Source organism: Telluribacter sp. (genome assembly GCF_035998675.1).
Lineage (GTDB): Bacteria > Bacteroidota > Bacteroidia > Cytophagales > Spirosomataceae > Telluribacter.
Map to the genome: position 1 here is coordinate 230,687 of NZ_DASYHI010000018.1, position 57,671 is coordinate 288,357.

Annotated in this window: 42 protein-coding genes and 2 tRNA genes (2 of these 44 running past the window's edge); 18 read left to right on the forward strand and 26 right to left on the reverse strand. The window is 51.4% G+C overall.

The window, feature by feature from the left end:
* The 5 genes from VGN67_RS11670 to VGN67_RS11690 all read right to left on the reverse strand — a co-directional run.
* Positions 1-572, reverse strand: partial view of a nuclear transport factor 2 family protein gene (locus tag VGN67_RS11670; RefSeq protein WP_327487005.1) — the 5' portion only. The gene continues 367 nt to the left of window position 1, outside the view; the window shows 572 of its 939 coding nt (coding positions 1-572); it begins with the start codon at positions 570-572; the stop codon falls past the left edge of the window.
* Positions 573-702: 130 nt separating this feature from the next.
* Complete coding sequence (locus tag VGN67_RS11675) at positions 703-1,872, reverse strand: VCBS repeat-containing protein (protein WP_327487006.1); 1,170 nt, start codon at positions 1,870-1,872, stop codon at positions 703-705.
* A 110-nt stretch (positions 1,873-1,982) separates the two neighbouring features.
* Entirely contained in the window at positions 1,983-2,957 is a 975-nt protein-coding gene (locus VGN67_RS11680) for a bile acid:sodium symporter family protein (protein ID WP_327487007.1), read from the reverse strand.
* Positions 2,958-3,060: 103 nt separating this feature from the next.
* On the reverse strand, positions 3,061-4,581 hold the full coding sequence (locus tag VGN67_RS11685; protein ID WP_327487008.1) for a SusD/RagB family nutrient-binding outer membrane lipoprotein: 1,521 nt from the start codon (positions 4,579-4,581) through the stop codon (positions 3,061-3,063).
* A 13-nt stretch (positions 4,582-4,594) separates the two neighbouring features.
* Complete coding sequence (locus tag VGN67_RS11690; RefSeq protein ID WP_327487009.1) at positions 4,595-7,729, reverse strand: SusC/RagA family TonB-linked outer membrane protein; 3,135 nt, start codon at positions 7,727-7,729, stop codon at positions 4,595-4,597.
* Between the two features lie 265 nt (positions 7,730-7,994).
* Between VGN67_RS11690 and VGN67_RS11695 the strand changes: the two genes are divergently transcribed.
* Entirely contained in the window at positions 7,995-8,942 is a 948-nt protein-coding gene (locus VGN67_RS11695) for an RraA family protein (RefSeq protein ID WP_327487010.1), read from the forward strand.
* A 133-nt stretch (positions 8,943-9,075) separates the two neighbouring features.
* Positions 9,076-10,359, forward strand: a complete 1,284-nt coding sequence (locus tag VGN67_RS11700; RefSeq protein WP_327487011.1) for a mandelate racemase/muconate lactonizing enzyme family protein — start codon at positions 9,076-9,078, stop codon at positions 10,357-10,359.
* 118 nt (positions 10,360-10,477) lie between these two features.
* On the opposite strand, the gene VGN67_RS11705 is transcribed toward VGN67_RS11700, so the two are convergent.
* A complete protein-coding gene (locus tag VGN67_RS11705; protein WP_327487012.1) occupies positions 10,478-11,410 on the reverse strand; it encodes an RraA family protein in 933 nt (310 codons plus the stop codon).
* Positions 11,411-11,577: 167 nt separating this feature from the next.
* Between VGN67_RS11705 and VGN67_RS11710 the strand changes: the two genes are divergently transcribed.
* Positions 11,578-13,011 carry a mandelate racemase/muconate lactonizing enzyme family protein gene (locus tag VGN67_RS11710; RefSeq protein ID WP_327487133.1) on the forward strand — a complete coding sequence of 478 codons (1,434 nt, stop codon included), beginning with the start codon at positions 11,578-11,580 and terminating at the stop codon, positions 13,009-13,011.
* Between the two features lie 99 nt (positions 13,012-13,110).
* Here the strand turns inward: VGN67_RS11710 and VGN67_RS11715 are convergent, their stop codons facing one another.
* Both VGN67_RS11715 and VGN67_RS11720 read right to left on the reverse strand, forming a co-directional pair.
* A complete protein-coding gene (locus tag VGN67_RS11715) occupies positions 13,111-14,301 on the reverse strand; it encodes a Gfo/Idh/MocA family oxidoreductase (protein WP_327487013.1) in 1,191 nt (396 codons plus the stop codon).
* Positions 14,302-14,608: 307 nt separating this feature from the next.
* Positions 14,609-15,025 carry a DoxX family protein gene (locus tag VGN67_RS11720; RefSeq protein ID WP_327487014.1) on the reverse strand — a complete coding sequence of 139 codons (417 nt, stop codon included), beginning with the start codon at positions 15,023-15,025 and terminating at the stop codon, positions 14,609-14,611.
* A gap of 145 nt (positions 15,026-15,170) precedes the next feature.
* Here VGN67_RS11720 and VGN67_RS11725 point away from each other — a divergent pair, with 145 nt between their 5' ends.
* Complete coding sequence (locus VGN67_RS11725) at positions 15,171-17,597, forward strand: TonB-dependent receptor (protein WP_327487015.1); 2,427 nt, start codon at positions 15,171-15,173, stop codon at positions 17,595-17,597.
* Between the two features lie 188 nt (positions 17,598-17,785).
* On the forward strand, positions 17,786-18,097 hold the full coding sequence (locus VGN67_RS11730; RefSeq protein WP_327487016.1) for an isoamylase early set domain-containing protein: 312 nt from the start codon (positions 17,786-17,788) through the stop codon (positions 18,095-18,097).
* 131 nt (positions 18,098-18,228) lie between these two features.
* Here the strand turns inward: VGN67_RS11730 and VGN67_RS11735 are convergent, their stop codons facing one another.
* From VGN67_RS11735 to VGN67_RS11755, 5 genes are all read right to left on the reverse strand, one after another.
* Positions 18,229-19,155 carry a hydroxypyruvate isomerase family protein gene (locus VGN67_RS11735; RefSeq protein WP_327487017.1) on the reverse strand — a complete coding sequence of 309 codons (927 nt, stop codon included), beginning with the start codon at positions 19,153-19,155 and terminating at the stop codon, positions 18,229-18,231.
* Between the two features lie 116 nt (positions 19,156-19,271).
* On the reverse strand, positions 19,272-20,627 hold the full coding sequence (locus VGN67_RS11740) for a hypothetical protein (protein ID WP_327487018.1): 1,356 nt from the start codon (positions 20,625-20,627) through the stop codon (positions 19,272-19,274).
* 131 nt (positions 20,628-20,758) lie between these two features.
* A complete protein-coding gene (locus VGN67_RS11745; RefSeq protein WP_327487019.1) occupies positions 20,759-23,323 on the reverse strand; it encodes a PVC-type heme-binding CxxCH protein in 2,565 nt (854 codons plus the stop codon).
* A 299-nt stretch (positions 23,324-23,622) separates the two neighbouring features.
* The gene (locus tag VGN67_RS11750; protein WP_327487020.1) at positions 23,623-23,805 is read right to left on the reverse strand and encodes a YqaE/Pmp3 family membrane protein; all 183 of its coding nucleotides are present in this window, start codon (positions 23,803-23,805) and stop codon (positions 23,623-23,625) included.
* Positions 23,806-23,961: 156 nt separating this feature from the next.
* A complete protein-coding gene (locus VGN67_RS11755) occupies positions 23,962-27,045 on the reverse strand; it encodes a PVC-type heme-binding CxxCH protein (protein WP_327487021.1) in 3,084 nt (1,027 codons plus the stop codon).
* A gap of 164 nt (positions 27,046-27,209) precedes the next feature.
* Here VGN67_RS11755 and VGN67_RS11760 point away from each other — a divergent pair, with 164 nt between their 5' ends.
* A complete protein-coding gene (locus tag VGN67_RS11760; protein ID WP_327487022.1) occupies positions 27,210-27,971 on the forward strand; it encodes an SDR family oxidoreductase in 762 nt (253 codons plus the stop codon).
* 184 nt (positions 27,972-28,155) lie between these two features.
* Positions 28,156-28,752: a hypothetical protein gene (locus VGN67_RS11765; protein WP_327487023.1), complete on the forward strand. Its 597-nt coding sequence runs from the start codon at positions 28,156-28,158 to the stop codon at positions 28,750-28,752.
* 66 nt (positions 28,753-28,818) lie between these two features.
* Here VGN67_RS11765 and VGN67_RS11770 read toward each other — a convergent pair whose 3' ends face one another.
* Positions 28,819-29,112: an antibiotic biosynthesis monooxygenase family protein gene (locus tag VGN67_RS11770; protein ID WP_327487024.1), complete on the reverse strand. Its 294-nt coding sequence runs from the start codon at positions 29,110-29,112 to the stop codon at positions 28,819-28,821.
* A gap of 77 nt (positions 29,113-29,189) precedes the next feature.
* Here VGN67_RS11770 and VGN67_RS11775 point away from each other — a divergent pair, with 77 nt between their 5' ends.
* Complete coding sequence (locus VGN67_RS11775; protein ID WP_327487025.1) at positions 29,190-30,113, forward strand: alpha/beta hydrolase; 924 nt, start codon at positions 29,190-29,192, stop codon at positions 30,111-30,113.
* Between the two features lie 123 nt (positions 30,114-30,236).
* Here the strand turns inward: VGN67_RS11775 and VGN67_RS11780 are convergent, their stop codons facing one another.
* Positions 30,237-30,671 (reverse strand): hypothetical protein, encoded by a 435-nt coding sequence (locus VGN67_RS11780; RefSeq protein WP_327487026.1) that lies wholly within the window; start codon positions 30,669-30,671, stop codon positions 30,237-30,239.
* 154 nt (positions 30,672-30,825) lie between these two features.
* Entirely contained in the window at positions 30,826-31,797 is a 972-nt protein-coding gene (locus VGN67_RS11785) for an aldo/keto reductase (protein WP_327487027.1), read from the reverse strand.
* A gap of 198 nt (positions 31,798-31,995) precedes the next feature.
* Between VGN67_RS11785 and VGN67_RS11790 the strand changes: the two genes are divergently transcribed.
* Positions 31,996-32,778, forward strand: coding sequence for a M23 family metallopeptidase (locus tag VGN67_RS11790; RefSeq protein WP_327487028.1), 783 nt, complete (start codon positions 31,996-31,998; stop codon positions 32,776-32,778).
* An 18-nt stretch (positions 32,779-32,796) separates the two neighbouring features.
* On the forward strand, positions 32,797-33,906 hold the full coding sequence (locus VGN67_RS11795; protein WP_327487029.1) for an acyloxyacyl hydrolase: 1,110 nt from the start codon (positions 32,797-32,799) through the stop codon (positions 33,904-33,906).
* Between the two features lie 41 nt (positions 33,907-33,947).
* Here VGN67_RS11795 and VGN67_RS11800 read toward each other — a convergent pair whose 3' ends face one another.
* From VGN67_RS11800 to VGN67_RS11810, 3 genes are all read right to left on the reverse strand, one after another.
* Positions 33,948-38,018 carry a class I tRNA ligase family protein gene (locus VGN67_RS11800; RefSeq protein WP_327487030.1) on the reverse strand — a complete coding sequence of 1,357 codons (4,071 nt, stop codon included), beginning with the start codon at positions 38,016-38,018 and terminating at the stop codon, positions 33,948-33,950.
* Between the two features lie 195 nt (positions 38,019-38,213).
* Positions 38,214-39,032 carry a glycoside hydrolase family 16 protein gene (locus tag VGN67_RS11805; protein ID WP_327487031.1) on the reverse strand — a complete coding sequence of 273 codons (819 nt, stop codon included), beginning with the start codon at positions 39,030-39,032 and terminating at the stop codon, positions 38,214-38,216.
* Between the two features lie 11 nt (positions 39,033-39,043).
* The gene (locus VGN67_RS11810; RefSeq protein ID WP_327487032.1) at positions 39,044-40,822 is read right to left on the reverse strand and encodes an arylsulfatase; all 1,779 of its coding nucleotides are present in this window, start codon (positions 40,820-40,822) and stop codon (positions 39,044-39,046) included.
* 81 nt (positions 40,823-40,903) lie between these two features.
* On the opposite strand from VGN67_RS11810, the gene VGN67_RS11815 reads away from it, so the two are divergent.
* The 5 genes from VGN67_RS11815 to VGN67_RS11835 all read left to right on the forward strand — a co-directional run bounded on the left by VGN67_RS11815 (position 40,904) and on the right by VGN67_RS11835 (position 46,597).
* Complete coding sequence (locus VGN67_RS11815; protein WP_327487033.1) at positions 40,904-41,914, forward strand: bile acid:sodium symporter family protein; 1,011 nt, start codon at positions 40,904-40,906, stop codon at positions 41,912-41,914.
* 522 nt (positions 41,915-42,436) lie between these two features.
* A complete protein-coding gene (locus VGN67_RS11820) occupies positions 42,437-43,324 on the forward strand; it encodes a dienelactone hydrolase family protein (RefSeq protein WP_327487034.1) in 888 nt (295 codons plus the stop codon).
* A 108-nt stretch (positions 43,325-43,432) separates the two neighbouring features.
* A complete protein-coding gene (locus tag VGN67_RS11825) occupies positions 43,433-45,094 on the forward strand; it encodes a carboxylesterase/lipase family protein (RefSeq protein ID WP_327487035.1) in 1,662 nt (553 codons plus the stop codon).
* Positions 45,095-45,272: 178 nt separating this feature from the next.
* Positions 45,273-45,896 (forward strand): DUF4230 domain-containing protein, encoded by a 624-nt coding sequence (locus VGN67_RS11830; protein ID WP_327487036.1) that lies wholly within the window; start codon positions 45,273-45,275, stop codon positions 45,894-45,896.
* A 179-nt stretch (positions 45,897-46,075) separates the two neighbouring features.
* The gene (locus VGN67_RS11835) at positions 46,076-46,597 is read left to right on the forward strand and encodes a phosphoribosyltransferase family protein (RefSeq protein ID WP_327487037.1); all 522 of its coding nucleotides are present in this window, start codon (positions 46,076-46,078) and stop codon (positions 46,595-46,597) included.
* A 17-nt stretch (positions 46,598-46,614) separates the two neighbouring features.
* On the opposite strand, the gene VGN67_RS11840 is transcribed toward VGN67_RS11835, so the two are convergent.
* Positions 46,615-49,575 carry a DEAD/DEAH box helicase gene (locus VGN67_RS11840; protein ID WP_327487038.1) on the reverse strand — a complete coding sequence of 987 codons (2,961 nt, stop codon included), beginning with the start codon at positions 49,573-49,575 and terminating at the stop codon, positions 46,615-46,617.
* A 436-nt stretch (positions 49,576-50,011) separates the two neighbouring features.
* A complete protein-coding gene (locus tag VGN67_RS11845) occupies positions 50,012-50,377 on the reverse strand; it encodes a hypothetical protein (protein ID WP_327487039.1) in 366 nt (121 codons plus the stop codon).
* 106 nt (positions 50,378-50,483) lie between these two features.
* Here VGN67_RS11845 and VGN67_RS11850 point away from each other — a divergent pair, with 106 nt between their 5' ends.
* Positions 50,484-50,687 carry a hypothetical protein gene (locus VGN67_RS11850; RefSeq protein WP_327487040.1) on the forward strand — a complete coding sequence of 68 codons (204 nt, stop codon included), beginning with the start codon at positions 50,484-50,486 and terminating at the stop codon, positions 50,685-50,687.
* Between the two features lie 377 nt (positions 50,688-51,064).
* Here VGN67_RS11850 and VGN67_RS11855 read toward each other — a convergent pair whose 3' ends face one another.
* The 5 genes from VGN67_RS11855 to VGN67_RS11875 form a co-directional block, all read right to left on the reverse strand.
* Positions 51,065-53,149, reverse strand: a complete 2,085-nt coding sequence (locus VGN67_RS11855) for an IPT/TIG domain-containing protein (RefSeq protein WP_327487041.1) — start codon at positions 53,147-53,149, stop codon at positions 51,065-51,067.
* Between the two features lie 13 nt (positions 53,150-53,162).
* Positions 53,163-54,437 (reverse strand): outer membrane beta-barrel protein, encoded by a 1,275-nt coding sequence (locus VGN67_RS11860; protein WP_327487042.1) that lies wholly within the window; start codon positions 54,435-54,437, stop codon positions 53,163-53,165.
* A 236-nt stretch (positions 54,438-54,673) separates the two neighbouring features.
* Positions 54,674-54,759, reverse strand: a tRNA-Leu gene (locus tag VGN67_RS11865).
* A gap of 70 nt (positions 54,760-54,829) precedes the next feature.
* Positions 54,830-54,902, reverse strand: a tRNA-Gly gene (locus VGN67_RS11870).
* Positions 54,903-55,014: 112 nt separating this feature from the next.
* On the reverse strand, positions 55,015-55,887 hold the full coding sequence (locus tag VGN67_RS11875; RefSeq protein ID WP_327487043.1) for a UbiA family prenyltransferase: 873 nt from the start codon (positions 55,885-55,887) through the stop codon (positions 55,015-55,017).
* A 143-nt stretch (positions 55,888-56,030) separates the two neighbouring features.
* On the opposite strand from VGN67_RS11875, the gene VGN67_RS11880 reads away from it, so the two are divergent.
* Together VGN67_RS11880 and VGN67_RS11885 are read left to right on the forward strand one after the other, a co-directional pair.
* Complete coding sequence (locus VGN67_RS11880; protein WP_327487044.1) at positions 56,031-57,155, forward strand: type III polyketide synthase; 1,125 nt, start codon at positions 56,031-56,033, stop codon at positions 57,153-57,155.
* A gap of 221 nt (positions 57,156-57,376) precedes the next feature.
* Positions 57,377-57,671 carry the start of a TerC/Alx family metal homeostasis membrane protein gene (locus VGN67_RS11885; protein WP_327487045.1) on the forward strand. It continues 788 nt past the right edge of the window, so 295 of the gene's 1,083 nt are visible here — the first part of the coding sequence; it begins with the start codon at positions 57,377-57,379; its stop codon lies off the right edge, out of view.

A 57,671-nucleotide genomic window follows, 5' to 3' on the forward strand; every position in this document is an offset into this window, starting at 1 on the left:
TTTTTGATCAGATACAGCTCAGGGTCCTGATCAGAAGGAAGTACAGAATAGCCCAGCCGGTCCTGAGCGCTGGGCCGGTCGTAGTACAAATAAGCGTTTTTCAGCTTACCCTTGTCAACCAGGGCGGTTACCTGAAAAGGAACACTCATCAGCGGGCCTCCTTTTCGCTCGCGCCAGTTATAAATACCCCGGCTCATTACCCAGTCGCCCGGCTCGGGGCCTGCTTTGGCTTTCAGGGAAATAGTAGAACGGTTGCTTATGTTTTGTTCGGTCCGGTTGTGGGCAGCCCGCTCCCAGCTTTCCGTGAGCTGTTGTACATTCATGGATTCACCTGCTCCCGGACCGAATTCGGCGTAATCAGGGCTAAGGTATGATTCGGCCCGGTTAAAATTTCCGAGCATCAGGTCATCCAGATAACTATCGAGTAGTTGTACGTTTTTGTCGGCATTGGGGGAAAGACCGACAAGGTCGTTGTGACGGAGCGTTTGCTGGGCCTTTGTTTCTATACAAAGAAACAAGAGTAGTAGTCCAAAACCCCATACTCCCGGCGATGCACTTTTTGTTTGTATCATACTTGTGGAGGTTTAAAAAGTGAAACTTTACCAACCATCAAGAAAACACTGTTACAATTAGTACGAAGTTAAGGATTATTTATTATACTAAGGGCTCATTTTCAGTTACAAGAAAAGAAAATATTTTCGGCTATTTCCTTTGGTTCCAATAAATTACCACATTCCGGGTGGAGCGGCCCGCAGCTATCAGGTCCAGGTCACCATCGCCGTCCAGGTCGGCGGCCCGCAGGTCTTCGCAGGCCATGTCTACCTTTTCGTCCAAGGCGTACTCCTGCCACCGGGTACCTTCCGCATTGGTACCTACGTAAAGCCGCACTCCCATTTGCCGGTTGTCGTTGGGTTCGCGCCAGCCAACCGCTATCTGGTCACGGCCCTGCCCCAGAAAGTCGGCACAAACAATGGCGTGGGCCTGTTTCATTTTATCGTTCAGGACCGTCCGCTGGTCTTTGGTATAAACAACCAGGCTGGTACCGTGCATGGGCTCAATGGTAGCGGTCATGAGTTGTCCGTTGCCCAGGGTACCCGTTCTGATCTCACCAATCCCGTGGTTGTTCACCATCCAGTTACCGGACGAAGCCCAGCCGTCGGCTCCGTTCAGAAATACCTGTGCGCCTTCCTTACCGCCGACGGCCAGTCCCAGAAAATTTCCGGAAACCTCGAGCGGATGAAAGTTATGGGTCATGTGCATTTTGGTATCAAGCAGCTGATAGGGCCACAGTCCTCTGGTGTTTTCAGGTACATCAAAAGCGATCATCTGAACCGAAGCTCCTTCGCCGTTGGTGTTGCCTTCACCATGCAGCGGAAGTACCACCAGCTGGTAAGTGCCGTCGGCTTTCCGGACCCAGTGCATCCGGTGAATCGTTACCTCGTGGTGCAGCCGGACGGGTTCCCAGGGCTGGGTACGGTCGTTGGGGGCTGCCAGGTAAAATACCGCTCCCGACTGCTTCAGGTCACGGGTTTCGCCCGGGTTCCACTGCGCCCCCACGGCCACCTCCACTTTTCCGTCGCCGTCAATGTCGCGGGCGGCTATGCACACGTTATCCCGTTCGGTCAGGTTTTTGGCGAGTACGTAGCGCACCCACGGCGCCTTTGCTTGCTGAGGGTTTTTATACCAGACAATCTCCTTCTGGTCAGCCATCAGAATATCTTCCCGGCCGTCACCGTCCACATCTCCGGTAGCCAAACCGTAGCCAATATCTATTTTGGGATCAATGACTTCCGCTACAAAAGAGGCTTTCTGAGCCAGGGCGAGCGAGCAGGTCAGGAGTAGTGCCACAACTGGCAGGAGTTGCTTTTTCATAATTAATAACAAGAGTAGGTACTTTCAAGAACAACAGTCAGGTACTTTGTTTAGCAAAAAAGGGTACCCTTAAGTACCCTCTACTCATCAGATTTAGGATTTGATACCTGCTATACAGGTCTTTGTTCATTAGTAACGGGTACCTGTTCGTTGGTCATTACTACGTCAATCACTTCTTTTTTGCTCCACCAGCTAGCCAGCACCGAACCCGAGATGTTCATGATCGGGCCGAACAGCGCCGGCGCCAGCCCAACGGTGGCTACCTTACCCATCTGCAGGGCGATACCGGAGGCCAGTCCGCCGTTCTGTAAACCTACTTCCAGCGATATAGTCCGGCAGTCCTGCTCGGGCAGACCCAGCAACCGGGCCGAGGCATACCCCAGTACATAACCCAGCAGGTTATGAATAAGCGTACAAGCTACCAGCGCTACCCCAATGGTCAGGAGGCTATCGCGTCCGGCCGCAGTAATAATGCTGATAATCAGGGCAATACCGACCATAGATACGAGTGGCATGTAGCGGTTGAGCCAGACGGACTGCTTCCGGAATATATAGTTGACCAGCAACCCCAGCCCAATGGGCAGGATGATCAGTTTGATGATATCCACCATCATTTTTAGAAAATTAACCTCCACAAAGGTACCCGCCAGCAGCTTCATCAGCAGGGGCGTGAGCACAGGAGCCAGCAGGGTAGCTATCGCCGTGATAGTCAGGGAAAGCGCTACATTGGCCTTGGCAATGTACGACATGACATTGGAGGCCAGGCCACTCGGGGAACTACCTACCAATATTACTCCGGCGGCGATTTCGGGAGGAAAGGCAAAGCCCATAGCCAGGGTATACCCGATAACAGGCATAATTGTAAACTGACAGCCCAGCCCAATAAGTACAGTTTTGGGGGATTTAACCACGCCCTCAAAGTCTTTCAGACCCATGGTAGTACCCATTCCGAACATAATGATCTGTAGGAGCGGCACGATGAGGTTTTTTAACTCGTAGTCGCCCAGGCGGGTAAATACTTCCGGGAAAATCATGGCCAGGGTAGCCGCCACAATAATAGAAAGAGTGTAGAGGTAAGAGCGCACGGAACAACTGCGGTTTAGGGTTGAATGAAAGAAATTGTAAAAACGTCCTGCTTTCGGAAAGCAGGACGTTTTTACTACTTAATAATACAAACCAGGGTGAAATCTACTTGTCCCACCATACCCGCGTATCCAGATCATCGACGCCCATGCGGGCGGTGGCTTCTTTCAGATTGGTACTATTGACAGATACCTCGGAGTTGGGATAGGTGAGCCGACGGATAAAATTCCCTTTGATGCCTTTACCGGGGAAAGGGTTGGGGGTCAGGTTGGGAAATCCGCTCCGGCGGAAATTGGCAAAGGCTTCCGGTCCATTCATGAGCGAAGAAATCCAGTATTGTGTGTTGATCTGCTCGAGGGCCTTGCTGGCATCAAACGGATTGGCAGCCAGGTAGGCATCAATGGCTGCGGCGGGTACGGCACTGCCGGGATCATTCTCGGCCAGTTGCTCCATGTGCGCCCGCACGCCGGCGGTGTAGTGGTTGGCGATGGTGCCCTGTACCCAACCCCGCTGTACGGCTTCGGCCAGGAGTAGCTGGGTTTGGGAGTGGGTAACCAGGAACATCGCGCTCTGGAGCTTGGCCAGGCGGGTGCGGTCCAGCTGACTGTATTCGTAGAAACTGGCCAATCCTTCGGCCTTGGCCTGGGCCGTAATACCCGTGTTGTCAAAGCCCAGCGGCATGCCGATCTGAACGGCGGGGTCAGTATTGGCCCGGGCCGGTACCTGCTCAGGGCCCGAGGCCGCCCCGACGTACCGGACGGCAATGGCCCGCAGCCGTGGATCGTTGGTACTTTTGAGGTAGTTGACGAAAGGAGCCGCCAGGTAGTAGTTATTGGCCTCAGTGGCATTGAGGGTACTGCCCAGGCCATTGACGTAGTTGGCATTGTGGCGAACTACTGCATTGTCGGCATTGGACTGCATTACCCCGCCCTGTACTGCTTTCTGGACCGTCTGCTGCGCCAGGTTGGCATTTACTTTGGAAAGTCGCATACCGGCCCGCAGCAGGAGCGAGTTACCCAGGCGCTTCCATTTGGCTATGTCGCCGCCGTACAGAATATCCGCGGTTTCGCGGGTTTTAGTGGCATCCAGCGCGGCGGTGGCCTCGGTCAGTTCTTTGATTATATCCGTATAAATAGCTTCCTGCGCGTCATACTTGGGTAGTACCGCCTGATCAGTAAAGCCTTTGCCCGCCTGGAAGTAGGGTACATCGCCGTAGGTGTCAGTCAGTACCATGAATCCATAGGCCTGAAAAATGCGGGCCATGTTCAGCAGGTTGCTACGGTTAGGGTTGTTTTTGGTGGAGTTAATGGCATCGGCCGTATTCCGGATAACCGAACGGTAGTAGCGCTGCCAGATTTCCTGCGTTACGTTGCGGTTGTCCTGGTTGTAATTGGCACCGGTCAGTACCCCCGAGTTCGGGGTTACGATATGCTGCACAATGCCCATTTCGTACACCAGAGTACCTCCGGGAAAGGAGGCGTTGATCACCGCGTTGTTCAGCATAAACGCCGGATTCAGCGCCGTAACGGCCGTTTTATTGGTATTGAGTTCATCAAAGCCGTTGTCGCAGGAGGTACCGGCTACGAACAGCAGAGCCAGCAGGGGGTATATCAATAATTTTTTCATAATCGTATCAGATTTAGAATTTAACACTTAAATTGAATCCCATGCTACGGGTAGTAGGCAGACCGGTAGCTTCCAGACCTACGATGTTATCCGATCCGAAGCCAAATGATTCGGGGTCGATGTTAGGCACCCATTTTTTGAGCAGGAATACATTGTTCGCCACAAAGCTCAGGCGCAGGTTCTTGACCGGGGAGTTGGTCGGTAGGTACCTGGTAAAATCATAGCCGGCGGTAATCTGCCGTAGCTTCCAGAAGCCCGCGTTGTATACGATGGGCTCCACCAGCGCCAGAGAGCGCACCACTTCCCAGTAGGGCTGAACTTTGGCCACTACGGTATTTGGTTCACCTTTTTCATTGACACCTTCGCCTACTATACCATTCTCCCGGCCTTCCAGGGTCATTTTGTGCAGGCCGTGGCGGGTCGCATTGAAATTGGTACCCGACATCATATTATGGCCCAGCTTGAAGTCAACCAGGAAAGACAGGTTGATACCCCGGTAGTTAAGCGAATTGGTAATACCTCCCACCCAGATGGGTATGGCCGAACCGAAAGAGATCAGATCGGTTGTGCGCAGGGGAATACCATTGCCACCGAAAATTTTCCGGCCCTGGTCATCACGACGGTACCCAAAGCCGTAAAGCTGCGCCATCGGCTGACCCACTACCTGCCGGAGCTCTCCGTTGAATATGTGGGTACCTACCGTAATCCGTTCACCCGGGGTGTCCGTCAGCAGGCTGAGTACCTTGGTTTGGTTATAGGAACCATTCAGGGTGAGGTTCCACTGGAAGTTACTGGTCTCAACGGGGACCAGGTTAAGGAGCAATTCTACCCCGCGGTTCCGGCTGCGTCCGCTGTTGATGAGGGTGTTGGTAAAGCCCGAAGCGTCCGAAATCTGGGCGGATACAATCTGATCACTCGTTAGTTTTTCGTAAACGGCAAAGTCAACCCCCACGCGATTTTCGAAAAGTTTCAGTTCCAGACCAATTTCTTTCTCAGAAGTCCGCATGGGTTTCAGGTTGGCATTGGGTACGGTATTGCCGCTGATAAATCCAACGGGCTGCAGGGCTCCCGAAGGGTTGGGAAACAGGTTGGCGTTGATGCCGTAGAACATGTTATTGGAGTAGGGAGATACGTCGGTATCACTACCTACCTCGGCGTAAGCTGCCCGCAGTTTACCGAAGCTGAGCCAATTGGGCATGTTGTCAAAGGCCTGCGAAAAGACGTAACTGGCCGAAACCGAAGGGTACAGGATACTGCGGTTGGCCGGTGCCAGCGTTGAAAACCAGTCGTTGCGGGCGGTCACGTTCAGGTAGAGGTAGTCACGGAAAGAAAGCTCAGCAGCTCCGTAAACGGAGTTAACAGCCCGCTCGGACAAACCATAAATAGGATCTTTTACGCGGGAATTCATGACCGTGTACAAGTCTCTTACCACAAAGTCGGTAGCCTGTACGCTGTTCAGGTCGGAGCGGCGGTACATCTGGTTTCCACCGGCGGTAATATCCAGACCGAAATCACCAAACTGACGATTGGCCCCGATGAGTATATCGGTGTTGGTTTCGCGGAAGCGTCGCGACTCCTGGGTATACAAGCCGTTCACGAAGCCTTCGGGGGCCGGTGGCCGGGAAGCGTGACCGGTGGGGTAATTGTTATAGTCCTGGTCACGCGACCAGTAGTCCTGCCCGATGCGGCCCTGCACGTACAACCAGGGAAGTACATTGTAGCGGATGGCCACGTTTCCAAAAATACGGTCGCGCCGGATGTTCTGAAACTGCCGGGCCAGTGTAAAGTACGGATTGGTACGGTTCCGGAAACGCGAGTACACGAACTCATTGCCATTGGCGTCGAAGGCCTTTTCTTCCAGCAGGCTCAGCGGCAGGGAATTGGCCAGGTTAAAAATACTGGTCGGAATGGAGTTGTCCTGTTCGGCAATTACAGGCGGATTCTTGTTGTATTCGTTGGAGTAGTTGATATTTCCCGTGGTACTTATCTTCTTCGACAAATCATAGCTGAAACCCAGGTTTATGGTCTTCCGGTTGAAGGTGTTGTTGGGGACAATCCCTTTGTTGTCCATATTGGCCAGCGACAGGTTAAACCCACCCTTATCCGACAGGGACGACAGCGAAATAGTATTAGTAAAGTTGGTGCCATTCCGGAAAAACGTCCGGATGCGGTCATAGACCGGCTCGTAGGGTACCGTTACTCCATCAAATAGTACCTGCGTCATGCCCGGCTGAAACTTCTCGCCAAATGACCACTGCCCCGAGGTAGGGTTGGGCGTAGTAGGCCGCACCCCGCCTTCGCCCTGACCATATTCGTACTGGTAATCCGTGAAATCCAGGGGCGTATCTACGGTAAAGTTGGTATTATACGAAACCCCGATACCCCGGCTGTCGCCGCGGGTTTTGGTCGTGACCATGATAACCCCGTCTTTGGCCCGGGAGCCGTACAACGCGGCAGCGGTAGCACCTTTCAGTACGGTCATGCTCTCAATATCGTCGGGGTTTATGCTGGAAAGACCATCCCCGCCGTCGGAAGTGTTTCCACCGCCCCGTACCCCGATTGCTCCATCGGAGGCCTGGTTGCCAGGATTTGTACCGAAGTTGGTATTATCAATAGGTACCCCGTTTACCACAATAAGCGGAGAGTTTTGACCTGAAAACGACGACTGACCCCGAATCCGGATCTTAGAGGAACCACCGGGACCGGTACCCAGGCTGGTAATGTTAACCCCGGCTATCTTCCCCTGCAGGGTATTGATAAAGTTAGGGGTTCGGTTCACGGTGATTTGCTCGGAGGAAACTGTCGAGGTAGCGTAGCCTAATTTTTTAGATTCTTTTCGAATACCCAGCGCCGTTACTACTACCTCATTGAGGGCGGTGGAACTCTCCGATAAGGACAGGTTAATGGTCGAGCGGTTATTGACGGCGACCTCCTGGGTAGTGTAGCCAATAAAGCTAAATACCAGTGTAGCGCCGGACGGCGCGTTGATCTCGTAAGTACCTTCTGAATTGGAAGTAGTACCCACGTTAGTTCCTTTGACCAGAATAGATACACCGGGTAAGGGCTGATTATCTTTTTCGTTCGTAACTTTTCCCGTTACGCGGGTTTGGGCCAACAGTACAGTCGAAAATAATAGGACTGTAAGCATGGCAACTAAACTAATTCGTAAAGTTCCCTTTTTCATGCAGTTATCTGTTTAAAGTGATTCATCCAATAAGGATGGTGACTTACTAATCTAACCGGAAATTTGAAAAATTTTAAATTATTATTTGTAACTGAAAGTCAAACAGTTACGTCAGTAATTTTTAATAATATTTAATAATTGTACTTAGAAGGGTTAAAAAAATAATTTAAATAGTACCATGGAGTAGTATGGGCCCTTTTAGGCCTTATAAAAAAAAATAAAATACCCCATGAAACGACTATTTTTACTTACGCTATGCCTGTATACGTTGCTCGTGGTGAATGCCGCCGGGCAGCAGATTTCCCGGGCCGACATGCTGTTTCTGACTCCCGAGTGGAAAGGGGAACGCTACCCGGACGGACGCCCCAAGGTACCCGACGAGCTGCTCAACCGCTTGCGGCTGGTGACCCACGAGGAAGCCTGGGCCGTTATGAAAGGACAGAACTACAAATACCAGTACGCCGAAGGCTGGCAGTGCATCAATCCTGACAGTGTACTAGTGGGCCGGGCCGTTACGGCCACCTTTATGCCCGGTCGGCCCGACATACACAGGGTTATCGATAAAAGGGGCCACGAAAAAGACGGGCGGATCAAGTCCCAGAACTCCTGGCCGATTGACCTGCTCGTGAAGCGCGATGTGTACGTGGTGGATCAGTTTGGTATGCACGAAGACGGCCCCACCATTGGCGACAACCTGGGCAACTCTATTTTTGCCAAAACCGGCAATGGTATCGTGTACGACGGCGCGGTGCGGGACATAGCGGGTCTCAAGGAACTGGGCTCGTTCACCTCCTTTTATCGGACCTACCACCCGTCGCACCACCTCAACAATCCGGACGGTGCCCTTAATACTACCCTCATAGGAATTAACCAGCCCACCCGTATTGGCAAGGTCACGGTGATGCCCGGCGATGCCGTACTGGGCCGCGACGGGGCCGTAACGTTCATTCCGCCCCACCTGCTGGAACAAGTCGTGACAACTTCGGAAATAGTACGGCTGCGGGATATGTTCGGGCACGAGCGGCTGCGGGAGCAAAAGTATACGGCCGGACAGATCGACAACCGTTGGTCCGACGATATTGAGAAGGACTTTTCCCTGTGGCTCAACGCCCACCTCAACGAGCTGCCGGTACCCAAAGAAGCCATCCAGAAGTACCTGAAAACAAGAACCTGGTAATTATAGCGGTTAGCAATCAGCTTTTAGCCAATAGTTTTTTTGAGGATTTCAATACATTTCTGTTTTCGAAAGTCAAACCAATTATAAATTAGGTACTTGTAGTCATTTCCCTTACCTCAACCTGCAATTATTTATGAAATCAAATCTATCCCGCCGCTCTTTTTTTCATAAGGGGGCACTGGCGGCCGCTCTGAGTACTACCGCCCTCCATTCCTTTGGTAACGGACTAACCGAGGCCGTCGAGCGTACGCCCCAGTCTTCCAAACCATCCGACTTGAAAATAACGGACATAAAGTGCGGGTACATCCGCAACGGGCACAGTCTGTTTGTGAAGGTACATACCAACCAGGACATTTGGGGCTGCGGCGAAGCCGTGGACGCCACGCCGGGTACCTACCACCTGGCGAAGATGATGGGCCAGCGCATTAAGGGCAAAAGCCCGCTCAATGTACACCGGCTATTCGAGGATATACGCCGGAGCGGGTTTTTTGAAGGAGCGCAGTCGGGCATGTACATCGCCGTACTGACAGCCATCGAAACCGCTCTCTGGGACCTGACCGGTAAAGCGTACGGAATGCCGGTGTACCAGTTGCTGGGGGGCAAGTTCCGGGATAAAATAAGGGTGTACTGCGATACCGCCGCCTACCGCACCGAGGGCCCCAAACCCGAAGACTTCGCCAAAGCAGCGAAAGATGCCATCAAGGCGGGCTATACCGCCGTGAAGTTTGACATTGATGAACGAACTGATCCAGCCAAGTACGACGCCTACAACTGGACGGCCAGCCCCGGTGAAATGGAGCGCATGTACAACCAGGTAGCGGCCGTACGTAAAGCCGTGGGACCAAAAATTGATATTTGTATCGACATGCACGGGCGCTACGACCTCACCACCGGCAAGCGGGTAGCCAAGCTGATGGAGCCGCTGAACCTGATGTTTCTGGAAGAGCCCATTCCGGCCGAAAACGCCGAAGCGTACAAAATAATATCGGAGTCGACGAGTACACCCATCTGTGCCGGCGAGAACCACTACCTGGCGCACGGCTTCCGGCGTCTGTTTGAATTGGGGGCCGTGGATATTGTCATGCCTGACCTGCAGAAGGCCGGCGGGCTGGGCGAGGGGCAGCGGATTGCCAACCTGGCCAACCTGTATTATGTACCCTTCGCCCCGCACATGGTAGCTTCTTACCTGGGGGCCATGGCCTCTAGTCACGTGTGTGCCTCAGTACCTAATTTTTTAATTCTGGAATGGCAGGTTTATTTTGACGAAGACCCTATGTTTAAAGAAATTGTGAGCTTTGAGGGGCCCATGATTCAAAATGGGCATATACCGCTTTCCGAAAAACCGGGGATTGGCGTGGAGATCAATGAGGAGGGAATGCGCAAATATGCCACGCCCGGAATGCCTTTTTTCGAGTAAAATGTTGATTTTTCACCCTATATAAACAAAAATGCCGACCAAGCGGTCGGCATTTTTGCCATCTATTAGCCATGAAAAATTTATTTTCTTTTGCAAGTATACAAATGATTTTTCAAAATTACCAGGTTCTGTTTTTTAAGAATCCATCTAATTGTTGTTTTGTCATCGGCACTTTATCCGGATTATCACTAACCCATTTCAGGAAATCGGCCTTTATTGTTTCATTCCAGGCCTGATCAATTTCGCCCGGTGTATACTTGTTTTCGCGTAACCGCTGATGACCAAACGTATCCTTAAGGGCAATAAATTCCGAATTCACAATAACTTTTTCAGCCAGGTGAGCCGGGATAAAAATAATTCCTTCTTTTTTGGCCAGGACCAGGTCGCCGGGTAGTACCGTAGCGTTGCCAATGCGGGTAGGGCAGTTGATACAGGAGACCATCATGTTCTGGATATAGGAAGGGTCAAAGCCCCGGACCCAGCCATTGAAGCCTTCAATTTTTGAAAGCCCTTCCAGGTCACGCACGCTACCTTCAAAAATAACCCCGTTCTTAGACTTGGAATATATAGAGTTGCCCAGGTTGTCGCCAATAAGCGTACCCCAGGCAATTTTGCCAAACCCGTCGGCTACGTACACATCGCCTTCGGTTAACATATCAATCGGCCAGGAATTGCTACTACCCTTTCGTCCTTCTTTTTTACCCTGCTCCTTAATGGGGCCTTCCATATCCGGGCGCGATGGCATGTATACCACCGGCAGTACCCGCCCCGCCATGGGCTTGTCCGGATGGATAATCTGCCAGTTGCCTTCAAACTGCGTATGATAACCCTCGCTACGCAGTACGCCCCAGGCTTCTTCGAGTGAAATGTTTTTCAAACGTTTTACCAGGTCGTCTGACACCCGCGGACGGCCGTCGGCAGAGCGCTCGCCTTTCCAGCTACCGGTGTAAGCCATAATCTGCTCTTTGGTAGCCTGCACAGACTGAGCACATAAGGTGGTGGAAGCAGCATAAAAACTGCCAAGTGTTACGAGTAGGAATAGTCGTTTCATGAACTTTAAGGGTTTATATAGTCCAATTATAGCTTTTTATTTTTCTATATAAAGCAAGGCTATTCTTTTTATACCCATTCGTCCCATTTCTTTTTATTCCTGGCAATTTTTTATTCTAAAACCTGCTGACAAGTATGAAAAAACGACTGCAAGAACTAATTCAAAAAATGCCCCCTTCTGCGAAAACCCCAGCCACCCAGGTACCTGATTCAACTACGGATACCCGTCGTGACTTTTTTAAGAAGGCTACTTTGGGTGGATTGTCACTGGGAATGATGCTGGACGGCAAACCCGACGCCGAAATGGAGTTTCTTACGCAGCGGGTAAAGCGGGATTCGAAACCGGCCGACCTGAAAATAACGGATCTGCGTGTAGCGACCATCGTGGGCGCACCCATGACCTGTCCCATTCTGCGAATCGACACCAATCAGGGCCTGGTGGGCTGGGGCGAAATACGCGATGGGGCCAGCCCTAATTACGCGCTCATGCTCAAGAGCCGCCTGCTGGGCGAGAACCCCTGCAACGTAGAGCGGTTGTTCAAGAAAATCAAGCAGTTTGGTACTGCGAGCCGCGGAGCGGGGGGCGTATGTGGGGTGGAAATGGCGCTGTGGGACCTGGCCGGTAAGGCTTATAATGTACCTGCCTACCAGCTGCTGGGCGGTAAGTACCGCGACGAAGTCCGGATCTATGCGGATACCCCTGAAGTAAATACCCCGGCTGAATTTGCTAAAAAAATGAAGGAAGAGCGCCTTGATAAAGGATTTACTTTCCTAAAGATGGACTTCGGTATTCAACAGGTGGCCGATATTCCCGGTGCCCTCATTGGAGCCAAAGGCTGGGACGTGAAGAGACAGTGGAGTACTAACGCGACCAAGCTGGGTAGCTACGGCCAAACCCGCCACCCCTTTACCGGTATACAGATTACGGACAAAGGACTGGAGGCGCTGGCCGAGTACGCCCATCAGGTGCGGGAGGCTATTGGCTACGAAGTACCCCTGGCCGCCGACCACTTCGGACATTTTGATGTGAATGCTGCCATACGCTTCGGCAACGCCATCGAGAAGTACCAGCTGGCTTTCATGGAAGACCTCATACCTTGGTTCTATACCGACAAATGGAGGCAGATCACGGACGCTATCAATACACCGACCCTAACCGGGGAAGATATTTACCTCAAAGAGGATTTCATAAAGCTGATTGATGCGCATGCAGTAGACATGATCCACCCGGATCTGGCTTCGTCGGGCGGACTGCTGGAAACCAAAAAAATCGGTGACTACGCCGAGGAACGCGGCATACCTATGGCCATGCACTTTGCCGGGACGCCCATTGCCTACCTGGCGAGTGTACACTGCGCCGCAGCCACCGAAAACTTCATTGCCCTGGAACACCACTCGGTAGATGTGCCCTGGTGGGAAAGTCTGGCAAAAACCTCCAAACCGTTGGTGGTAAATGGTTTCGCGCCCGTACCCGACGCGCCGGGCCTCGGCCTTGAAATGGTGGAAGAGGTTATAAAGGCCCACCTGAAGCCGGGTACCAAGCTATTTGCTCCCACCCCCGAGTGGAATACCAAGGATTCCGCCGATCGCGAATGGAGCTAGGTACCTCACCGCGCGGCGGCCGCCCCTAGCCTCTCTCCTGCCAGGAGAGGGGAACTTACACCCCTTCTCCTATCAGGAGAAGGGGCCGGGGGAAGAGGTCTACACATCCCGCTCGCTGATTTTACCGGTAGCCTTATTCTTCAGGATCAATTTGTTGCGGCCGTCGTGCGTCATTTCCTGTTTGATAAGATAGTGCTCCTCGTCGTACTCAACCAGGGTAGAAGGCTTGGTAAGGCCTTCCTGTCCGCGCCAGACGGGTAGCTGCACCGGCTCCCACTGCTTGGTTTTGGCTGAACGGTAGGCGGCATCAATCACGGCGTTGACTATATAACCGTCATAAAAGGTTTCGGCGGGTTCCCGTCCTTCTTCCGCGGCCTTGAACATGTCCGTAAACATGTGGTTGTAGCCCAGGTCATTGATTTCATCCCCCACCGGAAACAACCAGCCGGTGTTGCTTTCGGCTTTTTCGGCCACGTAGTCGGCTCCTTTGCCGGAGGTGTACATCTCAAAGCCCGTCCGGAGGAAGTTGTTGATCCAGATGGTACCCTCGGTACCCATTACCTCGTCGCGCAGGTCCATGCCACCCCGGAACGTCCAGCTTACTTCCAACTGCCCGATGGAGCCGTTTTCGTACTTAACCAGCGCTATGGCGTGATCTTCGGCTTCAATGGGTTTAACCTGGGTGTCGGCCCAGCACATAACTTCAATGGGTTTTACGTCTTTTCCGATGAAGTTGCGGGAAATCTCAATGCAGTGGCAGCCCAGATCCAGAATACAACCACCGCCGGCCTGCTCAATATCCCAGAACCAGTCACTGTGCGGACCGGGGTGCGCTTCGCGCGACTTGGCCCACAGAATACGGCCCAGAGCCCCATTTTTTACGCTCTCCATCGCTTTCAGGAACTTGGGAGTATAGCAGAGGTCTTCCAGGTACCCGGCAAAAATACCCGCCTCCTCCACGGCCTGCATCATCCGTAGTGCTTCGTCGGCGTTGCGCCCCAGGGGCTTGGTACATACCACCGCTTTTTTGTGTTTAGCGCACAGCAAGACAGCTTCCTCGTGAACATTGTTCGGTAGGGCTATACACACCATTGTTACGTCCGGATGCGCGATAACCTCCTCCATTTGGGTCGACCAGAAGTCACAGCCGTAGTCGGTCGCAAATTTTTTGGCGCTTTCTTCGCGACGGGCGTAGATGGCCGTAACGCGGTCACGGCTGCGCTGGCCGTGTAGTGAATCAGCGTAAAATCGTCCGATGAAGCCGGACCCAAGCATGGCAATTTTTTGCATAGTACGGGCAGTTTTTGTAAACGGGGTTTAGTTGATGACTGGAATAAATGAAAGCTCTGACTGTAATAAGTAGCTATCAGAAATTAGCTATTAGTGGTTAGTTCTCTAAGTTGCTGTATAAGACCGGATTGTAAATAATTCTAATGCAAAGTAATTTTGGTTAAGTACTTATTAGGATGAAATGCTATTTAACTTCTTCATTTTAAGCCGATAAAGACGGCTGTTCCACCGTTGGCCGGAATTTTTATGATAAAAGGGCCCTGAGGATTTTATCTAACAGGCCCTAATCCCGGATAATGGAAAATAACTACCGTCCGAATAGTACTTTATCCAACGAAAAACGTCCCGGCCCGGTCAGAAACAGGGTTAGGTAGGGAATGAGAAATACAATGGGATGCTCCTGTTTGTCCCAGGGGTCGTTAGCATGAATAATGAGTGCCGCTACCAGCATGGTACCGATCAGCGGTAAAAGAGCTAAACGGGTAGTGAGCCCCAGAATAAGCAGGACAGAACAAACGAATTCAGCAAAAATAGCCAGCAGGAACGTGGCTTCCTCCCCAATTCCAATGGGATCAGCAAAGCCCCGATCGCCGCTCAGGTACCTACCCAGTTTGGCATAGCCGTAGTGCAGCATCAGCAAAGACATCCCCACCCGAAGGATAAGTACGCCCCAGTTGGCCGGAGAGGGCAGGGGCAGAGGATTGAATATTTTTTTGAACATCATTTGATTTTATAAAAAAGAGTGGGTTCATGAAATTGGTACTTTCAAAGGTACATACCAATTACTTTCCTCAATAATTTGGATTAGTAAAATAAATATTTAGATTTGTCTAAAAATATATTTAAACCATTTATCAAATCTGCATCAAATGAGAAAATGTCTTCTATGGTTGGTGGCTTTAGGGCTGATAGTGAGCGAAGTACAGGCGCAGTATGTTCTGTCGGGGCGGGTGATTCACGTTGAAAACAATGAGCCTGTCATTGGGGCGGCCCTATTCATACCAGAACTGCGGGTAGGGGCTACTACCGACGTAGAGGGAAACTACCGGATTGGCTCTATTCCCAAAGGCAACTACACGGTGCAGGTAAGCTACATGTCGCACCGGACCCTGATCGAAAAGCTTACCATGGAACGCGATACGGTGTATAATTTTACCATGCAGAATGCCCCCAATGCGCTGGAAGAAGTAATTGTGACCGGGGCGGCTACCCGTACGTTGGTCAAGGAAAGCCCGGTACCCATAGCTACGCTGTCGCGGGTACAGTGGCTGCGGGGGTCGTCTATGAACCTCACTGATGCCATTAGTAAATTACCGGGGGTATCGCAGGTTACTACGGGCGCGGGTTTGTCGAAACCGGTTATCCGTGGGCTGGCTTTTAACCGGGTTATTACCATGCACGATGGCGTACGGCAGGAAGATAACCAGTGGGGGGCCGAGCACGGTATCAACCTCGATGAATTCAGTATTGACCGTTACGAGATAATCCGCGGGGCCGGGAGCCTCATGTACGGCTCCGATGGGTTGGGCGGGGTCATAGCCGTGTACTCACCGCGCCCGGTGGAGGAAGGTAAGTTGGAAGGCCGGGTACTTTCCAACTACCAGACCAATAATGGTATGTATGCGCTGTCGGCGCTGGTAGGAGGTACCCGCAATGGCTTTACCTGGCTGGCGCAGACCAGCCACCGCAACGCCGGTAACTACCGCAACCCGGCCGATGGGCGGGTGTACGGCAGTAATTACCGCGAAAACCTGAATTTGAACGGCTTTGTGGGCGTTAACCGGGCGTGGGGCTACTCCCGCTTTTATGCCTTGCGTAGTACCCAGGAATATAACGTCACCAACGGTACCCGCGACCAGCGGGGGCGATTTACCAAGGAAATAGTACGAAATAATGTAGTAACCGAGGTACCGGTTACCGAAGCCGATTTGCACAGCCGGAGTATGAATCCGTCCAACTCGCAGTACCTGCTCAACTACAAGCTTACGTCCAGTAGTTTTGTGCAGCTGAATCCTAAGAACAGCCTGACCATTACCGCTTCCTACGCCCAGAACCAGCGTCTGGAGTATGCCAACCCCGAAGCGCCCTGGGTACCTGATCTTTCGCTTTTTTTACAAACCGGCTACTACGACGTGCGCTACAACCTAGCGGCTACCGAGCAGTGGGAACTTAACGCCGGTACCAACGGCATGTACCAGACCATGGAAAACCGGGGTACCGAAAGCCTCTATCCGAACTACGATCTTTTTGATAATGGTTTGTTTGTGTTTAGCCGGTACAACCTGCCCCGGCTCAAGTTCAGCGGCGGACTTCGTTACGACCTGCGCCACCTGGACATAGCCCGGCTGTACGTAGATGCCGAAGGGCGTTTTCAGACTTCGCCCGAGGGAGCGGTCAGTATTCGTTTTCCGGGATTTGAACAGCAGTATCAGAACCTGTCGGGTAGTATGGGGGCTGTATATACCCTGAGCAAAAAGCTGCTGGTGCGTATGAATGCTTCCCGGGGCTTCCGGGCTCCGACCGTCCCCGAACTTTCTTCCAATGGCGAACACGCGGGTACCTTCCGTTACGAAATCGGCAACCTGAACGCGGTACCGGAAGTAGCCTGGCAGGGCGATCTGGGATTTACCTACGAAAGCAGCAGCTGGTACGCTGATGTAAGCCTTTTCCAAAATAGCATTCAGAATTTTACGTACAGTGAGCGGGTACAAACCAGGACCGGTGCCGACTCCCTCGTTGACGGGGTACCGGTATTTCGCTACGCACAGGGCGATGCCCGTTTGCGGGGAATAGAAGGTACCCTTACCTACAATCCGGAGCAGGCCCGCTGGGTAAGTCTCACGTTGAGTCACTCGACCGTTATCGGGCGAAACCGCTCCGCGCAGGAAGCTGATGCCCAGTACCTGCCGCTCATGCCGGCGCCGCGCTGGTTTGTGCAAATGCGCCTGACCCGTGACCGGCTAGGTAACCGGTTCCGTAATTTGTATGTCAGTATGGACTGGGAGCGGTACCTGACCCAAAACCGGGCGCTGTTGGCCTACAACACCGAAACCATCACGCCCGGCTACGGGCTGGTACACGCGGGATTGGGAGGAGATATTGTAGGGAAAAGCCAGAGAACGATTTTTTCGGTATACCTGGCTGCTACTAACATTTTTAACCGGATTTATCAGAGTCACCAGAGTCGCTTCAAGTACTTGGATCCTAATCCGGTGACGGGCCGTACCGGTATTTTTGATATGGGGAGAAATGTCAGCCTGAAGCTGGTTGTGCCGTTCAGTACGGAATGGAAATAAAACAATTTTAAGTGTGTGGTGGTTCTTTTGGTACTATATGGTAAACAAAAATTGAACCTTAATCTGCTTATTTAGTTAATGTTTATAACTATATCAAGATTATCGTAATTTAGAGAGTTGATTATCATTGAATTGTGAAAAACTTGATTGTATATTTGTTGCGTCAACTAAAAAAACACCACTAGACTATGGCATTGACAAAACAGTACCTCAAAAGCAAGCCTCTTTGCAAAGTAACATTTTCTGTGCCGGCCGACGACGCTGCTGAAGCTAAAAATGTAGCACTTCTGGGCGACTTCAATAACTGGAATTCAGAGGAAGCCACTTCGTTGAAAAAACAAAAAGATGGTTCATACAAAGCAACCCTTGAATTGGAACCCGGTAAGGAGTATCAGTTCCGGTATTGCCTTGACGGTGAGAAGTGGATCAATGATTCGCAAGCCGATAAGTATGTAGCCGCCGGTGTAGCCGACGAAGAAAATTCCGTGGTTACTTTGTAACAGCTTACTTCAAAGAATTTAGTAAAAAAGCGGCCTGGATAGATCCGGGCCGCTTTCCCTGTTTAGTAAAACTTGAGTAATTTAAGTACTTCGAAGGCTGGAAGTATTCTGTTAGGAATGCCTGGAGGTACTTATACTACAAAGCTGTCGCTCTCAATATAAGCTTTGATGAGAGCATCTTCACCCTCTTTGCCGGGCCGGAAGTTGCCGTGCTCCATCCCCATAATAAAGCTTTTGTTTTCGGCTTTGCTGCGATTATAGATGTGCTTGAAGATATTCTTGTAGTTGATTTCACCCGTTGTCGGCTCTTTGCGCCCGGGGTTGTCCCCAATCTGGAAGTACGCAATTTCGTCCCAGGTATAGTCAATATTGGGAATGATATGGCCTTCGTTCTTCTGCATGTGGTAAATATCAAACAGCAGTTTGCAGGAGGGGCTATTCACTCCCTTGCAAATCATGTAGGTCTGGTCAGAGTTGCGCAGGAAAAGGTTAGGGGTATCGCTGAGTGGCTCCAGTACCATTACCAGTCCGTGTGGTTCCAGAATTTCGGCTCCTCGACGCAGCGCTTCAATCACGTGGCCCGTTTGCACACCAATGGGGAGGCGGCGCTCAAAGTCGCCGGGTACTACGGTCATCCATTTGGCATTCACGCGTTTGGCTACATCCACGGCCCGGCGGCAGCCATCCAGAAAAATATCTATAAATTCTTTTTTACCCGCCGCAAGTGAGTTCTGGGAGTTACCACCCTTGTCGACCACAAATACCCCCATTTCCATTCCCAATCGGGCCAGTTCCTTGCCGATTTTCTCCTGCATCTCCACGGGTCGCCCCATCATGCCGTTATCTTCCAGTGCCATAAAGCCCAGGTCGGCCATAAATTTCAATTGGTCAATGGGGTCTTTGCCGGCACTATTTTGAAACATACCGAAGTGCGGGGCGTACTTGAGCTTAAAATTATTTTTTGCAAGGGGCGCATTGGCCGCAGCAAAGGCATCTCCGGCTGCCACGGCTGCTCCCGCCAGTCCGAGGGTTGACTTAACAAAATTTCTACGAAGCATGGTATCTGATTATAGTTTTAGTTAAAAGAAGAGTTAACGATTGATTTACCTTATAACTGCATTACATGATGGTAATAATCCACAATTTCCGGTATTAGGGTGCAATCTAGAGACAACTAGTTAATTTGGACGATTCGCCAGAATGGTGGGCCCTCCCGCAGTACCTTTTGATTCGCATCAATCTCTTCGATCACAGCATAGTACTGGCCGGGCGGAACATCGCTAGGTGTAGCGGCTCGTTGCATGCCCATAGAGCTGAGTTGGGAGCTAATTTCGGCTTTTCCGTAGTACTTCCTGTTGGGATCACTAATGGAGGTGAGTTTGAGACGAGCCTTCGCATCATAAGCATTAACAGCTATTGATATAGTGGTATTTATGGAAAGATTCACGGGACCTTTGATGGAGCAGGCGCCGAGCCAGTCGTTCAGTGTAAATATTTCAAATGGGACGGGGTCCTGTCGCCTCAGGCGAAGACGCCGACAAAACGTTTCATTACGGGAAATGTCCCGCATCTGAAATACATACTGGCCGAAGGTAACGGAAGCAGGTAGCTTGGTAATAACCTGATCGCCATACCTGGAGTAACGAAGGTCGGAAAGTGGTATCACTTCGTCGTTTGGGGTAACCAGTACCGCCGAAAAATCACCCGGAAATAAATTGTTGCCAGACATGATCAATTCACCGTTCGGAAGTACTTTCCCTTCCACTCCGCCCAGACCATTTACCTGTACCGGACCTTTAACGGTTTTTATGGGCTGTGGTAATGTCAGGATTTCTCCCTCTTCCGTATGAATTTCGCAGTCATAAAGTCCGGGCATGAGGGAGGAATAGTATAAAGTGACCCTCAGGTGATTGGCCAGAGTATCCCAGCCAAAGGCTAAACTGGGAGTAATTTTATTCAGATTATCAACTACTACAACCTCGCCGCTTTCGCGGTGGGTGAGCTTTACCTGGACGGGTAGCTTGTTTCCGTACAGGTTGCGACAGGGGATTGATATATTACCTGAACTACCATTGAATAATTCATACTCAATAGGAGCGGCTATGTCTGCCAACTCAATGGGTCCTGAAGCGAGAATAACAAGCTTGTAGGTTGTAACTACCTTTGGATAGTCGCGGGGCTCATCTGTATAGGTCAGTTCAATTGTACTGGGACCGAAGGCAAAGCATTCAGTCCCTTTGTTGTTTTGGCTGTTACACCCTCCCCGGTGTATCCGGGCATTCTCTGTCACCTTTATTACCGGAATCACGTTGGTTAGTAAGGTTGGTGGGGCCTTAATGATGATCAAAAAGTTTTTTTGGTCAATGATAATATCCTCTTTGGGAATACCGGGAAAATCAACGGAGATAATACGGGGCTTACCATCGGCCAGAAGATCCGGCTCAACAACTTTCGGCCTGCAGGTGATGACCAAAGCGACCAGCAGGAGCCAGGAAAAAAAACGGCAAAAGGTGTGGAAGGATAGTTTCATGAGGAGGGGGATATAGCCATGTACAGATTGGTGCCAGGCTACTCACTACTGGCCGCCGGGTCTCTTCCCACTCAAGATAAGACTTTGTGATTCTGTTAACAAAAAAAGTTATTTAACGGTCATGGGCGGTACTAAAACGCACTTTTATCAATAGAAGCCTCCGAAAACTCAATGTACCGATCGGCGGCGTCTCTGATTTCCTTCCGGAAAGCATTACTGATACCATCCACGGCGGCAGCTTTGATTTCACCGTGGAGCCGTCCGCTTTTTAGCAGGTTAATAACAGTATCTTCACCCTCCCAACTGCCACCCAGGAAGCGGGCGGCGGCCCGACGGACTTTCATGTTGTGAGCCGGGTCAAGGGCGGCATTGCCCAGTATGGTCAGTGACTCCCGGTTGCCTACTCCTTTGATAGAAGCCAGCAGGGCAATTTTAGTGTCATCGTTGCTGTTATGAAACTTATCCCAGAAATAGCTTTCCTCGGCCTGCTTCAGGAACTGCCGTCCGGCATCGCGTCCCAGGTCGGTGTTGGGGCGGCTGGTGGCCAGCCGGAACAGGCGGTCGTTTTCGTACTCCGGCTCGTACCGGGACACCAGCTCAATGTAGTTCTGCGTTCCGTAGGTTTTGTTCAGGAACCTCTGCAAAGCCTGTCGGCCCTGGTAAGAGTCGCGGACAAATTCCCGTCCCATGTGCCAGAGGGCCAGCTTGTCTATTTCTGTCTGGTCCGATGCGTTGCCTCTGGTCATTTTTAGCAACGCGAGTGATTTCTCGTATCCACGGGGTAAAAAGTCAAAGGCGCGGAAGTACCGTAACCGTTCCTTAAGGGGGACCGAGTTATCGGTGGCTAGGGTAGCCAGGTAAGGAATTGCCAGGTTGGTACGCGCCCGCCAGACAATATCGCGCCCCGCCGGGGTAGCCAGCGGATCGGTTTTACCGGTTTGCAGCCAGGCCTCAAACAGGCGGTCCCACTGTCCTTCGGCCCCGATGCCCAGGGCTTCGAGGTACCAGCGGTCGTTGCCCTTATACTGGCGGGCCAGCTGCACCCACACCCGTTCGGCTTCGTAGGTATGGTTATGGCTAATGGCCAGGGCACACTCCCGGCGTACCTGCGGGTCAGGGTGGCTGGTCAGGAGCTTAATGTACTCGGTAGGGTCACTGTTGCGCTGGCGTACCGCGCGCAAAGCCGTAATACTGAGATTGGGATTGATGGCCCTGAAAGCTACTTCCAGATGGCGACGGTGCACGCCCTCGATTCTGTTAAGTACCCACAGAGCCCTGGACCGCAGGCGCGGATTGGCAGCCGGTGCCCGGAACAGTTCTTCCAGGGCGGGTTCGGCGGCGCGCCGGTGGTTGAGCAACGCGTGCCAGGCCTTATACCGGATCGACATGGTAGGGCTTTGCAACGCTGCCACGGCTCCTTCGGGTGTATTGTAATCGTATACTGGTACCCGGTAGGGAGTTTTAGGCGGAGCAATCCGGTAAATGCGGCCGCGGTTCAGGTCGCTGGCGCTGGCTTCCTGGCCTACCCCCGGATCGTACAGATCGGCCACAATGAGGGAGCCGTCGGGGGCAACGCTTACATCCGAGGGCCGAAACCAGGTATCACGTTTTCCTTCTACAATGGGCAGCATGGCAGCCTTATAGCCCGCTCCGTCGTTCTGGACCGGGTAGGCCCGCACGACATTGGCACCCGCGTCGCTGTGAATAATCTGGTCCCAGAAGGGTCGGGGCAGAAGCTGGCTTTCGTAAATGGCCATACCGGTCGGAATACCTGAGCCGGTATGTAGTACGTTGGGTACCACACCGGGGTCGTTCTGGTGCCAGTGCCTGCGGGGTATTTCGTCTTCCAGGTTGGTTCTGACTACCCGCCAGGTAGTACCTTTCATTTCGTCGACGTAGCCGAAGTTACCGTCTTCCATGACGTAGTTGATCCGCACACTTTCGTTTCCGTCCTCATCATGATCCGACTGCCACACAGTACCGTAGCTGTCCACGGCCAGCTCTACGCTATTCCGGAAGTTTTCGCCCAGTACCTCAATGGTTTTAAATTCTTCGTCACACCGGAATACCAGCCCTTGTTTGTAGTTCCGGAAATTGATGGGACGTTCCCACTCATCCAGCAGGTTGCCCCCGCGCCCGTTCAGCAACTGTCGGCCTTCGTTCCCAAAGTTGAAGTAGAACTTGCCATCCGGCCCGAATACAAAAGCGTGCACTCCGTGGTCGTGTTGCACCCCGCGGATTCCCCGGAAAATAATTTCTTTTTTGTCGGCCTTGTCGTCGCCGTTGGTATCGGTAAACAGCCATACGTAAGGGCTCTGTGATACGATGGCTTTGTTGCCTATGACCAATATGCCCAGCGGCGAGTTCAGTTCCGGGCCCTGGTAAAATACAGTAGTCTTATCGGCCTTGCCGTCGCCATCGGTATCTTCCAGGATCAGGATCCGGTCGCCAGCCAGCTTTTCTTTGCTGGCTTTGCGGGTACTTGACTGGCCGGGCCTGTACCCATAGGCATCGCACACCCAGACACGCCCGCGGTCGTCAATATCAATACTGGTGGGGTTGGAAATGGTAGGTTCGGAGGCAAACAGGGTAGCTTCCAGTCCGTTGGCTACGGTTAAGCCCGCCACCGCATGGGCCGGGAACCGCTTTTCCTGCTCAGAGAGTGAATCGTAAGGCAATACGGTATCCGTAGCCATAACTGCGCCTGCAGAATGGTTGGTGCCCTGGTAGGTACCCGGCAAAAAACTTAATGATAAGATACTGCCTGCAACTAAAAACAACGAAGATGGAATGCGCCTCATGGATCTCAACACGTACTTTATTACATCACTGTTGGTGATATTTCATTTAACGTTGAAAATTACGAGTTCTTTAGGACTAACCCGAAATAAATGTGAGATTCTAAGCTAATTCTAAAAAGTAGACCTACCCAGATTCACCTAGGGGTATAGCAGGCGCAGGCCTGGAACTATCCGGGCTGCAGCCTGAAAATATCCTAACGTAACTCGGGGTTGGGGCCGCTTCTTTTGGCAATGATCCAGATGGCATGAATAATACCGGGAAGGAAGCCCAGCAGTGTCAGAACGATATTGATCCAAAAGTGCTTGCCCAAACCTACGGTCAGGAATACACCAAGTGGGGGAAGAATAATGGCGAAAAGAATTCTCAGAATGGTCATGGCGCTTGTTTTTGGTTTTTTATTAAGGTACTGTAGTTTTTTTATCAAAAATAATGTACCACAAGTACCTGATGTTCTGATAAAAACGAATAACCCCCGCCAATCAGGTGACTGGCGGGGGTTATAGTAAAAAATTATTTTGACTATCGCGGTCTTTTATTTTCTTTTTAAATTGGCCAGGTACTCTACCAGGCCGGTTAGCTCTTCGGTACTCATGGCTTCGTGCAGGCCGGCAGGCATCATGGATTCATCAAGCTGCTTGATTGACTTCACGTTCGACATCTTGTATTCCTGGGTAGTACCGCCGGGGAACTTCATGATGAGGTCGGTTTCGGTCTTGCTGGCAATAATACCCGCTACCGTTGAGCCATCCTTGAGGTTGACTTCGTAGCCTTCGTAGCCAAAGCTGATACCGGCGCTGGGGTAGTAAACCGCCAGGTACTGCCCTTCTTTGGGAAGCTTGCTGCCAATCTCCGACAGTTTGGGACCAAAGTCAGCTCCTTCGCCATTGACCTGGTGGCAGGTAGAGCAGTACATCTGGAACACCTGCTTACCTTTGGCAGCGTCACCTTTGGCGGCAATAAGCTCTTTAACGGGCGGGTGTTTCTTACCGCTGGCGGTAGCGCCGCCGTCGAGGTAGCTGGCGGCTTCGGTACGTACCGATTTACGCCATGCTCCGCTGACACCCTGTACAGCCGCGGCTTTTAATTCGCCGTCAAACTTGCCCTCCTTCAGGTAAACCAGTACCTGGTCTTCGCCACTGTTGCTACCTCCCAGTGAGCGGGCCGCTTCCCGACGCAGGCTCAGGGGTTGCTTGCTGTCGAGGGCTACGGTACTCAGAATGTCGAGAGACTCCTTGCTACCTACCCCCCGGATAGAGGCCAGCATAGCCACTGCTTTATCTGATTCTTTCCCTTTTACCGTACTCCATACCAGCGGAGTACCGCCTTGTTTCAGGAGCAGGCGGCCCGCATCGCGGCCCATGTTATCGTAGGGCTTGGAAACGGCCAGGTCGAGCAGGCGGTTGTTCTCCGATGGCAGCTCGTAGCGCGCTACCATTTCCATGTATTGTGGAGTACCGTAGGTAGCATCAAGCAGTTTTTTGAGAGCCGCCATGGCTTCCGGCGACTGCTTCACAAAAGCCGGGTCGAGGTGGCGCAGCACCAGCTGGTTTATTTCATTTTGGTTAGGGGCATTTCCCTTCATAATGGTCAACAAAGCCATGGATTTCTCCTTGCCGCCGGGATTGAAATCAAAGGCGCGGAAGTACTTAAGGCGCTCTTTCAGATCTACTTTGGGATCGCCGGCCAGCGCAGCCAACAGCGGTACCGATTGGGCGGTACGGGCCCGCCAGACGATATCCTTACCGGCTTCGGTACCAATAGGACTGGCTCCGGCCTGAGTCAGCCAGGTTTTAAAGAAGCGGTCCCACTGCCCTTCGGCTCCGATACCCAGGGCTTCCAGGTACCAGCGGTCCTTGCCGTCGTACTGCTGGGCCAGGGTAGCCCACAGTTCGGGGGCCTGGGCGGACGTATTTCCTCGAAGCGCCAGCGCGGCCTCCCGGCGTACCTGCGGATCAGGATCTTTGGCGAGCATGACAATAGTACCCGTTGGGTCTACATTTTGCTGGCGAATGGCCCGCAGGGCGGTGATACGAATATCCGGATTAGGGTCTTTTAGGGCGCTGGGAAAGTACTTCTGACCTACGCCTTCCAGTTTGCTGAGCGCCCACAGGGCCCGGGCCCGCATACGCGGGTTGGCAGAAGTATTATTGAATAGCTTGGCCAGTTCGGCCTCGGCCTGTGCTCCCTGTTTCATGAGGGCATTCCAGGCCTGGTACCGTACCGAAAGATTTGGATTTTGTAAGGCTTCTACGGCTCCGGCCGCGGTGGTCAGGTCGGCCTTGGGGAGGCGATACGGCGTATTGGGAGGAGCTACCCGGAAAACCCGGCCCCGGTTGAGGTCACCGGCCTGGTGTCCGCCCACGCCCGGGTCATACCAGTCGGAAACGAAAAGAGAGCCATCGGGCGCTACTACTACGTCTGACGGACGGAACCACTGGTCGCGGGTACCCTCCAGCAGGTTAACTATGGTGGCCGAATAACCGGCTCCGGCTTTTTTGACCGGATAAGCACGTACTACGTTAGGACCTGCGTCGGTATGGATCATCTGGTTGTGGTAAACTTCGGGCAGCAAACGACCTTCGTACACGACCATTCCCGTTGGTGAGCCCGCGCCTGTCTGTAGCAGGTTGGGTACTACGCCGGGGTCGTTGAGGTGCCAGTGGCGGAGGGGTATCTCGGCTTCCATGTTGGTTCGGTTGGCGCGCCAGCCGGCACCGGTCAGCTCGTCGGTATAGCCGTAGTTGCCTCCTTCCATCACGTAGTTGATCCGGACGCCTTTATTACCATCATCGTCGTTGTCGGACTGCCACATGGTACCGTAGCTGTCCACGGCTACTTCGTAGTTGTTCCGGAAATTATGGCCCAGCAGTTCAATGTTGTGGAAGTCAGAGTCACAGCGGAACACCATACCCTGCTTGTACTTCTTGAAATCAATGGCCTTACCGGTTTTGTCCAGTACCGTTTTGCCCTGGCCGTCGAGAAGCTGACCGCCTTCGTTTCCGAAGTTGAAGTAGAACTTGCCGTCCGGACCGAACACAAAGGCGTGCATACCGTGGTCGTGCTGCTCCCCTTTAATACCCTGGAAAATAATTTCTTTCTTGTCGGCTTTGTCGTCGCCGTCGGTATCGGTAAACAGCCACACGTAGGGGCTCTGCGAAACAATCGCTTTGTTACCCATGACCCAGATTCCCAGCGGGGCGTTCAGCTCGGGCCCCTGGTAAAATACTTTGGTTTTGTCGGACTTGCCGTCGCCGTTGGTATCTTCCAGAATCAGGATGCGGTCTCCTTCCTGGTGGGTAGGGTTGCCGGTTATAGCCGGCCGGTAGTTGTAAGCTTCACACACCCACACCCGTCCCCGGTGGTCTACGTCAATGTTGGTCGGGTTGGTAACGGTAGGTTCCGAGGCAAAAAGGTTTGCCTCCAGACCTTTTGCTACGGTAAGACCCGCCACAGCGTATTTGGGTGAACGCTTCTGCTCTTCGGTCAGGTTGGCGTACAGCGTATCTAGTTGGGTACCCGATACAGTACTTGGGTTAGTATGTTGCCAGGCCGCCATAAAAAGGCCCGCTGACAGAATACCTCCGGCGGTAAAAAGGGTGGATTTTTTGAGATTCATGGGTTTGATATAGATACTTTTATGAAAGTACAGGCGATAATATCCTATTAAAAGCAGGAGAACCGGGGTTTATTTACCCTTTATTAAAAAATTAATTTCAACTTTATCCCCTGAATATACTACTTATCGGTGGTACCTGAACCTTTATTTTTTATTCAAGACAAATGTTAAACTGGAATCTGAAAGGAAAAAAAGCCCTCGTAACCGGAGGCACCAAAGGAATTGGCGAAGCCTGCGCCCGTCTTTTGGCCGAAGCTGGCGCCGAAGTTATGGTCATAGCCCGCAATACCGAAGATATTGAAAAACTAAGCCGGGAGGCCGCCGGGCAAGGTCAGTCTATTGTCGGAAAAGCCTTTGATATGCTCCGGCCCGAAAGTATTCCGGCCATTATAGCGCACGTACAGGAAACCTGGGGCACGCTGGATATACTCATCAATAACGCCGGGATGAATATCCGCAAACCTACGATTGACTACTCCCAGGAAGAGTACGAAATGATTATGCAGGTCAATATGACTTCGGTTTTCAAGCTGAGTCAGGCCGCGTATCCGTTGCTGAAGGCGAGCCGGGGGAATATCGTGAATATCTCATCCGTATCGGGCCTGACCCACATCAGCAGCGGTTCCGTCTACGGCATGACCAAAGGAGCCGTAACGCAGCTAACACGTAACCTGGCGGTGGAGTGGGCAACCGACGGCATCCGGGTCAATGCGGTAGCGCCCTGGTACATTGCCACGCCGCTGGCCGCTCCGGTACTTAATGACGCCGAAAAAATGGAGAAAATTCTGGCCCGTACCCCCATGAAACGCATTGGACAACCCGAAGAGGTAGCAGCGGCGGTGGTGTTTTTCTGCCTGCCCGCAGCTAGCTACATCACGGGCCAGTGTATGACCATTGACGGAGGGTTCTTTGTGTATGGGTTTTAAGCAATTAGAGATTGAGAGAATTAGAGAAGGAGAGAATAGGGAGCCTGGACTGGTGTGGTGAAGAGCGCAGAATATCATGGCGGAGCGCGCCCGAAGCGGCTGGTACTGAGGTGTCCCTATTGCTTCTCAACCTGATTTGTAGTAGTTTTAATCAAAGTACTTAATTTCCTAAACCATGTACAGAATGAAAACAAAACTTGCCCTTAGTTGTATGCTGCTGGCGGGCTACTGCGCCCAGGCCCAGACAGCTTCGTCCGTTTCGGCGGATGTACAGATTAAAATGGCCATACTGGCGGCACCCAGTGAAAAACGTGACGGTGCCATGGTATACGGCTACGGCGCCGACGGAAAATTTACGGTGCTGCGCAAAGGTACCAACGATATGGTGTGCCTGGCCGATGACCCTAAGCAGAAAGGTATTAACGTGTCGTGCTACCACAAGGACTTAGAGCCCTTCATGGCTCGGGGACGTGAGCTGAAGGATGCCGGTAAATCATCCAAAGAGTCATTTGATACGCGGGAGACGGAGGCCAAGTCCGGTAAGCTAAAAATGCCCCAGCAGCCTACATCATTATATGTATATTCCGGAACGGATGAAAACTTCGATGCTACAACGGGCGATGTAAAGGATGGCTTCCTGCGCTACGTGGTATACATACCTTACGCTACGGCCGAAAGTACCGGACTGCCTCTCAAACCCGATGCTCCCGGTATGCCCTGGATCATGGATCCGGGCACACACAGGGCTCATATCATGATTACCCCGCCTAAGAAGCAGTAGAAAGAACCTCATCCCCCTGCCCCCTTCTCCTCCAAGGAGAAGGGGGAGGTTAGTTCTTTAACAAATTTAAACCTTTTCCACTGAAGCTACCGAAAACGCCAGGGGTTTTTCGGCAAAGAGTACTTTGGTACGACTCCAGGTTTCTCTGAACAGTTCCGAGTCGCGGTAGCTGTTCAGGGCTTCTTCTGATTCCCAGTGGCTGTGCGTAACAAATACCTGGGGCTGGTGCAGGTCCTGCCAGAGTTCCAGGTACTGGCAACCCGGCCGTGCGCGTATTTTTTTCTTTGAGCTTTCAAAAATCTCCCGGAATTCTTCCACCTTGTCAGGCAGAAAGCTCATACGTACTATTCTAATCAGCATATTGTACCTACTTTACGGGTTGACTGCGGGTAAAACTAAGCAGCTGCCGTCTTATTTTTATAAAATAATATCTGTCAATGAAAACAAACTTACGTACGCTGCTGACGGCTGGACTGTCGGTACTGGCACTTACTGCTATGGCACAACAAGAAATAGTCTCCCTCTGGCCCGAGGGGAAAGTCCCCAATGCAATTCCAAATTCAGTAGAGGAGAAAACCGCCACCAGCGGGGGGATTATGCGGATCAGCGGCGTGACGGTACCTGCGCTTACGGCCTATATTCCGGCCAAAGAAAAAGCGACCGGCGCGGCCGTTATGATTTGTCCGGGCGGCGGGTACTCTATTCTGGCGGCGGAGCACGAGGGCAGCGACCTGGCCGAGTGGTTCAAGGAGCGGGGTGTCGCGGCTTTTGTTCTAAAGTACCGTTTGCCCACGCCCAAAGCCATGACCAACCAGCACGAAGTACCCCTCATGGATGCCATGCAGGGCATGAAGCTGATCCGGCAAAACGCCACCAAATGGAATGTAGACCCCAGTAAAGTAGGTGTCATGGGTTTCTCGGCGGGCGGCCACCTGGCGGCTACACTTTCTACGCATTTTAATAAAGGAGCTGGCGCTTCGGAAGCCGCCAAGCCTAATTTTTCTATACTCCTGTACCCGGTTATTTCGTTTCTGCCCTCTATTTCGCACGGCGGCTCGCGCGACAACCTGCTGGGGGCAGCCAAGTCCGATGAACTGATCCGGTACTATTCCAATGAGTTGCAGGTAGATGCCAGTACTCCTCCGGCCTTTCTGGTACACGCCGAAGACGATAAGGGAGTACCCGTGGAGAATAGTATTGAGTACTACCTGGCCCTGAAAAAAAACAATATCCCCGTAGAAATGCACCTGTACCCAACCGGAGGCCACGGGTTCTCGATGCGCACTGACGGCAAAGGCTCGGTTGCCAACTGGCCTAAGGCTATGGAAGGCTGGATGCAGTCAATGGGGTGGATGAAGTAAAGGTTAGAAAGGAGGAAGGGTAGGAAAGGAGAATTTTGAATAGAAAATTATTCTTGTCTCAGAAATGAAAATCGGCGGATACCTGACTCTCAGGTACCCGCCGATTTGGGTTAGGAATAGTACTTAATTTACGGCTACCAGAGAACGGGAAGGCATTTCGTAGAGGCTGAAAGTCGACAGGCGAACATCTTTCACAATCTGGCCTTCGCTGTTTGAAATAACCACCGAGTAATTTCCGTCCTTGATTTCGGAAAAATTCAGCTTGCGGGCGTACTTCTGTTGTTTTCTCCCCAAAACATCCTCGAACAACACCGTTCCTTTCTGGTCAATCAGTTTCACAATAACCCGGTCTCCCAGCATTTTCTCTACCAGTACATTCATCGTCAGGGAATTATTGACCCGGTACATTCCTACCTGGAAAGGTAATTTCTTAGCAGAAGCTTCGGTTGTACCACCCGTTTCGGTTTGGTTGGTAGGTACTGTGCCGTTAGCTGATACCGCTCCGCACATCATTACGCCACATAAGGCGATCATCAGGGTTTTTGTTACTGTTTTCATGGCACTTGAAGGTTTTGGGATGGAATAGTTTTAATTTTTTTACATACCAAAGAAGCCTTCGGGTGCCCGCTTGTGACAAAAGTTAAGGCGAACGGCAAAAAAAAAGGATGAACGGATTTTGGCCTCCTGTCCATCCTTTTTTACCCCAATTTTACTATTGTGACCACTCGGTAGGGGTGCGGTCCCAGCGGTGGTTTTTCAGCTCGTTGGCCAGAGATTCCGACAGGCGCTTGCCATCGCTGGTGGCAATATTTGCTTCTACGTGGGGCAGCTTACGCATACCCGGAATCGTAGTATGAACATCCGGATTTTCCAGAATAAAACGCAGAGCCATTTCGGGCATGGTCATACCTTCGGGTATCAGCGGTTTCAGGGAGTTGGCGTGATCGACGCTGCTGTTAAGGTTTTCGGGTACGAAGTAGGTCGAACGCCAGTCGTTGGCCGGGAAGGTAGTTTCTTTGGTGAGCGTACCGGTAAGGGTACCTTCGTCGAAGGGTACCCGCGCAATAACCCCAATATCCATCTGGCGGCAGAGCGGGAAGAGGTTGTCGACTGGTGCCTGGTCAAAAATATTATAGATTACCTGTACCGCGTCAATCAGGCCGGTCCGGATGGTTTCGAGCGAATTGTCGGGCTCCCACCGGTTCACACTAATGCCCCAGCGCTGTACCTTGCCTTCCTGCGTCAGTTTTTGTACCATATCTTTCCACTCGTCACGCCCGGCCCAGTGGTCTTCCCACACGTGAAACTGCAGGAGGTCAATGGTGTCCGTACCCAGGTTTTTCAGGCTTATTTCCGTGTATTCGCGAATATAGTCCGCCGGGAATACGTCATCCAGTGTGAACTCAGACCGCGAAGGCCAGGTGCGGTTTTTTGGGGGGATCTTGGTGGCGGCGTACAGGCGCTTATCGGGGTAGCGACGGATCAGGTCGCCCAGTATCCGCTCCGAGAGTCCTTCGCCGTAGCCCCAGGCGGTATCAAAAAAGTTACAGCCCAGCTCCACGGCCCTGTTCAGGGAATCTTCTACTTCCTTGAGGTCCGAGCCGGTCCAGCCGGCCAGTCCCCACATACCGTAGCCTATTTCGCTGACCTGCCAGCCGCTACGTCCAAATCGACGGTATTCCATAGTTAGTACGTTTACTTAATAAAAGGTTAAAGCGTGCGAAATTGACTTTTTTTAGAATCAATATAAAACAACCGGGCTATAAAAGAGCGTTAGAAATTTAAAATTCATTCTTTAGAGCTGCTATCTATAAAGTAAATAAATTAGCGGGGAAAGTTGTTTTGATTAATCAGAATGTATACGAGAATGTTTGGGAGCAGGATGGAGAGAAGCAGGACAGACAGCGGGAAACGGGGGATGCGGGTAGTGGTATGGATGGTAAGTATACTGGCCTGGCAGGCTGCACCGGCCCAAAACCAGGTACCTCAGGAGCAAATACTGCAATTGAGCCAGCAGTTTCAGCAGGTATACGATGGCATAAGTCAGCAGATACTAACGCCCGATTCCGCAACCCGGGCGTTTCAGCAGGTTATGTTGGGTTTGCGGGCCGCGGTCAGCCGGGATTCGTGCCGGGTCGGCGAGGCAGATCGATTTGTGTATCCGCTCCGGGGGCAGCTGCAGCGGTATACGATTGGCTCCCGGGGCCGGGGGTACCGGGCCAACGGCTTTGACCTGTTCGATACCGAGGTTCGGGGTAGCCACCCGGCGCATGATTTGTTCATCAGGGATGGTGATCAGGATAATCTGGAAGACCGGCTGGGCGAACCCGTAGATGTACTGGCCTTTACCAGTGGTGTAGTACTGGCGGTAGAAACCGAATGGGGGCCCGCCAGCCAGATGCGGGGTGGTAACTATATCTGGATTTATGATCCCTGCCGGGAGGGGCTCTTTTACTACGCGCACAATAAATGTGTAACCGTAGCGCCCGGACAGTGGGTGAAGGCCGGAGAAAAAATAGCCGAAGTAGGACGCACGGGCTATAACGCCTTCAAGGAACGCTCTCCGACGCACCTGCACCTGATGTTTTTGCGCATTACCCCCGAAGGCTTACCCAAACCCGAGAATACCTATATCTGGCTGACCGGGGCTGAGGTAAAACAATGACAGAGTAAATAGCTCATCATGAAAAAATGGGTAGTACTGTGTTTTTTTCTGATTGGTCTTCCTTCTGCCTCCTTACTTGGGCAGGTGGATACAACTTCCCCTGCGCCCCTTGAAAAAGTAACTACCCTGAGCGCCTGGGGGCACTATGGTTCTATTTTCGCCCATTCCATAGAGGTACATAATACCGTGGGTGCCCATCCGGTGGGGGTGCATCTGGACTGGGGACAGCAGTGGTATGGCCCCGGTACCTGGATGCGCTACGGCTGCCTGCCGCGCACGGGCGTTACCCTGGCTTTTTACGATTATGACAATGCCGTTCTGGGCCGAAGCCTTACCGCTGCCTACTACCTGGAACCTACATTTCCTCTTTCATCCAAAGTACTACTGGGGGTGCGCGGAGCGGCGGGGCTTTCCCTGCTCTCCAACCCCTACCATCCCGAGCGCAATCCTACCAATATGTCGTATAGTGCCGTGCTCAGTGCTTATCTGTCTCTGGGAGTAAGTACCTATTTTCGAATTAATCAGCAGTGGGCGGTGGCACTAACGGGCGATTACCAGCACGTATCCAACGGGGGCTTCAGGCAGCCGAATAAAGGTATTAACTGGCCTACGGTTGGGCTGGGAGTAGACTACGCCATAAGACCTGTTTTGTTGAATCGGCCCACTCATTTAAAGAGGCAGCAGGAATGGCGGGGAAAGGCCTCCCTTAATGACTTGTATGTATTTGGAGGTATTCAAAATGTAGCAGCAGGTGAATCACAGCAATATCCCCTGATAGGCGGGGGCATTACCATCAGAAAGCAGATCGGAAGAACCAACACCATTACGGCGGGAGCAGAAGCCTACATGGACTACGCTCTCAAAGAAAAACTGGTGCGGGATACCCTGGCGCATCTGAGTCCTCTACGGGCAGGAGGGCTAGTGGGCCATGAGTTTCTGTTGGGAAAGGTAACATTCAGCCAGCAACTGGGAATATATCTATTCAGACAAGCGCCTTACTATCCATTGCTGTACCATCGCTGGGGATTGCTTTACCAGCTCAATCGTTCGTACTCGGCAGGTGTCAATCTGAAAGTACATGGCCATGTGGCTAACTTCTGGGACCTGCGGCTGGTAAGGCATTGGTGAAGCCAGTCTTTGTAGAAACCGGCTTCACCAACATTTTCCTTTTATACTACCTCTACTTTTACTTTCAGCAGGAACTCGTCCATTTCTATCTCAACCGCCTCGCCATTCAAGTCGGTCGTCAGGTCCAGACCGGTGGCCTGTACTTCCTGACATATATACGATTTGTTGGTCGAAATAGCGTCGGCCAGTAGGTCGTCGTTGTTCAGCAGCCTGATCTGTATTTTATCCGTTACTTCGAATCCTTTATCCTTACGCAGGTTCTGGATCCGGTTCACGAAGTCGCGGGCGATACCCTCGCGGCGTAGCTCGTCGGTGATGGTCACGTCCAGCGCTACGGTCAGGCCGCCTTCGCTGGCTACCAGCCAGCCGGGTACGTCTTCCGCGATGATCTCCACGTCCGAAAGTTGAATCGATACTATTTCTTCCCGTACGGAAAGATCCATAGTACCTTCTTTTTCAATCTGCTTGATGTCAGCTTCGGTCATGGCCTGGATTGCCGCCGCTACATCCTTCATCTTAGGTCCAAAGTGGGGTCCCAGTGCCTTGAAGTTAGGCTTGATCTTCTTTTTAAGTATACCGCTGTCATCGTCTATGAATTCAACGGCTTTTACATTTACTTCCGACAAAATGATAGGTACTACGGCTTCGATCTGGCGCCGTGTCTTTTCGTTCAGTACCGGTACCAACACCCTCGAAAGCGGCTGACGTACCTTAATGGGCCGGCCACCGGCGGCATTGTTGCCCTTGCGCAGCGAATGCACCAGCGAGCTGATTTCCTGCGCCAGCTGCATGGATTCTTCCAGATCCGGATCAACCAGGTTTTCCTGCACCTCAAACCAGCGGGTCAGGTGTACCGAAGTTTGGTCGTAGGCACCGGCATTGGCTCCACCTTCGCGGAGCGAATCGGTTAGGTTCTTGTACAGCCATTCCCCAAAGAACGGAGCAATGGGTGACATCAGCTGCGCTACCGTCACCAGACATTGCTGCAGGGTTTCGTAGGCGGCCCGTTTATCTTCTGATAGTTCTCCTTTCCAGAAACGGCGGCGATTCAGCCGGACGTACCAGTTAGAAAGCTGGTCGGTTACGAAATCCTGTACCAATCGGCCGGCTTTGGTCGGGTTATAATCGTCCAATTGGCCGGCTACTTCCCCGATCAGGGTATTCAACTTGGAAAGGATCCAGCGGTCCAGCTCCGGCAGCTTCTCGTGAGGTACCCGGTTGGCGGGGTCAAACTGGTAGCCATCCAGGTTGGCGTACAACGCAAAGAAGTTATAAGTATTAAATAGGGTACCAAAGAACTTACGCTGGGCTTCTACGACTCCGTCGAGGTTGAAGCGCAGGTTGTCCCAGGGCTCGGCGTTGGTGATCATGTACCAGCGCGTAGCGTCCGGACCGTACTTAGCCAGCGTCTCAAAGGGATCTACCGCATTACCAAGGCGCTTGGACATCTTATTGCCGTTTTTATCCAGTACCAGACCGGTAGACACAACGTTCTTAAACGCTACGGAGTCAAACAGCATACCCGCAATGGCGTGCAGCGTAAAAAACCAGCCGCGGGTCTGATCGACTCCTTCCGAGATAAAGTCGGCCGGGTAGCTCTCGTTGAATATATCCCCATTCTCAAAGGGGTAGTGCCACTGCGCGTAGGGCATGGCGCCCGAGTCAAACCACACGTCGATCAGGTCCGGCTCGCGGAACATGGGTTTGCCGGTGGAGGATACCAGTACGATGCGATCCACGTAGGGGCGGTGCAGGTCGAAAGAGGCCTCATCCCCCAACCCCTTCTCCCGCGGAGAAGGGGCTTCCTGGTTTTCCTGGGCGGAAATCATCTTGTCCTGTTGATAGAGTCGTTCCTTGATGGTTTCCTGAATCTGAGCTACTACCCGGTTCAGATGCTGTACTACATCTTCATTAGAAAAACGAAGTACCTGATACCCCAGCGCTTCCAAATATTCCGTTCGGGTCTGATCATATGTTTTATAATCAGGCAAATCATGAATCGCACCATCTACCTCCACCACAAGTCGGGCGGGAATGCACACAAAATCAGCAATGAACTCATCGATGGCGTGCTGTCGGCGGAACTTACTGCCCAGCTTGTTATTGCGAATTGTTTCCCACAGGACGGTTTCAGCTTCGGTCTGATTTTTACGGTTGGATCGGGCAAATTCTTTTAAAGAAGAGAACCATTTCTTCTTATCGGCCGTGAAAACATACTTCTCCACATTTCCAATACTCCCTTCTCCCCCGATGTTTCCGGCATTGCTCCCCTCTCCCCCGGAGAGGGGCTGGGGGTGAGGCTTTTTCTTAACCGGATTCGTTTCCATATAGCCGGCCGCAATGGATTTTTCAATCTCCTGCGAAAGCTCGTCCACTGACCCAATACATATCTCCTCTCCGTCCTCGCTGCGCCATATTGGCAGCGGCGTACCCCAGTAGCGGCTGCGGCTGAGGTTCCAGTCAACCAGGTTTTCGAGCCAGTTACCGAAGCGGCCGGTACCGGTACTTTCGGGTTTCCAGTTAATGGTCTTGTTCAACTCCACCAGCCGGTCTTTCATAGCCGTGGTACGGATAAACCAGCTGTCGAGCGGGTAGTACAGTACGGGCTTGTCGGTACGCCAGCAGTGCGGGTACGTATGCTCGTACTTCTCTACCTTAAAGGCTTTTCCTTCTTCTTTTAGTTTTATGGCAATCAGTACATCGGTAGCTTTAAACTCAGGATCGGCCTGCTCTTCGGCGGAGTAGTACTCCGGCTTGACAAAGCGGCCACCAAACTCACCAATTTCTTTGACGAATCGTCCGGTGCGGTCCACGATAGGTACCTCCTTGCCGGTTTCATCCTGCACCATGATGGCCGGTATACCGTTGGCCTGCGCCACCCGGAAGTCATCGGCCCCAAAAGTAGGGGAGGTATGTACCACCCCGGTACCGTCTTCGGTCGTTACGAAGTCACCCAGGATAACCCGGAAAGCGGGCCGGTCGGGCTGTACATAGGGCAGGAGTTGCTCGTATTCAACCCCTTCCAGATCTTTTCCTTTGAATTCTGGTAGTATCTTATAAGGTATTCTATTTTTTTTGAGTAGAACTTCTAATTCATTCTTGACACTTGAATTAGGTTTTTGAAGTTCTTGATTTATGATAGAATTCCCCTCTAAAAGCCAAAATTTTAAATAGTCATTTAGATGTTGAGTGACGCCTGACAGATAGTCACTAAACTCAGCTTCTGAGAAATATTTACTAATAAGATCTTTGGCTAAAATAACATTTATAGGCTTAAGTGTATAGGGATTGAAAGTCCTAACTAATGCATAGGTGATATTTTTACCAACAGTTAAAGCAGAATTGGCGGGCAAAGTCCAGGGTGTAGTTGTCCAAGCTAAGATATATATATCATTTTTATTTGGATTTAAAGAGTTAAAACCAAGATTGCTACCATAACCGAATAAAAACTCTGACTTATATGTTCGCTTCACCTCAAACATCGCTACGATGGTGGTATCCTTTACATCCTTATAGGTGCCGGGCATATTTAGTTCGTGCGACGAAAGGCCCGTTCCGGCGCCCGGAGAGTACGGCTGGATGGTGTAGCCCTTGTAAAGCAACCCCTTATCATACAGCTTCTTCAGTAGATTCCAGAGACTCTCGATGTACCTGTTTTCGTAGGTAACATACGGTTCGTCCAGGTCTACCCAGTAGCCCATTTTCTCGGTAAGGGAGTTCCATTGGTCCGTAAACTTCATGACCGTTTCACGGCAGCGGGCGTTATACTCTTCTACCGAAATCGTTTTTCCAATGTCTTCCTTGGTAATACCCAACTCTTTTTCTACCTGTAGCTCCACCGGCAAACCGTGGGTATCCCAGCCACCCTTGCGCTTTACCTGAAATCCCTTTAGGGTTTTGTACCGACAGAAAATATCCTTGATCGAGCGGGCCATCACGTGGTGAATACCCGGCGTACCGTTGGCGGACGGAGGTCCTTCGTAAAATGTAAAGGAAGGCGCCCCCTCCCGTACCTCCACGGAAGCCTCAAATATTTTATTCTCTTTCCAGAATTTCAGTACCTCATCGGCGACCTGCGCGTAGTTGAGGTTTTTATACTCTTTGTATTTCACGGTAGTAGTAGTAAACAGCTTACGATAGCAGCAAAAGTTACGGTTCACCTGCCTTACAAGCAGGTTGTTTTCCTATAACATAAGCAGGCTGAAATAAATTTTTAGACCGCAAATTTAGGGATTTTTTAAGGAATAGGAGCGCCGGCCCGCATGATTATGGGGCTGCTTAGTCAAGATGGACAGAAAAAGTCGTCGCTATTTTTTCTGGTACACCCGCACGTAATCCACCACATAGCGCGAAGGAAAATCGGTAGCCGAAGGATCGCCGCCGTTGGCACCCCCCACAGCCAGGTTCAGAATCAGGTAGTGCGGCTGCCGGAAAGGATTCTTCTTCTCGGCGTCCTGGTTGTAGGTTTCTTCCAGATCTACCTCGTTCAGCAGCTGGTCGTCGACATACAGCTTGATGCTTTTATCGTCCCAGTCCATCCGCCACACGTGGAATTTTTCCGACCAGTTTGGATCATTGAACTCAGAAATTGGCTTTTTTAGATCGTCCCATTTGGCCTTGTAGCGCTGGCCGGTACCCCAGGCGGCGTTGGCCAGCAGCATACCCCGGTAGTACTCCATAATATCAATCTCGCCGTTGTTGGGCCACTCGCCTTGTACTCCCAGTGTCCAGAAGGCCGGCCACAGGCCGGGGCGGGTATCAATTCGGCCTCGCATCTCGAAGCGACCGTACTGCCAGTCGTGCAGGCCACGGGTGACCAGGCTGGCCGATGTATAGTCGATCATTGAGCGTTTCTCTTTCCAGTTGTCACTGTGGGGTTGGTACTCCGGATTCGGTTTTTGCTCCCGTTTGCCCTCAATGATCAGCATGCCGTCGCGGCAGTAGGCGTTGTCGGGCTGGTACCATTGCAGCTCCTGATTCCGGACAAAGCCACGCTCAAACTTCCAGTTTTTAGGATCAGGACGACCATCTTTATTAAATTCATCGGACCACACCAGCGTCCACTGGGCGTGGGCAGAGAGTGAGACAAGCAACAGCAGGAACAGGTTGAGCGTATTTTTCTTCATGGGTATCTTGCTTATTTCTTCGTAGCGGGTACTAACACTAACGATTTAAACTCGGCGACTTGCTGTGACGCTAGGCGGGGAGCCATCAGGGATATCCGGCTTTTTCCCGCCGGCAAAGACAGAGGCCCTAGTCTGAGAAGTCCCCACTCTTTTTCATATACTTCCTTACGCATGACCCGGTCCGGACTAGGGATTATTGGTGGATCAATGGCTTGGGTGATTTTTTGCTGAATAACTTGCTCGCCAGTAAGTACCTGTACTATTGATCCGGTTTGCCCACCGGGAACTGTATAGCGCAGGTACACATCGTAGGTAATGGGAGCCCTGCTTTCCAACGTCCACCAGATGGTGTCAGCGGGGGAGGTCCAGTTGACGAGCCAGTCGTGGGCCCAGCCGTGCCCTTCCTTGTATTTCAAATTTCCTTTAAAATCAGCCTCGTGGGCCGCGAGCTCAACTTTTTTCTGCGCATAGCCGGCAGGTACCGGTCGGGCTGCCAGCCTAAGGGTTTGGGTTGCCGCTTCAAACCAACGCTGGTAGGCTTCTGATAGTTGGGTAGTCACGGCAGGGTTCCCGGCGGCTATATTGTTCTTTTGAGCCGGGTCGGCCATCATATCGTATAATTCCGGCGCTGTACTTTTCCAGACCCAGCGGTACTGGCTTGTGCGTACGGCGCCGGGTTGCGGGCGCAGTGCTTTATCCAAATGCGCCACGTGGGTGAACAGGGGGCGGTCAGGCAGGGGAGTTTCCTGAGTAGCCAGTACCTGTTTGGCCAGGCTTACGCCATCAAGGAGTAGTTTCTCAGTAGTTTGCAGCGAACACAATTCAACCAGCGTAGGCAGCAAATCGATATGCGCCGCCAGGGACCGGATGGTTTTTGGAACAATTTTTCCCGGCCACTTTACAAAGAAAGGTACCCGTACGCCACCTTCGTCCACGTGGCCTTTTATACCCTTCATGTCCCCATTATATCGGACGCCATTCGGACCATTGTCCGTCGCGAAAATAACAATCGTATTCTCTTCCAGCCCTTCCTGTTTCAGCTTATCCAACAGCCTGCGTACATTATCGTCCACGTTTTCAACCATGCCGTAGATAGAAGCCACTTCGTCATCCAGGCCCCGCTTTTTGTATTTATTAAAATACGCATCGGGTACCTGGTGCGGACTATGCGGTGCATTATAAGGCACGTAGCAGAAGAAGGGGCGGTCTTTATTTTTGTCAATAAATTGCAGGGCCGCGTCGGTCAGTACATCGGTAATGTACCCTTTGGTCCTGATCATCCTGCCATTATGTTCCAGCTCGGTATCAAAGTAGTTGGTCCAGTGGCCGGCGCAGAAGCCAAAGAAATCGTCAAACCCCTGGCCATTCGGATGGTTAGGATAATGCTCGCCGTTGTGCCACTTGCCGTAGCAGCCAGTGGTGTACCCATTCTCCTTGAAAAGTTCGGCCAGGGTAGTCTCTTCGGCATTCATCACTTCCAGCCCCCTTGATACGGATACAGTACCCGTGCGGAGGTGATAGCGGCCGGTCAGGAGGCTGGCCCGCGTGGGCGCGCAGAGCGGACTGACGTAAAACCGGTCAAACTGCGCACCCTGACGGGCCAGGTTGTCGAGGGTAGGGGTTTCGAGGTAAGGGTTTCCGTGCAGGCTCAGATCGCCCCAACCCTGGTCGTCGGTCAGAATAAAGAGTACATTGGGACGACGGGCCGCTTTCTGAACCTGGGATTGGTAGGTCCAGTTGAGGGACAGAAAGCCGCAAAATATAAGCAGCACCAGGGCAGTCCATTTCATTATGATAGCTAAATAGCCTTTTTTTGTACCAATTAAAAAATAAAGGAAGTAAAGCAGAGCCAGACTCTGATTAACCAAAGGGTGAAAGAGAACAATTCTAATAGCTGGCAACGAATAAGTACTTTAGCCAAACGAGCCGGACTGGATGATTTCCTGCTGGCGCTGATCGGAGTAGTGATCCTGGCGTACCTCTGGCCGTATCCGGGTACGGACGAAAGTCCGGTGCCGCTGGGTGAAATCGCTAACTACGGGGTATCCCTGATTTTTTTCTTCTACGGTCTTCGCCTCAGTCCGCAAAAGCTACGGGCGGGCCTCAGTAACTGGCGTCTTCATTTAGTAGTGCACCTGGCTACTTTTTTGCTTTTTCCCCTACTGGCGCTGGGGACACGGCCTTTTTTTGTGGGGGAAGAGTACCAGACACTCTGGCTGGCTATTTTCTTTCTGGCGGCCTTGCCTTCTACGGTGTCATCGTCCGTCGTGATGGTGTCCATGGCCGGGGGTAATATACCGGCGGCTATTTTCAATGCCAGTATTTCGAGTCTGCTGGGGGTATTTATTACGCCACTCTGGATGGGACTGGTGCTGGAGACCGGCTCGGGCGAATTTGATCTGACGGAAGTAGTGATCAAGCTGGTAATTCAGGTACTGCTGCCGGTGGTACTAGGAGTACTGCTGTATGGCCGCTGGGGCGCATTTGCCGAAAGGAATAAGGCAACTCTGCGGTACATTGACCAGTTCATCATTCTGCTCATTGTGTACACCTCCTTCTGCGAGTCATTCGAAAATCGCTTGTTCAGCCAGTATAGTGCCGGGGCTATGCTGTGGCTGGTAGTAGGGATGGTAGTGCTGTTCTTCCTGATCTATTACCTCCTGATGGTCCTAAGCCGGCTGATGGGCTTCAACCGCGAGGATCAGATTACGACGGTATTTTGTGGTTCGAAAAAGTCACTTGTACAGGGGGCGGTTATGTCCAAGGTCCTGTTTGCGGGGGCGGCCAGTGCGGGGGTTATCCTGCTACCTATTATGATCTACCACGCGTTTCAGTTGCTGGCGGTGAGCGTGATTGCCCAGCGACTGGCCCGCACTACCTGAATACAGACAGGAGTATTAATTAGCTTACCTCCCAATTAACCAACCTGCTGACTTTCAATAAACTCGGATGGTGACTACCCCGTGTACTTTCAAAAAACCAGGCGAAGTAGTTGAGGTACCCGAAGTGGGGCAGGTAGGCGATCTTTGAAACGAAGTACCTGGTATAAATATAGGTAGTCGAAGGCATCACCCTTATAACCAGGGTACCCGGTAGAGCACCCCGCGGGTGAATTAACCGTCCGGCGCAGTTGCGGGGTGGAGCCGAAATACTGCTACCTGATTAGGTAGAGGCCGGCACCCAAGGACTCGAGCTGCGGCCCCCATTTGTCGAATAGTATTCCGGATTGGTCGATTTTTCGGGTCAAACGGCTGAGTGGTAAGAGTAAGTTAGCAGGTGTTTCAGATTTTGTATAGTAGTACGTATCCGGAGGCGAAGCGGTTGGCCTTTACCAGGCTATGCCACCGCCCTCCTTTGCGAAGGGGCCTTCCTTGTACACTATTTAAACCTACAAACCGATCAACATGAGCCAAATCAAAAAAGAAGACATCAAACAGGAAGTCTATGACCTCTATGATGACTATGCCCATAACCGCATCGACCGCCGGGATTTTACCCAAAAGTTATCTGCCTACGCCGTGGGAGGCATTACGGTAGCGTCCCTGATGAGTTTTCTGATGCCCGATTACAAAGGCGCTGTTCAGATCAAAGCCGATGACCCCCGCTTACAGTCCGACTACGTTACCTATCAGTCTCCCAAAGGAGGAGGAGCCATTAAGGCCTTACTTTCGAAGCCCGCCGGAGCCACCAAGCCACTCGGCGCCGTCGTAGTAGTACACGAAAACCGGGGGCTGAATCCGCACATCGAGGACGTAGCCCGAAGAGCCGCCCTGGCCGGATTCGTTTCGATTGCTCCGGATGCGCTAACGCCCCTGGGGGGGTATCCGGGTACCGACGACGAAGGCCGTACCATGCAGAGCAAACGCAACCGGGACGAAATGCTGGAAGATTTTATCGCGGCACATGACTTTATAAAAAGCCACAAAGATGCCAACGGTAAAGTAGGCGTAGTAGGCTTTTGCTTTGGTGGATGGATTGCCAACATGATGGCCGTTCGCATTCCTACGCTTTCGGCCTCCGTTCCTTTTTATGGCGGTCAGCCCGCCCGGGAGGATGTTTCCAGGATCAAGGCCCCTTTACTGCTGCACTACGCCGAACTAGATACTCGGGTCAATGAAGGCTGGCCGGCCTACGAAGCAGCGCTCAAAGAGCACAACAAGGAATATAAGGCCTATATGTATCCGAATGTCAACCATGGTTTCCATAATGACACGACGCCCCGCTACGACAAAGCCGCGGCCGAGCTTGCCTGGAAACGTACGGTTGACTTCTTCAACGCGAAGCTTTCGTAAAGAACGCGCGGGTGTACAGGTACCCTGGGCCTTTAGGCTAATAGGTTCGGAGCAGGTACGTAGCCCACACTGGTTTTATTTTTCCCGTATCCCTTATCCAAACAACCTATGAAACCATCAAGACGTAATTTTTTACAATCGCTGGGCGTAGGCGTGGCCGGTTTGAGCGTAGCCCAACCGTCTGCCGCGGCCAGTTTCCAACCGTCACCCTCTGCCCGACCAGCCGCCGCTGACGACCAGATCCTGTTTGTGGGCGACAACATTGCCATCGCTACTACCGAATACGGAAAAGTCCGGGGTTTTATCCTGCGGGGCATTCACCAGTTTCTGGGTATCCCTTACGGAGCCGATACCTCCGGTAAGAACCGGTTCATGCCTCCCCAGAAGCCTACGCCCTGGACTGACGTACGCCCGGTACTGTGGTGGGGTAACTCAGCACCGCAAATTATGGAAAAACGGTACGCTAATCCCTACGCCTCCTTCGTGGACCACTGGAACTACGACGATGTATCGGAAGACTGCCTGAAAATAAACGTGTGGACGCCCGCTCCGGATACTCAGAAAAGGCCGGTAGTGGTCTGGCTGCACGGCGGAGGATTTACCAACGGCAACGGTATTGAGCAGGACGGGTACCACGGCGAAAACCTGTCCCGGCTGGGCAATGTTGTTTTCTGTTCGCTCAACCACCGGCTCGGTTCCCTGGGATATACGCATCTCAAAGCCGCCGGTGGTCACGCGGCCTCGGGTAACGTAGGAAACCTGGATATGGTGGCGGCGCTGGAATGGGTAAAAAACAACATAGCCAACTTTGGCGGCGACCCCGGCAACGTGACCATCATTGGTCAGTCGGGAGGAGGAGCCAAAGTAACAACCCTGATGAACATGCCATCCGCAAAAGGTTTGTTCCATAAGGCCGTAGCGCTGAGTGGTAGCTCGCTGGCCGGTACCAACAAGGAGTACGCCGAAAAGCTGGGGCTAAAAGTCATGGAAGAAGCAGGCCTGAGGCCCGGAGAAGTAGACAAGCTCCAGCAGATACCCTGGCGCGAGTACCTTGACATCGCCAACCGGGCCGTGGAAAAAATGGCCGGCGAAGCCAAACGCCTCAACATCCAGCGGGGTGGGTTCTCTCCCGTAGCCGACGGAGCCTCTCTCAATGAAGGTACCTTTTTCAGTAACTCCAACCATTTCTCCGCCGATATTCCCCTGCTTATCTGCTCGACGTTCCATGAGCAGAGCCCCAGCCGCACCGACGCTGCCCTGGAAAACGTTACGCTGGCGGAAGTAAAGGAAAAAATTAAACCCCGCTTTGGTGATAAATCAGGAGAAATTGTGGATGCTTACGCAAAAAACTTCCCGAAGGCGCGTCCCATTGAACTCTGGGCGTTGATTGTATCTAACCGGAAGAATGCCGTAGCCGCAGCCGACGCGAAGGCCTCGCAGCAAAAAGCACCGGTGTACCTGGCCTGGTTTGGCTGGCAGCCGCCCCTGTTCGATGGCCGGATGCGCGCCTTCCACTGCGATGATATCTGTTTCTGGTTCTACAATACGGACTTGATGCTCACGCATACGGGAGGTGGCAAACGCCCGCGAGCGCTTTCGGAGAAAATGGCAAAGTCCTTTATCAATTTTGCAAAAACCGGCAACCCGAACGGCGGAGGCTTACCGGCCTGGAAACCGTATACGACCCCAAATGGAGAAACCATGGTACTGGATGACGCCCCCCTGTTGGTGAATGATCCGGACCGTGAGGCACGCAAATCATTGGCCTGATCGTTAAAACCTGGCAGGGGTCGGCTAGTATAATGAGCAACTATATAAGAGGTTCTATTTTTCAGACCAATTATATAGTTGCTTTACGTTTTATCGGCAGGTACTTGTATCAATATTTGCAAAAACCTTACCTTTCAGGAGCAATTGTGACCCATAGGTACCTTTTTCAGCCCAGTTTATGCGATTCGTCCGGAGCCTCATTCGTTTAGCCGTATTTGTCCTCATTCTAATAGGCTCCATAGCCCTGTGGAGTAAATTTGAGAACACAGATCTGTGGCCTAACTGGCTGGGTGGGGAGGACCGCACCGAAACCATGCATACAGTGGTACTGCAGGAGATGACGTCGATGGGAAAGCTGGAGCTGGTGAAATATAATTTCAAGGACATTGTAGAGCAGGAAAAGGTGAATACATTCCTGCCCAATGCCAAGGCGGTACTGATCGTACAGGGCGAGGCTATCGGTTGTGTAGACCTGACCAAACTGAGGCTGGCCGATATGACCAACGAGCAAGACACGTTAGTGGTGACACTACCCGATCCGGAGCTGTGTGTGTTTAAAATTGACCATGAACGCTCAAAGGTTTATAATACCGAATTTGCGTTTATGGAAGAAGCCCAGCTGGTGCAGGAAGGCTACAAACAGGCCGAACAGCAAATCAGACGGTCGGCGCTGGAAATGGGCATCCTGGAGCAAACGGAGGAGAACGCCCGTAAAATGCTGACCCCTATTCTCGAGAAGATATCCGGACGGAAGGTACTGGTAAAATTTCCGATGAGAGCCCGGCTGGAGCGCCTGCGGTAAGGGCTATTCAGGCAGCAAATCCCCATTTATCATTCGGCCGCTAGTACGTCGCCCGGGCGCTGGCCTTAGACTTTACCTTGCCCAAAGTGGGGCCTCTTTGCTAAATTAGATAATGATTCGCTACAAAAGCTATAAATTTGTCTAAAAGTCGCCGTAGTTTACTCTGAACGTTTTATCCTATGCCTATTTCTACTTCCTCCTCCCGTCAGCAGATCCTTACTTCGCACCAGACCCGGCAAAAAATCCGGCGCATTGCCTACGAAGTTTACGAGCAGAATTTTGAAGAAAAAGAGATTATTGTAGCCGGGATTACGGGAGAAGGTTTTGAGTTTGGCCGTCGTTTGGCGGAAGAACTGCGGGCTATTTCTCCACTGATTGTCAAACTGGTCGAGCTGCGGTTTGATAAGGAAGTGCCGCACCAGAGTTCGGTGGAGTTTTTGGGTGAAATCGGGAGTCTGAACGAACAGGTAATCATCGTTGCCGACGATGTTTTGAATACCGGCCGAACGCTGGCCTATGCGCTTCAGCCCTTCCTGAAAGTTCGTATCAAAAAGCTACAGGTTGCCGTAGTGGTAGACCGCAGCCACCACCGATTCCCGGTGTCGGCCGACTACGTAGGGTATTCGCTCAGTACCACTATGAACGAGCACGTGGAGGTACTGCTAAGCGATCCGGAAAACGAAGGGGTGTATCTTAAATAATTGTAAGTACTTCGGGTTTAATCCAGCAGCGCCAGGACATCTTCCCGGGTCAGGGACTTTATAAAGCCGTCCTCGTTGGAAATAAGGTCGTCGGCGAGTTGCCGTTTGCTTCGCTGGAGGGCCAGTATCTTTTCTTCCACCGAATTCTTCGTAATGAATTTATAGGTAAATACCGTCCGGTCCTGACCAATGCGGTGGGCGCGGTCAACGGCCTGCGCTTCAATCGCCGGATTCCACCACGGGTCCAGAATAAATACGTAGTCGGCGGCGGTAAGGTTTAGTCCCAGCCCACCGGCTTTGAGAGAAATCAGAAATACCTTGATAGACTTATCGTTCTGGAATTCTTCCACCTGCGTTTGCCGGAATTTGGTAGAACCATCCAGGTAGGCGTAGGGTATGTGCTTCTGGTCGAGGTACTTTCTAAACAGGTCGAGGTGTTTTACAAACTGGCTGAATACCAATATCTTATGATTTTCGCTGATGGCCGTTTCCAGTTTATGAAGTACATCTTCAAATTTGCCCGAATTACTCTCGTAGGTTTCATCCACCATTTGGGGGTGGTTGGCCAGCTGGCGTAGTTTGGTCAGGCCCTGAAGTACCATCATCTGGGAGCGGGCCATGCCGTCTTTATCAATACTCTGCAGGATCAGGTTCCGATAGTACGACTTGGCTTCTTCGTACTTTTTCTCCTGATCGCCGCTCATTTCGCAGTACTGAATACTTTCCACCTTTTCGGGCAGGTCGGTGGCTACCTGCGACTTATGCCGGCGCAGTATGAACGGTTTAATGAGATTGTAGAGCCGCTGGGTTTTTTCTTCGTCGTTGCGTTTTTCTATGGGTACCTGGTACTCGTTGCGGAAGAACGTCTGACTACCCAGCAGGCCGGGATTAACAAAAGTCATTTGGGTCCAGAGATCCATTGTGCTGTTTTCCAGCGGAGTGCCGGTCAGGATCAGACGGTGGGCCGAATTGAGCTGCATAACGGCCTTGGTAATATGGGACGAAGGATTCTTGATGGCCTGCGATTCGTCCAGGATCACGTAGTGGAACCGGAAGGCTTTCAGCAGGTCCACATCCAGCCGCACAATACCGTAGGAGGTTAGTATTAAGTCGTACTCCTTAAACTGCTCCGTATTTTTGTCGCGGTAAGTACCTGTGTACATAAAAGTTCTTAACGCGGGCGTGAAGCGCTGGGCTTCCAGCGCCCAGTTATAAAGCAGCGAGGTAGGCATAACCAGCAGGGTAGGTTCCTGTACACCGGCTTCCTTTTGTGACTGCAGCATCGCCAGGGTCTGGATGGTTTTTCCCAGGCCCATATCGTCGGCGAGGCAGCCCCCAAAGCGGTACTGGTTCAGAAAACGCAGCCAGTCATAGCCCGCTTTCTGGTAGGGGCGCAGGAGCCCTTTGAAACCAATGGGGGCTCTATATTCTTCTATTTCTTCAAAATTGCGCAGACTTTCGAGGCGCCGACTGATAATGGCTTCCGCCAGGCTTTCTTTCTGTAGTTCCTGCACCAGTACCAGGTGATGCTTCCGCAAAAGCAGGCCATCCGATTCGGTATTATGCTCTACGTACGAAAACAACTCGGAGTACCTGGTAAACCACCACTCAGGAATTACGGCTATTTCACCGTTGGGCAGGGCAAACTCCCGCTTGCGGTGGAGGATATACTGGCGCAGCTTGATAAACGGAATTTCAAATTCACCGAAACAGACCCGGGCGTAGATATCAAACCAGTCGCGGCCCTCGGTAATGGAAACATCCAGCGAAGAGTACCCCAGGAAGTACCGCTTGGTATCGGTAGTACTTTGCCGGATGGTAATTCCCTGTTCGGCCAGCTCAAGCGCCCGGCTCTGCAACCAGCCAAATGCTTTTGATTTGGGCATGACGTACCGGCCATTCCGCAGGTCCAGTCCCCAATCTTTCAGCTGGTTAATTCGCTGCCTTTCGGTAGTCAGGTCACGACGAACTTTATGAAAAATATACTCTTCGCCTTTCTTTTCCAGTTCCACGTTGGAGTTGTTGGCAAAGCTGTCGAACCGGAACGAAAACTGGCCGTATTGAAATGAAAGATCAAAAACTACGTCACCTTCTTCGTCGCTATCTTCGTCGGGGCCCAGGTCATCGTCGCCAAAAAGTACCGGAACGGGAGCACTGGGTTTGTTTGAATAGGTTTCGGAGAGCGTCAGCAGCGGCAGGGGCGACAGGGCCTCATTCCTGATTTCAAATTTCTGCTCGCCCTCGGCCACTACATCATACGAAGCGATCAGCGCCGTCACAAACCGCCGGAAGTACTGGTCTTCGACTTTGCGCGGAATAAAAATGGATTTCTTGGTAAGAAACGGCCTGAGCTTTTTGCCGTCCACGTTTCCGGCAAAGTGGTACAGTCCGTCGTCCACCACCAGCCAGGCGGGCTCGTCGCAAATAATCATAGCCCCCTTATTCTGAAAATCAACCCGTTGTCCCCCGTATTTGATGGTAGGGTAGTAGAGTGTATTGAAATCAGTGCGTTCAAAATGAAAACGGACCGTCGCTTTTTCCGGCCTCCACGCTATGTGTTTCCAGGCCGGGTTTCCGTCGCTGCCCATGATATAAATTTCCTTCCCGGCCAGTTTGGCCAGAATCCGGGCTTTCATGTTTTCCAGGTACCCGGCTATAGCCTCCTGAATAAGTTTATCGCCTTTTTGGGAATCGTATACTTTCAGAAAAAAATCGACGGGAGACAGCTTGCGGCTGTTGAATTTCTTAAGAATGACATCCTGCTGAATATCATCAATCAGCCGGACCAGCTCCACATCAATGGCGTCGAGGCTATCGGCAAACTCATTGACGTTTTTGGAAGATATATTCTGAATGAGTAGGGTTAGGTTGCCCCGCCCGTCAAGCTGAACCACAAAGGACTCGAAGATATAACCCAGAAACTCGTGTTCCAGGAGTGAATATATAATCTGAAAGGGTTCTGCGGTAGATACCTTCATAGGGCAATATATAGTAGAATCAGATACGGGCATTCGGAAAAACGCCGTATACGCAAAAACAACTAGGAGTAATAGAGGGTCAAAAGAGTACGAAAAGGAGTTTTACTTGTCTTTACAAAGTAAACCGATACCAAATATACGAGGATGAAGAGCATAAACAAATAAAAAAGACCTCGCCAGCGAGGTCTTTTTAGTATGCGGTCGTAGTTGTTTTCTCCTAAGGTAGGTCTGGTCTTATAGTTGCGGTGGAAACTGCTTTACCGGCGGCTCCCGCAGTACCAGCGGAATTTCAGCTTTGGCCTCGTCGGTAGCTTCCAGATGAAACTTCTTTTTCGGGCCCAATAACCCCTAGGCCAGGTGCCGTAACCGGTACACCGGACTGTTGGCCTGACCGTGCGAATTGAGGTGAAACAGCACGGGATAGATGCAAAACGTACTACCAGGCAATCAGGCTGTTTTTGATGTAGAGCAGGCTTGACCGGTGACCATTGTCGGTCATGGATACAACGCTGTTGGTTTCGCCCCGGCTGACCACTTTTACCAGGTTGCCGGCTTTAACCTTAACCAAACCCAGTTCATCGGCTTCGTCGGCAGTGATTGTTCTACCGCTTTGGTTTTGAATTGAATTCCACCGTACCTGCTGGTAGCGGTCTTTCGCCGCATAGCCGTTTGTTAGTACTACCGCCATCGCTGCGCCTATCGGTTTCAGGCCTGACTGGCTGGTACTATCCTCAAATGGGTCACTGGTGGGTTTGGACATGCAGGCACTAAGTACTAAAAATACCAGGTAATACTTTTTCATTAAGAAATGATGATAGAGAGAATTTACTAAAAGGGTTTAGCAAATTAAGGAACTATCTTCATCTTTGTCAACAGTATACGACGGTTTTTCTATACCCGAAAGACTTATGAGACAGGCAAAGCAACTGACCGTTACCAGACAAGTACTGTACCGGATAGGTACCCTGCTGGGTGCCTGTGGCTTTACCGGCTGTCAGTACATGGCTTATACATCCAGTAAACTGGGTGTTTGGGGTGGTACTGTTATGCTGGTTGTAGCCCTTTCCATTACCGTTTACATCGTTTCGCGGGTCCTTAAGCATAAGCAGTAAATCTGTTACGGCCCTGGCTTGCCATTTCTTTGCCGTTGGATCGTATTTCCAGAAGTCGGTTTGCTTACCTGGGTAGCTGATACAGCAAAGCTGAACGTAGGTACTACTTCCAGTCATAAAAAAACAAGTTTAGGCTCCGGTGCCTATTTTAGATTCATAGCCTTTAGGTACTGGCAGGTCGGATATTAGGTTATACACCTTCAATGGGACCAATGATTAGTTCACTTTTAGAAATATAAAATCACTGCCAAAGGTCCTGACCCTACTGGTAGCTGTCTTTAACTACATAGCCGTTCGTCAGGAAATCTGCCACCGCAGATCCCATCGGTTTCAGGCCGGGTTGGCTGGTACTTTCATTAAATGGGTCACTGAGCGATTTACTTTGGCGACATCTCCCAGAAGTCAAAGTTATAGGTAAACAGGAAGCATTTTTTCTGGTAGGGGAATGCAAAGGATGCTCCGCCGGAATGATTTACAGGTAACCTGTTACGGGCTAAAATAGTGACTTTTTTAGCATTAGGATCAAATACAAAAGCTTCCCGCAAATTGACAAGATAAGCTAAACCACCATAGCTGTAAGCGGTAAATTTGCTGGAAGTGGCAGAATTCATTACATCAAAGCTGAAATTGGTTTCTAATTGCCAGTCATTAGTACCCGGGTCATAGCTATAGATACTCCCAATGTTGCTGTACGTCAAAGTGACTACATATACTTTGTTATTAAAGGAGAAGGCATCGGAAAAAAAGTTAGCTGAATTGGCGAATAGATTGGTGCGTCGGCGTGCCCAGCTTTCCCTGGCGGAATCAAATTCCCAAATGCTACCTGCCTGGTCACGGGTGAACAAGTACCCTTTGTTGCCCATTGCGCACATGACAAGTCCATCACTGCTTTCTCCCAGGTCCGGCGCCTTATTGATTTGCACGGTATGATTAACCGGATCATACCTCCAGAAGTCTGTTGAATAAGGATAGTAGGGCTGTCTGGTCAGGATATACGCTTTTTCATTTATAACAAATGAACCGCCGGGATTACTGTTCCTTGAGGTAACAGGCAAGTCGGGAAGGCGTTGCCACTCGTAGTCAGCAGGATTGAACCGGTAGATTTGCAAAGATCGTTCGTCATTAGCATTGAGAATGTACCCCTGATCCTTGATCGAAAAAGCAGTCAGTAGCCTCAGGTTAGCGGAGGAGGGGATCGGGCCAGAAGTGCGGGAGGCCCTTTTTACCCAGGGAGCCTGGTAACTAAAAGAAATCTGTCGGCTATCTTTCTGTTCAGCCGAAACTACTTCTACATTAATAAGGCTGGTGGGTTTTGGATAGATACCATTAATGGGATCCAGAAGTAGCTCACTGTTTGTAAAGGTTTCAATGGGGGCGGTTTCCCCGGCAAAAAGTACTTCTGGTTTGTTAAAGTTGTTTCCTGTTATCTTAACCCGGTCATAGGAGCCATTTGATACTACGTCTACTGTCTTGATTACCGGAGCCATCTGGCTGAATATCTGCGGTGCAGCGGCTGACGTATAAGCTTGATTCTGATTGGTACGGGTTAATTTAATGGTATAAAACCGGCGGCTGAGCTCGGGTACAAGTACTTTAATTTCCGTTGGAGTAATACTTGCAATGGGAGCCGTGGTTTGCTGATAGTTGGCATATTCGAAAACAGCCTGCCAGTAGCGGCGATCACCTGTGAAGTTTTTTCCGGTTATTGTTATGGTTTCTCCGAACGTAGCTACTACGGGACTAAAGCCCGTAATGACGGGGGTGCTGGTATCAAGCTGGAAAGTCAGGGAGGAAGTACCCCGGCCAATACTGTTCTGAACGTTTATTTTAGACGCAGCAGACTGCAGATAGCTTGGTACAACAAAGCGAATGGTTGTGGCTGTAGACGACACGACTTTGGCTTCCGGCCCATTTTCAAAATCTACCTTAATTGTTTTTGGTACGTAGCTGAAGTTCTTTCCGGTCAGCGTAATTGTATCCCCCCATACTCCGCTTGCAGGCTGAATGCCGGTGATAGTTGGTGGTAAAGATCCCTGACTAAGCAGGAATACAGGTTGTCCGTACACAGTAAAACCATCTTTTGTTTTCAGGTACGCCCGTACCCAGTAGCTCTTGGCTAGTACTAACCCATAAGTAGCGGTGGCTTCAAAGATGGCAGAGCCAGTGAGTGGGCCCAGTGAAAGTTGCTCCAGTTTCTCTGAATTGAGAGTTAAGTCGGTCATATCCGGAGTATTTCCTGAACCTTCTCTCCATACAAAGCCGTGATCAGGGATTTCGGACTTTCCGGAAGAAGCTACCGTTCCTCTGAATGTAGCCCCCGATTTATCCACCGAAAGAAGAACAGTTTCAAGCAAACGGGGGTAATCGCGTTGTTCAACAACTTCTTCCCGGCGGCAGGTGAACAACAAGCATGATAAAAGACAAATCAGAAACCAGGCAGAATGGGTTATTTTTACAGACATAAAAAGAGGAGGATTAACGTATCAAAAAGCCAAAAGAAAACTGCATAGCCTGGTAGGGGAGTTTTGACAGCGACTTCAGGCCTACTGCGTGTGGATATTTTTCCGAATCAAAGGTGCTGGCTTCGGCTATACCATCTGTGGCGTACTCATAGCGCCCTTCACAAAATCCTGACAGTTTTCCGGTAATAGGTATTTTCAGCCCTAACGCGCCGACAATGCTAAGAGATACCGGCGTGGGGTTAAAGAATGGATACCGATAGGTATTGATGATCTGGTTATACTGTCTTTCAATGGTAAAGGTATTTTCCGTATCCAGCGCAACCAGTAGGGAAGGGCCGGCGGCAATGTAAGGCATGATCCGTTGGCCGGGCAGATTGTACCGTACCAGAATGGGAATACGCAGCGACTGTAACCGCAGAGACAGGTATTTATGCACTGTTTCCCGGTACCCAGAAGCATTATCCGAAACAACTGCCGACGAATACTTAAAATGCTCCTTGATAAAACTAAAACCTGTCTGAAGGGCGAATCTTTCCGAAATGCGGGGTGTATTCAGAATCAGCCACAGGGCCGGTTGCGGTGTTATAGGTTGGGTAGAGCGAAGGGTAGCATCAATTTCGACCAGCCGGGTACTTGCCAGGCTAAGGGTTGAGAGGGTCCAGGTGGCACCAAACCCCGCTGAAATATATACTTTAGACCTAACCGCCAGCGGGGCTACCCTGGCTGGTTTCGCGTCGGCCCGGCAAAGGTTATACACCTCAAAAACCGGTATTAGATCAACATCCCGCAGAGTTGCCTTGGCCAGAAGGGGCTGCACCGCCGGACAATCGCCCATGAGCTGGTCGCCTAACAAACTTACAAACAAGCGGTTTTGGGACAGATACGGCCTCCCCGAACGGTACACAAGCGTATCACGGGACTCTAACCGCAGCGGTGCACTAAGGCCTTTCTGCACGTAGTACTGCTGTTGGTGTTTCAGGAGAGTGGCACTTCCGCCCGCCAGTACCTGCATAAAAACAGGTTCTCCTTCAAACATGATTGACTCGTAAGCGCGTCCGGTAGCAAAGCCATAGCCTTTCAGCTCAATGGGCTGATAGCACGTTACGGGGGCTTTGCTATCGGCACGGTAGCAGCACGACAAGGCTTGCTGGAAGTTTTCGGTGTAGCGGACCAACCCGCGCAGGGTATCACCCGAAGGTTTCAGAATATAACCGGGGCGGTACTCCCGCTGCGCCAGGGCTATGTGTCCGCATACTAATAAAGTAATAAGCAGGTAAAAACGAATCATGAAGGATGAGGAGGGTAGTGTTACGGGGCAATAAGTTAGGATATTTTTCCGCAAAAAATTCTTTTGGAGTAGTTAAACGGGCAAAATAGGATAAATTTTTTTTTCTGGAGTAGAATACCTATGCCCTGTTTTTAGAAAAAGAAAGGGAAATTGACAAAAGGCATAAACCTTGGGCAGGCCCAAATAAAAAACCCTTCTAATTAACCGGTTTACAGCTTATTAGAAGGGGACTCAGGTACCGGGGACGGGGGTCGAACCCGTACGAGCGTTTCGGCTCACAGGATTTTAAGTCCTGCGTGTCTACCAATTCCACCACCCCGGCCTCACATGACGGACAAAAGTCCGATGCTATCGCAAAAGAAAAGCACCGTTTCCGGTGCTTGCCTTTGTTGAGCAGAAGACGAGGTTCGAACTCGCGACCTCAACCTTGGCAAGGTTGCGCTCTACCAGCTGAGCTACTTCTGCGTGACCTTTTTGATTAAGGTGATGCAAAGGTATAGGCTCTGGATATTTTACGCAAGTAGTAAGCCTATATTTTTTTACTGTATTTTTCTAATTAAAAATAAGGGGCTGTAAATCAGAACGGGTACAGGCACAGTAATCCAAAAAAAAGATTCAGTCCGATTCCCGCAAAAATATTCATACGCATGGTATGCCGGAAGTTGGCCTCTTTCTGGTTCTTAAGTACTACCCTCCACCAGTACCCAAAGTAGGCCAGCACCGGCCCCATGCACAGTACCAGTATAATCAGGCTATTGGCGGAGCCGTAGGTGAGGAAGTAGTACAGAAATCCGGCAAATGACAGCGAAAAAAACAGAGCCGCGTTCCGGAAGGTACCTGGTATACCTACCATCCGGCTGAAGGTGAGGTCGCCCCGGCGGGCGTCTTCCTCGTGCTGGTACACCTGGGTAAGCGGGTACACCGCCCACAGGTTAGAGGTACAGATCAGAGCGGGTACCAGATGCCTTCCCTGTAGCAAATCCGCCACCGGTACCTGACCAATAACCTGAACCGTAGCGAGGTAGGTTAGCGCGCCCTGAAACAAACCCACAATAAACCAGCTCAGCAGCGGGTACTTCTTCAGGCGTACCGACGGATGGCTGTAGGCCTTGGATATAGTACCATAAATAAGCAGGTACATAACAAACGGTAACCCCATGCCCGCCCACAGGGCCAGAAAGATAGCCAGGATGTCCAGCAGCCAGGCGGTGTATAACAGTTCAGCGCTAACCGGCGGGGGTACTTCCAGAAGCCCGATACTTCCTTCGTCCTTGTCGTAGTAGCTGTTGTAAGCGTTGCTGGCCGGGTACAGGAGCAGATGGATAATAACCAGCGACCACCAGGTCAGCAGCAGGTTGGGGGTGGGCGTCTGGCTTAGTGCAAATAAGTACACGGGAAGCAAAAACACCGAAAACGGAATACGCAGGTGTAGAAAGACGTTCCGGATCATAGGCAGGCGATTCTTTTAAAGAGTGATTAAGAAAAGCAAGAACACATTCTGAACCAGTTAAAAACATCCTGATTCAACCAAAGGTTATGATGGCACGTATTTTTTATCAAGTTACTAATTTTTTGCATAAAATAATATAGAAAGTGACCAATAGGACTCAGCAAGTTGCTTATATAACCTCCGTGGGTACAGCTACCCCCCCCAATAAATTTGATCAGTTGCGTATTGCTGAGTTTATGGCTAACGCCCTTCACCTCGACGAAGCCGGCCAGCGCCGACTGCGGGCGCTCTACCGTAGTACCCGCATTCAGCAGCGTTATTCGGTACTGGCTGACTACGGACAGCAGAGGGGCGGCTTTACGTTTTTCCCCAACTCACCCGATCTCGAACCTTTCCCAACGGTAAGCCACCGCATGCAGCTCTATCGGGAACACGCCGTACCTCTGGCCGAAAAAGCCATTCGGGATTGCCTGCGTCAGCGCCAGGTACCTCCCCAATCCATAACCCACCTTATTACGGTAAGCTGTACGGGTATGTACGCCCCCGGACCGGATATTGAGCTGATTGAGCGGCTGGGGCTACGTACCTCTACCAACCGCATAGCCATTAACTTCATGGGGTGCTACGGGGCCTTTAACGGCATGAAAGCCGCCGCAGCCATAGTCCGGGCCGACCCGGACGCGAAGGTACTGGTGGTGTGTACGGAGTTGTGTACCATTCATTTTCAGAAAAAAAACGAAGAAGATCACCTGCTGGCCAATGCCCTTTTTGCCGATGGCTCGGCGGCTATTCTGGTGGAAGGGGAGCGGGAGCCGGGAGTACCTGCGCTGGAATTAGCCCAATTTGCCTGCGAAGTACTCCCCGACGGGCAGGACGACATGGCCTGGCACATCAGCGACTTTGGATTTGAAATGCGGCTGACCTCACGGGTACCTGATGTGCTGAAAACGGGTATTCATACGGTGCTGGAAAGGTTGGTGGAAGCGCAGGGAATCAGTCGGGATGAGGTAAAGCTGTATGCGATTCATCCCGGAGGCCGCCGGATTCTGGAAGTAATCGAACAGGTACTGGGTATCTGTGCCTGCGACAATGCTCCGGCCTACGAGGTACTGCGGGAGTACGGTAACATGTCATCAGTCACAATTCTTTTCGTGCTGAAAAAGCTTTGGGAGTCCAACCGGAAAGCCGACGGCTCCTGGATTTTCTCCAGTGCTTTCGGACCCGGCCTGACGGCCGAAACCGCTCTGCTGCGGGTAGTTGGCGCGTAGCGTCGGGGGTGGGTGGCTATCCACCATTATTTCTCTCCTTATCAGTCATGCTTCCGGTGGTTTCAAGGGCCTTTCGGGCTATGCCCTTTTGCTCTGGCACGCCATTTATCAAAATTTATTTTTTAGCTACTACTAAAATGAGAACTTTGTCATCGCCTTCGTCTTTATGAAGGTTAGAAAACACAATTTAATCAACTTTTTCTACTGCAATACTCTTTAAAATGATATCAAACGAAGTCTTGTTTTTTGGCGGCTTTATTGTTGTGATTGGCTTCATGCTGCTGCTGGACCTGGGTGTTTTCAATAAGAAAGACCATGTTGTAAAGTTTGGGGAAGCGGCTGCCTGGACCATCGCCTGGATTGCCCTCGCGCTGGGTTTTTACGTCATCATCAATACGCACGGTGACCTTATTCACGGGATTGAAAACTACGCCCAGCTGGAGACAGTAAAGAATATGTACGCCCCGCAGCTGAAGCTTATCCCGGGCAACTTTGAGGAAAGTCTGGAGATATACC

Coding starts and splice junctions, on each gene's coding strand:
- VGN67_RS11675 (WP_327487006.1), bottom strand. CDS start 1,872: ATGAAAAAGCAACTCCTGCCAGTTGTGGCACTACTCCTGACCTGCTCG.
- VGN67_RS11685 (WP_327487008.1), bottom strand. CDS start 4,581: ATGAAAAAATTATTGATATACCCCCTGCTGGCTCTGCTGTTCGTAGCC.
- VGN67_RS11690 (WP_327487009.1), bottom strand. CDS start 7,729: ATGCTTACAGTCCTATTATTTTCGACTGTACTGTTGGCCCAAACCCGC.
- VGN67_RS11695 (WP_327487010.1), top strand. CDS start 7,995: ATGAAACGACTATTTTTACTTACGCTATGCCTGTATACGTTGCTCGTG.
- VGN67_RS11700 (WP_327487011.1), top strand. CDS start 9,076: ATGAAATCAAATCTATCCCGCCGCTCTTTTTTTCATAAGGGGGCACTG.
- VGN67_RS11705 (WP_327487012.1), bottom strand. CDS start 11,410: ATGAAACGACTATTCCTACTCGTAACACTTGGCAGTTTTTATGCTGCT.
- VGN67_RS11710 (WP_327487133.1), top strand. CDS start 11,578: ATGCCCCCTTCTGCGAAAACCCCAGCCACCCAGGTACCTGATTCAACT.
- VGN67_RS11715 (WP_327487013.1), bottom strand. CDS start 14,301: ATGCAAAAAATTGCCATGCTTGGGTCCGGCTTCATCGGACGATTTTAC.
- VGN67_RS11720 (WP_327487014.1), bottom strand. CDS start 15,025: ATGATGTTCAAAAAAATATTCAATCCTCTGCCCCTGCCCTCTCCGGCC.
- VGN67_RS11725 (WP_327487015.1), top strand. CDS start 15,171: ATGAGAAAATGTCTTCTATGGTTGGTGGCTTTAGGGCTGATAGTGAGC.
- VGN67_RS11730 (WP_327487016.1), top strand. CDS start 17,786: ATGGCATTGACAAAACAGTACCTCAAAAGCAAGCCTCTTTGCAAAGTA.
- VGN67_RS11735 (WP_327487017.1), bottom strand. CDS start 19,155: ATGCTTCGTAGAAATTTTGTTAAGTCAACCCTCGGACTGGCGGGAGCA.
- VGN67_RS11740 (WP_327487018.1), bottom strand. CDS start 20,627: ATGAAACTATCCTTCCACACCTTTTGCCGTTTTTTTTCCTGGCTCCTG.
- VGN67_RS11745 (WP_327487019.1), bottom strand. CDS start 23,323: ATGGCTACGGATACCGTATTGCCTTACGATTCACTCTCTGAGCAGGAA.
- VGN67_RS11750 (WP_327487020.1), bottom strand. CDS start 23,805: ATGACCATTCTGAGAATTCTTTTCGCCATTATTCTTCCCCCACTTGGT.
- VGN67_RS11755 (WP_327487021.1), bottom strand. CDS start 27,045: ATGAATCTCAAAAAATCCACCCTTTTTACCGCCGGAGGTATTCTGTCA.
- VGN67_RS11760 (WP_327487022.1), top strand. CDS start 27,210: ATGTTAAACTGGAATCTGAAAGGAAAAAAAGCCCTCGTAACCGGAGGC.
- VGN67_RS11765 (WP_327487023.1), top strand. CDS start 28,156: ATGAAAACAAAACTTGCCCTTAGTTGTATGCTGCTGGCGGGCTACTGC.
- VGN67_RS11770 (WP_327487024.1), bottom strand. CDS start 29,112: ATGCTGATTAGAATAGTACGTATGAGCTTTCTGCCTGACAAGGTGGAA.
- VGN67_RS11775 (WP_327487025.1), top strand. CDS start 29,190: ATGAAAACAAACTTACGTACGCTGCTGACGGCTGGACTGTCGGTACTG.
- VGN67_RS11780 (WP_327487026.1), bottom strand. CDS start 30,671: ATGAAAACAGTAACAAAAACCCTGATGATCGCCTTATGTGGCGTAATG.
- VGN67_RS11785 (WP_327487027.1), bottom strand. CDS start 31,797: ATGGAATACCGTCGATTTGGACGTAGCGGCTGGCAGGTCAGCGAAATA.
- VGN67_RS11790 (WP_327487028.1), top strand. CDS start 31,996: ATGGAGAGAAGCAGGACAGACAGCGGGAAACGGGGGATGCGGGTAGTG.
- VGN67_RS11795 (WP_327487029.1), top strand. CDS start 32,797: ATGAAAAAATGGGTAGTACTGTGTTTTTTTCTGATTGGTCTTCCTTCT.
- VGN67_RS11805 (WP_327487031.1), bottom strand. CDS start 39,032: ATGAAGAAAAATACGCTCAACCTGTTCCTGCTGTTGCTTGTCTCACTC.
- VGN67_RS11810 (WP_327487032.1), bottom strand. CDS start 40,822: ATGAAATGGACTGCCCTGGTGCTGCTTATATTTTGCGGCTTTCTGTCC.
- VGN67_RS11820 (WP_327487034.1), top strand. CDS start 42,437: ATGAGCCAAATCAAAAAAGAAGACATCAAACAGGAAGTCTATGACCTC.
- VGN67_RS11825 (WP_327487035.1), top strand. CDS start 43,433: ATGAAACCATCAAGACGTAATTTTTTACAATCGCTGGGCGTAGGCGTG.
- VGN67_RS11830 (WP_327487036.1), top strand. CDS start 45,273: ATGCGATTCGTCCGGAGCCTCATTCGTTTAGCCGTATTTGTCCTCATT.
- VGN67_RS11835 (WP_327487037.1), top strand. CDS start 46,076: ATGCCTATTTCTACTTCCTCCTCCCGTCAGCAGATCCTTACTTCGCAC.
- VGN67_RS11840 (WP_327487038.1), bottom strand. CDS start 49,575: ATGAAGGTATCTACCGCAGAACCCTTTCAGATTATATATTCACTCCTG.
- VGN67_RS11845 (WP_327487039.1), bottom strand. CDS start 50,377: ATGAAAAAGTATTACCTGGTATTTTTAGTACTTAGTGCCTGCATGTCC.
- VGN67_RS11850 (WP_327487040.1), top strand. CDS start 50,484: ATGAGACAGGCAAAGCAACTGACCGTTACCAGACAAGTACTGTACCGG.
- VGN67_RS11855 (WP_327487041.1), bottom strand. CDS start 53,149: ATGTCTGTAAAAATAACCCATTCTGCCTGGTTTCTGATTTGTCTTTTA.
- VGN67_RS11860 (WP_327487042.1), bottom strand. CDS start 54,437: ATGATTCGTTTTTACCTGCTTATTACTTTATTAGTATGCGGACACATA.
- VGN67_RS11875 (WP_327487043.1), bottom strand. CDS start 55,887: ATGATCCGGAACGTCTTTCTACACCTGCGTATTCCGTTTTCGGTGTTT.